Source organism: Phaeobacter gallaeciensis DSM 26640, assembly GCF_000511385.1.
Lineage (GTDB): Bacteria > Pseudomonadota > Alphaproteobacteria > Rhodobacterales > Rhodobacteraceae > Phaeobacter > Phaeobacter gallaeciensis.
The window spans coordinates 1-56,881 of sequence record NC_023139.1 but is presented as its reverse complement, the minus strand read 5'-3'; the positions used below and the strand labels follow the sequence as shown (position 1 = coordinate 56,881).

Below are 56,881 nucleotides of genomic sequence, written 5' to 3'. Positions count from 1 at the left end.
GGCCAGCATCATTCGGTCCACCTGCGGCAACACCGCCAAGGCCCTGAGATTCGGCATCGCGCCCAACTCGGCGAAGATGCCCTCTCCTGTCAGAGCCTGCGCCATCAAAAGGTGCGGCGTGACAAGACAGAGATCCGCCGCCCCTTCATGAACTTCGGTCAGCGCTTCAAGACCACCTCCCAGAACACTGGATATCCGGGTCCGGCTTCTCGGACCCGCACGATCGCAGAACTCCTGAGTCAGCCACGACATGATGCGGTGGAAGTTTGCCTGACCCCAATCGCCGATGAAATCCAGACGGTAGGTTCTATCAATCCGTGGGCCGGGGTGCATGTTCTTGGTCATATTCGTTTCCTTATGGATTAACGACGGCCCACCACATTGCCTGAGAGCGTGATGTCATTGCTTCAATTGCTGTCTCTGCTTCCTTGAGCGGATACCGGTGCGTCACCAGCTCATCCACTTCAAGCCTGCCTGATCCCAGCAGCTCCAGCACCATCCGTGCATCTTCGCGCGAATTGTTGCGGGTGGCGATGACTCGCCAGCAATTGCGCAGCATCCCGATCAAGGGCACCGGGAAAGGCTGTGTGGCGCCACCCATGTGAACAAAAGCCCCATTCGTTCCCAAACCCGCCACGGCCGGCCAGAAATTTGCCCCCTGAGGTGCAAAATCGAGAATGGCATCAGCCCCACCCGGCAGCAATGACATGACTTTGCCGGAAAGGTCCGCCGCGGGATCTTCTTCCCCTTCGAAAACATCGGTGGCAACAAGATCGACTGGCAAATCCGTAATGGCCCGCAGTTTTTCGAGCCGTTCTGACGATCGGCCCACAAGAACCAACCGGGAAATCCCGAAAAACGGGGCGAGCTTTATCGCGGCTGTGCCCATTGTTCCGGTGGCAGCAAAAATCATGACAGTTGCATCTGGCAAAAGGCTGGCCGCTTTCAGACAACGCACCGCATTTGCAAGGTCTTGCACCTTTGATCCAACGTCAAAGCTGACATTGTCAGGAAGCGGGTCGACATATCTGGCGGGCAAGCGGACATATTCCGCCAGAGCACCCGGATGGTATTCCCGAAATTCCGGAACCGGGTTTTGTCCAAAAGCAACGAAACCAACCATCGCTGCCTGGGCACACATTTGGTCCACCCCGGTCAGACAGTGCTTGCACCGGCCACATGACATCGTCGGATGCATACGGACCCGATCCCCGACCTTGAAGTCGCGGACCTGATCGCCGATTGCTTCTACTATTCCGGCACCTTCATGGCCAATGGTTGTCGGTGCCTGATGCAGCATTCCCATCTTGAGAAGGGTGAAAACCCCGGGTGCCAGCCCTGCCGATTTCACCTTGATCAAGACGTCACCGGGTCCACACTCCGGCACCGGCACTGTTTCCAATCCCGCAGGGACATCCGCCCCGTTCGCGCGATATGCTAGCATATCCATTTTTCTTCCCTCCCTGATATTCAGACCTGACGGCCAATGATGCGAGCCCTATCCCAAACGAATACCTGAGTTCATTTCTGCAAAGCGTGCGGGTTCGGCCGCAGGCGGTGCCTCCTCTTGCGTCAGAATAGAAATATGCTGTGACGGCGCGTCCGAGAAACTTCCGAACGCACAGCCAAACGGGATCGAAACGTAGTCACCCGGATTGAGCGTAACGGTGCCGCGTTGCGTGACCAGCGTCCGCGTGCCGATGATCTGACACTGGATTTCGTCTGCGACACGGTGTCGGCGGTAAAACCGTGGTGCCGTTGAATCGAGCTTCGTGCTGCCGACCCAAATCCGCTTGGTTTTGTAAATCCAATCGGTCTCACCAGGAGCGCCATCGGGTCTAAGAACTTCTAGTCTCTCACTGCGCGTCTTTGCCGCGTCAAGCAGCAGATCCTCCTGCGCCATCGACACCGAAACATCACAATGCGGCCCCCCCAAACAAGAAGTCGTAGCCTCGGACATATTCGCCGGGCTCCATCCCTCGAAGGGCGGCACCAGATGTTCGCTGACAAACGCCGGTTCCATCGTCGTTTCCATCGGGCCGTGCAGATAGATCAGCAGGTGGACGTCTTCACGGCCAAAGTTGTCGTGCGCAACGCCGACGGGGATGCTTGAAAAGTCACCCGGCCTCAACTCAACCGTGCCAAGCTCTGTCATCAACGTCCGATCACCGCAGACCTGAAAAGACAGTTCTTCGGCATCTGTGTTGCGGTGGTAAAACGGCTGACGGCCGTTCATGTTTTGCCATTCCAGGCGCAAATTCGGCCCTTCGAACACACCGCGGGGGGGCGCAAATTTCAGCGGCTCATAGTGGTGATCAAAATGGAATACCGGCAAGGCTTCATCGGCCTCCCATTTTCCACCGAACGGGTGGGGCGGGAGCGTTAGAAGAAGATCCTCATTCCGCTCCAAAACATACTCGGGCCCTTGCAGTGGCAGCGAGTCAAAAATCTCTTTTATCATGGTCGTGTCCTCCTCCTACGGTGTCGTGTACCGCCGTTACGCCGATGCGCTCTCAATCTCTGAAACCCAAAGGTCCCAAGCACGGCCAATCTGTCCGCTGGTCGTCTCGTCACAGGCCAAGGCCTCACCTTCTGTCAGATACTTGGGGCGTCCCCATGGCCATTGCAGATTGCTGCAAATGCGCGCCCCGCTCTGTCCAGACGGCCCGGAACACAGCCTCACGCAAAGAGCGCCCCACAACCGTAAAGCCGTGGCCGCGCATCAGCACGACATTGGCGTCCCCCATGTGCCGTGCAAGGTCTTCGCCCATGCTGCGGCTTCGTATCAACAGATCAGAAGCATCCCCGGCAATGCCGGAAATATCATGCGGTACTGGGCTGCCATGCAGAAAGCCGCACATATGACACATCGGGCGCAGCGGGACATCCTGTAGAACGCTGAACGGCACCACCGAAGGCGAATGGCTGTGCACGATCCCCATGACATCAGGGCGTGCGCGATAAATCTCGGCATGAATGAACCGCTCCAGAAACGGGCGGACTTCATTGCCGGTAATCTCTCCGTCCGCGTCATGCAGAAACACGTCGGGCGCTGTCACCAATCCGGGCGCCATGCTCCGCGACATCCAAAAGCCGCCCTCGGACGCACGGACGCTGACGTGACCAAAGGCGTCTAGAACACCCTGCGCATAGAGAACCCGGCTCGCCAGAGCGATGTCGTTTTGGACCTCCGTCATGTGTTTTCTACTGAAAGGCGTCTGTGCAGGAAATCCAGCGTTGCGGCATTCGCGCGCTCGGCTGCGGCCTCGTCGTAGTGATCACCGCCGACCCGCGCAAAGGCATGCCCTGCACCGGGATAGGACATCACTGTCACACGCGGATTTTCCGCAAACGTTGACGCGATTGCCGCCTGTGCTTCGGGCGGGCAAAGATGGTCCGCTTCCGCCACATGCACCAGAGCCTCTCCCTCAAAGCCTGCGGCGGACTCCAGAACGGTATGAAGTCCCGTGCCATAGTAGGGCACAATACTGTCGACATGCGAGCCGCCCGCCAGCTGGAAGCCCAATTTACCGCCCAGGCAAAACCCGACCACGCCGACCTTGCCTGTGACTTCGGGCTGCGCGGCCAGCCAATTGACGCAAGCCTGTGCATCCTTCAGCGCCAGCCCCTGATCCAGCCCCTTCATCAGCCCCGTCGCGCGTTCATACCCCCCCGGCACACCGGGATTGATCTGAACATCGCGCTCCTGACGCCAAAAGAGGTCAGGTGCCACGGCAAGAAAGCCAGCAGCAGAGAACTTGTCGGCAAACCCTCGGATGGTGTCATTAACCCCGAAAATCTCCTGCAAAACGACAACAGCCCCGCCGTTTGACTGCTCGGGCCGGGAAACATAGGCCCCCATATCCCCACCATCCACAGGAATAGAAACGCTCGCATCCGTCATGATGTCATTCTCCTCCGTTAAAGCTCAACGCCCACACTGGATACTTTGTCGTTTTTATCATTTATCGGTATTATCATGCATTTGACACCACATCAATTACCTTTTTTCGGAACTATCATGTCACAAGGCACTCCGTTGATCGAAGCCGAAAAGGCGAAAGCGAGCAGGCAAATGGCGACGGATCTGTATTGCGACCCCTGGTCGCTGTGATGAATGACGCTGTCGGGCGTGCGCTGTGTGAAAGCCATGCTCATCGCATCAATGCGAATGCCCTTCAGGAGCAGATAAAGCCCTTAGGCCAGTCTACTGGTGTCTTTCCGATCATGGTTCATCTTTGGGAGCAAGAAGGCCTGTCTCAGAAGAGACTTGTCGAACGGGTGGGGATTGAGCAAGCGAGGATCGCCGACACACTGTCAAGAATGGAACGCGATGGCCTGATCAAACGTACGCGGGACGTTAAGGACGGCCGTATCCGGCAAACGTGGCTGACCGAGCGCGGGCGCCTTGAAGGACCCCACATTGGCCGAGGCACAAGAGCAAAACCGGCGTGCACTGGAGGGGGTGAGCGGGGAGGGGGGAGCAGCAACAGCAACAGCTGGTCTTCCTGATCTCAAAGGCGATCAAAACGATTGAGACCCGAAGCCGATAGATTGCGAATAGAAAGCGCCGCCCAGCCCGGCATGTTGCGGTTCGCAATGCCGCAAGCAGAGCAGTTTCCACACTGCTCTGCCGCGCGGTGGCTGTTTGATTTCGACCTTAACGCAGATTCAAGTTAGAACGTTTGCGTGAAGGCAATCGTGATGCCGTTCTGTTCGCGGATACCGTTCAGGCCAAGGCGTCCTGAATATGTTACATCGAAGTATCCACCGGACTTGGTCAGATAGGTGACCCCCAGGCCGACAACACCGTAAGTCGGTTCATCCAGATATTCATCCAGACTGTTGGTCAGCTCATGTTCGAAGCCAAGTGTTGCTTTCGGAGACCAGGTGCCCGGGGCCAGCTGCTTGGAAATCCGGGCCTTTGCCCAGATCGTGCTGTACTCTTCTGTAGGGCCGTTGACGCCGGAGGAGACATTTCCGAAATTGTCGGCCGTCGCTTCGATCCAGGATTTCTGATAAAGAGCGCCAAAAATCGGGTTCAAAACCCAGCCGTTTGGAACCCAATTCAAGTCCGAGCTGTCGAACCGGCCGACCAGTTCGGACTGGATGTACAGGCGGTCATCATCCTGTTTTTGAATGATCGCCGCAGTGGGGCTGATCGGCAGATTGATATCGGTTCCACCGAACATATACTCGATACGCCCTGACACACCCCAATTCTGATTGAACTGCTTCAATGCATCCGCACGCAGACCCCAGCCGCCATAAGACAGTTCGGCAACACCAATATTATTAATATCAGTGTTTTCATAAAACGCACCGAATGCAACCATTGTGCTCGGATCAAAAAATTTGACGTACTGAGCATCAAAGCGATAAGTTTGCGCATCCACCTTCACAATACTGCCGCCGCCACTCGTATCGACATATTCTGTCGAGAATCGGATGAAGGAATCCGGCGAAATCACTTTCAAGGCATGGAAATCTCCAATTCCCGAAACCGGGGATGTGTCATATCCGGAAGTAGGCCCGCCGCCATGTGCAACCCCAGTTACAGCCCGGGCTACGCCAATTCGTGTTTGCGCAATTCCGAACGGTTCATTCGACAAATAGCTTTCCAGCAATCCGGATGCACCAAGGTTGTATATACCTGCGATCCCGGTGGGCAGGCTCCCCTGCTGCCCATTCTGTGCCGACCCCTGCTGCTGAGCAGAGGCAACTGACGCGAAAACAGCAAGCGCGGCGCTGACTGATGTGACTTTGATGTTCATGGTATCCTCCCGTAAAATGCCATAAAATGGCTATTTGGAAGTTTATATATATACTTTTTCCCAAAAACAAAGAAAAACAATGCATCAAAACATTTCAAAATCCCATTTGGCGAAGCCAGGCATGATGAGGCAAGTGTGAGTTGCGAATGCTGCAGTTTCAGCTCGGGAAATCGCCTGACCTTCAGCTCAGACCGCCCCAATAACCGTGGCTTTCTTCCCATTCCCAGACAATCCCGGCGGATTCAGTGTCCCAAAGTTCCAGCTGATCAATGCTGATTCGAGAAACTCAATTTCAGTCGATTCAAGAAATTGGGAATCACCATTTGATTGTTCGAATTCAGAGATGTGTCTGGTGGTCACCTATAGGCCCCCTGGGCCGTTGGACTTTTCAGCCTGACTGTTCCAGAGCAGGGAACGCTTCTCAATTTGCAGATCTGGTGACTATTGCAATCAGATTAATTGTGGAGGACTCTTTTAACGTCTTCTGGAAATATTGATGCCGAGACGCCCGTGTTTATTTTCAGTGCTGCTTCCCAAATCACTTTCCCCCTCTCCAGGGGGGTGTGCGAAATCAACGTTTCGGCATTGGACATTTTCCATTCTGCATCGGAAAGGTCCCGCCAAACAACATTTAGATGCACCGCAGAGTGGCTAAAAAGATGACGCAGCGCGCGGGCCGGAATTGTCGCGTATTCGCGGAGTTCAGGCAGCACGGAACCGCTCAATTTTACGACGGGTGTGCCGGTCCGGATGGCTTCGATTTCATTGGCCAATTCGCGCGCATGCAGGCCAACCGATGCAACAACATGACAGCGCTGCCATCCCGGTACACAGCTGTCCTGGTACAATTCCGGATCCGGCAAAGCATTCAGCAAACGAGCAAAAAAAGCAGTGCCGCGCCGTGCCAGAAGGAGGTCGCCGGACGGCGCCAGGTCTGAATCAGATCTGGCGCCGTCACCCGCCCGGAACCTGCCCGTTCGCTGACCGGCTTCCCTCACTCTTTGCCCTCAACATAGCTGCGGGCAAAGTTGAGCCGCTCCATAATCGGCGCATCGGAGAAGCGGAACAGATCAAACTGGGTCTCTGCTTCCAGCGACCAGGAAACCCACGAAGGAATGACAAACAGATCGCCGATATCCAGCGATTGGCGCTTGCCATCAATCACAACGGCGCCGCTGCCCTCGAATACCTGGAACACGGTTGAGCCGACGTCACGGCGGGTCTGGGTTCTCGCACCTGCCCTCAGGCGATGGAATTCGCAGCGTATGGTGGACATGACATCGCCGCCGGTGGTTGGGTTCACATACCTGACCGCCGCATGACCCGGAGCAATTGTCGCCGGGTGGCCCTCATCCTCCAGCAGCAGCTGCTGGGTCAAGGCCTGATTGGTGTACTCCCACCGGTAGGCTCCGATCGGAGAGGAGACGGTGTTTTGCAGCTGTGACAAGGGTCTTAGTCCAGGGTGGCACCACAGGCGTTCCCCCTGAGAATATTGCGGCGTTGCATAGTCGGTCACCCGGTCGGAGCCGAATTCAAAGAACCCGACATCGTTATGCTGGCTGAACGGAATGTCCAAACCGTCAATCCATGCCATAGGATTGTCGGTGTCGTTGTGGTGGCCGTGGAAGTTCCAGCCTGGTGTCAGCAAGAGATCTCCGCGGCTCATCCGCACGGGGTCGCCGTTGACAACTGTCCAGACGCCTTCACCTTCAACAACAAAACGGAATGCATTCTGTGAATGCCGATGCTCGGGTGCGGTTTCCCGTGGGCCGAGATATTGGATTGCGGCCCACAGAGTGGGGGAGATATACGCGTTCCCGCCCAGCCCCGGATTGGCAAGCCCCAGTGCCCGCCGCTCTCCGCCGCGGCCAACGGGTACCAGATCTCCAGAGGCTTCCGCCAGCGGCAGGATGGACTTCCACTTCCAGACGTGAGGCACGGCTTTGGGCTTGGGATGCATCGGCATCAGGTCGCCAAGCTGCGTCCAAAGCGGAATGATGTGCTCGTCTTCAAAGCTTTTGTACAAGCTGCGCAGCTCGGGGCTGTCATCAGGCTGCATAGAATGCTCAACGTTCTCGTGTGTGGTCTCGGAACTCAAAACAATCTCCTACTGTCTTTGATTATGCCGCGTCCGGCTGTTTGGGAGGAGCGGCGTTTTGGAAGGCAGGCAAAGTGTCGAGTGCTGCGAAAACGCGCGAAATGTTCGGCCAGTTCTCCACTGGAATGCCAAACCGCTTGTTGTTCCAAATCTGCGCATAGAGGCAGACATCGGCCAATCCAGGGGTGTCGGACAGACAGTAGCGCGCCTGCTGTTCCGCTGAGGCCAGCGTTTGTTCAAAAGCGTCAAGAGTGATCGACACCCAATGTGTGAACCAGGTCTTTTGCTTTTCTTCATCGGCCCCGAACTCGCTGCCGAGATATTGCAGAACCCGCAGATTATTCAGCGGGTGGATGTCGCAAGCAATCAGGTAGGCAAGCGCGCGGTCCTGCGCCCTTGCATCCGGATCAGCGGGCAGAAGTGCAGGCTCCGGATGAACCTCATCCAGCCACTCGATGATGGCAAGAGACTGTGTCATGACCGTGCCATCCTCCCGGACAAGCGAGGGGACCAGCCCTTGGGGATTCAACGCCAGGTATTCCGGACTCCGGGTTTCACCTTTACGCAGAACATAAGGGATGTAGTCATAATCCAGCCCCTTCAGGTTCAAAACCGCCCGCAACCGGGTCGATGTTGAAGACCTGAAGAAGTTATGCAGCTGAAAGCTCATTCCGCTGCACCGATTGTTGTGGTGATCTCGCCCAGTCCCTCAATGCTGACGGCGCAGACATCGCCGGGCACCATGGCGCCAACACCTGCCGGAGTTCCGGTCATGATGACGTCGCCGGGCTTCAGGTCGATGAAGTTCGACAGGATCGAAACGATTTCAGGCACCGACCAGATGAGTTCTGCCAGGTCGGCCTGTTGTTTGACTTCGCCATTGACGGTCAGCTTGATCTCCCCGGATGATGGGTGGCCCACAGCGGATGCCGGATGCACGGGACCGATTGGTGCGGAGCGGTCAAACGACTTACCCATATCCCAGGGCCGCCCCTGCTCGCGTGCTTTGAGCTGCAGATCCCGGCGGGTCAGGTCATTGCCGACTGCATAGCCCCAGACGTGGTCCAGGCTGTTTTCCAGCGAGATTCTGCGGCCTTCTTTGCCAATCACCACAACCAGCTCTGCTTCATAGTGCAGGTTGCTGGTTTCAGCGGGATAGGCGACAGTTTCGCCATCCATCACAATGGCGTCTGCCGGCTTGGAGAAGAAGAACGGCGGATCCCGGTCCGGGTCCTTGCCCATTTCGCGCGCATGTGCGGCATAGTTCCGGCCAACACACAGGATGCGGCGGACAGGCAAGCGTTCATCGCTGCCGGCCACGGGAAGTGTTACAGGGTCTTGCGGGGGAAAAACGTAGCCCATTTTCTGTCCTTTAGTTCTCGAGACCGTTTGAGCCGTACAGCCAGTGCAACTGGTCGCACCATTCATCGGGGGTCATGTTCGACATAACGTGATCGCGCACCGCCGCCTGGGCGTCATCCGGGTGGTAGATGTAGTCACCGATCAGTCGCGAGTTCATCTGAACCCGCGCAGTCCGGACACGGCGCATTGTTTGATATGTTTCCAGCGCATTTTCGATGTTATCGCTGTAGTTTTCCATGCAATGGGACAGGCAGACGGCATCTTCCAGGGCCATACAGGCACCTTGGGCGAAGTACTGCAGCATTGGATGTGCTGCATCGCCGAGCAAAGCCACGCGGCCATCCCGCCAGTTGGAAATCGGGTCGCGGTCGCACAGAACCCACAGCTTCCAATCCTGCCCATGCTCGATGATCTGGCGGGCTCTGGGGGCGATGTGCTCAAAGCCTTGCATCACTTCCTTGCGGCTGACAGGGCGGCCGACAATCGGTTCCTGCAAGTCGCGGTGATATGTAACCACCAGATTATATACCTTCCCGCCTTTCAGCGGATAGTGCACAATGTGGCACTTGGGCCCGGCCCACAGGGTTGCTGCGTTCCAGCGCAGATCTTCTGGCATTTGCTCGGTCGGGATCACACTGCGGTAAGTCGTATGGCCGGAGATGCGCGGTTCGCCGTCACCCACCATTTGCGCGCGGATCGGGGACCGGAGACCCTCGGCACCAATCAGCGCGGAACCTTCGAAGACGCCAAGCGACGTGTTCAGCCGAACAGTTTTTCCATCCTGATCGTAACCGTTCACCAGGGTGTTGGTGCGGATCTCGATCAGGTCGCTTGCTTCGCAAAAGTCCAGAAGAACAGAGTGCAGGTCAGCCCGGTGAACCACTGCATAGGGGTTACCCATGCGCTTCCGGAACTGCTCACCCAAGGGAATGGAGGTGATGTCGTTGCCGCTTTTTGCATCCATCAGACGGAGAGAGTCGACATAGACGGCTTTGGAGCGCGCTTCATCGCCGACACCCAAGTAGTCGAACGCGTGAAACGCATTGGGACCAATCTGAATTCCGGCGCCGATTTCCCCCAAGATGGGTGCTTGCTCGACAACGATTGAGCGGAGCCCTTTCCGGGCCAAGCCGACAGCGGCGGCCAAGCCGCCAATTCCGGCGCCCGCGATCAAGATAGGCTGTGATGGCATCTTTGCCTCCATGTTTCATAAGCCGAAGGTCGCAATCGCAACTTTCTTGTTGAGCCCCTGCCACAATTCCGCGGTCTCGGGACGCGGTTAATCTGTGATGCGTTACAGACCGGGGTACCCGGCCCGCGACACCCAGTAGTCCCAGGCCCGCGCCAGCGGCATGTCCCCCAGAAGCATCGCGCTTGTTTTCTCGATTTCGCCGTCGGTCAGGGGGGTCAGTGGGCCCAGAGGCAGAGATTGCTGCACCAAGGCGGCATTGTCCTTGAGGCCTGTGGCGACCATGCACACGGCTCTGACGTTAGCAGCGACACAGATACAACCGTGCCCGCGCAGCAGTGCCACACTGTTCTGCTCCAGCGCCCGGGAAAGCGAGTGGCCCATTTCCATGCTGTCAACCAGCATGTTGGTATCCCCGAATTCGTCCTGGCTGTCCCAGGTCGGGACTTCTTTGCCAATGACGGACGACATGTGAAAGATCGGTCGCAGTGAAATATCATTCATTGTGAATGGAATAATTGAGCGCGCGTGGTGGTGGGCAACGGAGTTTACATCCGGACGGTCTTTGTAAATTGCTCCATGGATGTGGCGCTCATTGTAAGGTCGGCGGTGGTCTTCCCCTACGAGTTCCCCGTCCAAGGTAAACTCCATGATATCCTCGCGGGTCACATTGACCGGGCTGCGGGACCGGGACAGAAAGTAGCGGTCATTGCGCAGCGGGTGGCGCACACTGACGTGCCCGAAGCTGTCGATAACGTCCTCACGGGCAAGAATTCTGTTGGCAAGAACCAGGTCGCTGATAGCAGCTTCAACAAGCTTGGTTTCTTCTTTTGTTTCTCGATCTGTAGACATCTGACTCTCCACGCCTGTTTGACACGGAGCATAGGGAGGTTCCCCCGTGAGTAAAAATATATGGTTTAAACCACACGCATAGCCTATATAATATGAAAGTGGGCTGCCTGCCCGTATGAAACATGCCACACGTTTGAGGACCCGCCGGTGCGATCCCTGATCAGCCAGATCACCCTTCATAAGCTTGAGGTGTTTTGCCACGTTGCAGAGCTGGGAAGCGTGTCGCGGGCCGCAGAAAAGTGCAGCATTGCTCAGCCCGTGGTAACGACGCATGTCAAATCTCTTGCCCAGAAGATCGGCGTGCCGCTGACCAAAAAGAACGGGCGTCAAATCACCCTGACGGAGGATGGCGAACGCATCTATGCTTGGGCCAAGGAAATCATTTCTCAGACCCGTGAACTTGAGGATGAGCTGAGAGACCGCAAAGCCGGAACGACAGGGAGCGCGTCCATCGCAGCATCCATGACCCTTGGATCCTACATTCTGCCGTCCATTGTCTCGAGGTTTAAAGATGGCCACGTACACAGTGACATCTCAGTGCAGATTGCAAATCCAAAAATGGCAAGCGAATTGGTGCAAAGAGGGGAATGCGATTTCGGCTTCACGATTTTTGACCGGGTCAGGGGCATCAGCAGTCTGGAAGTTATACCGCTCTACAGTGAAAAACTGATCCTTGCCGCTGCGCGGGATTCTGCAATTGTTGGAAGCGAAATCACGCCTGAAAGCCTGTCGGATTTACCCTTTATCACTGCCAGGGCAAACACGGCGCGCCGGGATCTGGAAGACTATGCCTTGATGACCCACGGTATTGTCAGAAGCAACATTGTTCTGGAATTCGGGCACGGCGAAGCAATTAAGCAGTCCGTCCGCGCAGGGTCAGGCATCGCCTTTCTGTTCGAGTCTTCTGTGAAGGACGAACTGCTGAGCGGTGTGCTGCGGGAGGTTCGCACTCCAGGGATGGCACTGGCATTTCCGATCTATTTTGTACGCCGCAAAGACAAAAAAATGACAGCGTTCCAGCACAAACTGGCAAACTTTATCTGTGCTGAAATTGGGAGCCTAAATCAGCTGAGTTAGTCCCCAATTGTTTGAAAGGTTCTGGCGTAATTTAAGCTACCCTCTGCTCCTGCTGATCGGGGTGGGTTTTGTGTTTTTTCATCCAATAGACCACGGTGGGGGGGGGTGCCGCCAAGGGCGAAATGTGGACGTTTTCGGTTGTAGAACTCGACCCACTTTCCGACGCCGGCCTTCGCCTCTGATCCGGTCTCCCAAGCATGCAAGTAGACGCATTGGTATTTCAACCGTCCATCATCGACCTGCGCCAAGACCTCCACGCGGTTCAACTCGCGCTCGCTCATAACCACCCATCCCATGTCCGCTCTTCCTCACATCGTTTTGCGAGGACAGTGACACTTCTGCTTTGCTCATGGGTGACATTATCGCTTTGCGGCTACACATAACTATCTCATAAGGCTTATTATGTTAATAATATGGTAGATTGCTGCGCGAAACACGACTGATTGCAAACCCCAGAACAGTAGGCTTCTACCAATCCAGGTTTGTGTGCGGCTGTCGTCAAACCAATATTTGCTTGACTGACGCTGACCCATTTCGGTTGGCGCGGCGGATACATGCCAAGTTGATGCTTTTTCGCAAAACCCTGACCCGCCAGCGCAATAGTCCCAGGCCGCAAACTGCCAGATTGAATGCACAGACAGCGTGAAAGACACGCTCACCCCCAAAAGGAGAAGACAGATGCAAAAGACAATGATCACCGCCACCACCGTATTCGCCTTGCTCATGAGCGCCGGGGCCTCCATGGCCGGGCCGTTGAATGGCCACAGCTTCGGCGGGAACGCCCATGACGTGCGCTCATCCGTATCGCAAGCGATCGGCAACACGGACAAGATGGCCCATACCTACCACGCCGACCATGGCTTTGGTCAGGATCAAAACAACCTGACCTCGACCCAATCGACATCCTCAAGCGCTAAGATTACATATCCGGTAAACCGCCCTCAGGATACTCATGCGATCATGGATGTGGCTAAGGAAAATCCTCAACAACTCCTAGAAATGTACCGCAAATAACGGGTCACCACCGCTGAGACATCGCGACGTACCACCACCCAAAGCCGGGCCCCGGATATCAACTCCGGGGCCCGGTTTCGTTTGTCGGCTGCTCCCTGTCGGGGTCTCGGGGGGAAGCCATGGCCTCCCGACACAACGCGCCCATAGCAAACCGCGCGGGCACATAGCCATCAACTTGATGCTTTTTCGCAAAACCCTGACCTGCCAGCGCAATAATCCCGGGCCGTGAACTGCCAGATTGATTGCACAGACAGCGTGAAAGACACGCTCACCCCCAAAAGGAGAAGACAGATGCAAAAGACAATGATCACAGCCGCCACAGTATTCGCCCTTGTCATCAGCGCCGGAGCGTCCATGGCGGGACCCTTGAATGGCCACGGTTTCAGCGGCAAAGCCCATGATGTGCGCGTCTCCGCATCTCAAGCGCTCAACAATGCGGACCGTGGGGCCAATACCGGTTCGCGTAATGCTGGCATTGTTGGGGCGGCGGACACCACTCAGGGCATCATACAGTTTTATTCGGTTGATACGATTGCCGATGCGGTTGCCGTTGCACAGATGATCGCCCCGAATGCAAAGGCTACCTACAACGCCGACCATGGCTTCGGTCAGGATCAAAACAACCTGACCTCGTCTGAGCCGCTGGGCACCGATATCTTTACAATTAATTTTGAAAACCATTCTGGTGGCCAGGATGGTATCCCAGTAATATTTTGGTCACCGAAATGATCACCCTGTGAGATTTCACGACACGTGACTGTCCCGCTACTCGCCTTGTGTAGATCCAGACAGGTCGCCTCCAACAAACGTAAGGTACCAACACCCAACGCCGGGCCCGGATGCCAACTCCGAGGTCCGGTTTCATCTGTCGGCAGCCCCGTTCAGGTTCGTAGCGGGTGTGGATGCCTAAGTGGATTCGGTTTTGGCCTAATCTTTCCAGACCGCATGACATCGCCAACGTGCCAGCGCTTTCGATGCGGAGCTTTTTGAAGTTGCAGGCAGCCCCATCGCTCATGTGCGCCAGCGGCTGCTCATGCAGCTGAGCTCACTGCTTGGCCGCTGCCCTGTTCGGCAAATGCGCAGCGGCACTTGCCGAACAGCTATGCCTTTATCTCAGAGCGGTTTGTATGCTGTGACATCGATTTCGATTTTGGCATCGACCATCAATTGCGAACGCACAGTGGAACGTGCCGGAGCGCCATTGGGGAAATAGCCCGCATAGACCCGGTTGAACGTCCAGAAGTCGCGGGGATCATCTAACCATACGTTGACCTTGGCGACATCATCCAGCGTGCAGCCGGCCTTAGCCAGCACGGCGATCACGTTATCCATCGTGCGCTTGGTTTGCGCTTCGATGCCACCGGGCTCGATCTCGCCGTTTTCCTTCATGGCAACCTGGCCGGAAATATAAACGAAATCCCCTGCCCGCACCGCTGGCGAAAACGGCAAGGCCTGCCCGCCGGCTCCACTGCGTTCTGCGCCAATACGCTCAATCTGCATGATATTCTCCTGTTTTTCTGAGGTGGTGTCTGGTTTGGGAAAGGTTGGGGATGGGTGCGACCGCGCCATAGCCGCAGGCCGAGAGTGCGGCGGCCGCATTGGCCCATACAGCGGCATCGCGAGGGGCTCGGCCGCGGAGCAAGCCAGCAAGGAAAGCCCCATTGAAGCAATCGCCCGCTCCAGTTGCGTCGAGTGCCCGAACTTTCTGAGGACTGATGTGGAACTGCTGGTTGCCGTCCGAAACAATTGCTCCCTTATCTCCTAATGTCAGAGCAACAATTGAAGCACCCAGATTGTGATAGAACCGAATAATTCCGTCTGGTTCGCCAATTCCCGTCAGATGCCGTGCATCGTCAAGGCCCGGCAAGGCGATGTCGCACAGTTTCATGACGCTGTGGATGGTCTCCCGAGCCTGCTCCAAAGGCCACAGTGCAGTGCGCAGGTTGGGGTCGAAGGCAAACTTCCCCCCAGCGGATTTGAGGGCCTTGGCTCCGACAATCACTGCGTTGCAGGATGAACGGCTGATTGCCAAGCTGATCCCGGAAGCATAGAAAATGTGACCGGTCTGCAAAGCCTCAAGCGGCAGGTCCTCTGGGGTGTAGCGGCTGGCAGCAGATCCGTTCCGCCGGTAGGTAAAATGGTGGCCTTCATCATCATGGGTTACGAAATACAACCCGGTTTCACGGGTTTGCGACGTCAGTACATGCTCTGCGCCAACGCCTTCGCGCCGCCAGAGCTCTCTAAGGCTGTCCGCAAAAAGGTCGCCACCTAACTGCGTGAGGATACCTGCCTTCGCACCCTGCCGGGCGGCAGCGATGGCCGTGTTGGAGATGTCGCCACCATAGCTTTGGAGAAACTCCCCGCTGGGTAGCTGATTGAACTCGATGAGCGGCTCGCCAAGGCACAACAAATCAGCCATGCTTAACCTCGCGCGCCGTATGTATCTGGGCAAAGGCTGCAGCCTTGATCGCTACAGCTGTCGTGCTGTCGCCGGGAGTAAAAAGACTTCTGCCGCCCCCGATCGGACCGCACGTAAGCCGCGACGTGCCTGCTGGCGCCCCCATTCGCGCAATCAAACTGTTCGGGCAAACTTCAACCCCCGTGGTGTGGGCCTTGTCCAGACGGGCCGAAACACCCCTGTTACGATTATCTGTGCTGTCCGCGGCGCAAGCCCGAACACGGATTTTTCTGGAGCCCCAGTCGAGGCGGTCCATACCAATGCCAAAAACCTCTGTCACCAGACCTGCCCTCTGGCTTCGACGGCCGCTTGGCCCTGTGGAGTTTCTCCACGAACCAGTTCAATATGGTCCAACATGTTGGACACAACGCAGGCGTGATTGGGCACGATCCGAAGTCGGTCACCGACGGACAGACCGATAGGACCGTCGCAAACAATGCGGCCGTGCTCTTCACTCAGTTGATCGATCAGCAGATCATCCCGGCCCATTACATGACCATATCCCTCCAGTCCCAGAAGATCGGAGGTCAGAACTTTGGAGCCAGCATCAATAACGGCACGGTCGTCGGCTGGCACTGAAACAACGGTCGCAAGCACTGATAATGCGCAATCTTCCCAGCCGCAGGTGCCGCGACCAACCAATGAGCGGTCATTATAGACATAGGTGCCAATGCGATATTCTGTTGCCAAGGGCATTTCATGCGCCTGCCACATATCTGGAGATCCCCCGGAGGATATCATCCCAACCGCAATTCCATGACTTTCCAGCAGATCGACCGCCCGCTGAAGCCATTCAGCAACGGCGTTGGCCTTGCCTGAGGGCGGGTAGGTCATCAGCCCCGCAAACTCCAGCCCCGGAGAAGCTGCAATTTCCCGAGCAAGTGTCAGCACATCCTGAGGGGTTGAAACGCCACAGCGGTCTGCGCCTGTGTTGCACTCGACCAGGACAGGTAGGTTCTCCAGCGCATCGGCAAACGCTTCGCTCAACCCCTCCACGGTTTCGCTGTTATCGGCAACAACGCTAAGCCGGACCCGGTCGGCTAGCGCACGCAGCCGCCGGGTTTTGGCGGCGCCAAGAATATTATAGGTGATCAGCACATCGCCGATACTGCCATCGGCCGTCATGGCTTCCGCTTCTGAGACTTTCTGGCACGTAACGCCAATTGCCCCCTGTTCGATCTGGTAACTGGCGAGCGACGGCAGTTTATGCGTCTTGATATGCGGGCGCAGCGCCAAGCCATGCGCGTTGCAATAGGCTTGGAACTTCCGAATATTGGCCTCTGCTACATCGAGGTCGACGAGCACGGACGGGGTGTCGAGTGTCGTAAACATCAGATTGCCTTTTTGGAATGCGGGTTTTCAACAATCGGCCAAACCTGACGCTGAAGCCGGGTGTATACCGTCTTGCGCGGATCGTTGGGATATGGACCATCGACAGCGGCATACAGGATATCGCTGGCAACCGGGGCAAAAGCTCCGTGGAAGTGGTTGGTCGATTTGACGATCAGGATCCGCTTTTGCCGGATATCTATGCCAAGGTTGGTGAACAGATCAGGCGAGAACGCCTGGCTGCGGTTCGAGTTCAGAACAATGTCCAGATCGCCGATCCGGATGGCTGCGCTGTCCCCCAGTGGTACCACGGAAGCACCGAAGCTCTGAACTGCGTTACGCACCAGACGGGTGACGGTTACCCGTGCATCAATGGGTTGGCCGGCATGGGCGCAGGTCTTGCCGCCAAAGCGCAGGTTCAGGCTCGCGCCTTCCCCAGCGGCAAAACACAGGCGGACAGCCATTGGATCCCAGATCGTGCCTAGCGCCGCACCGGTCAATTGCATGTCCATTGCGTATTGTAAAAGTATCGTCGAGTCTCCCGCCACACCTCCGCCGGGGTTATCCCAGACATCGGCAATGACAACGGGACCTTCCAAGGCTTGATCCGCACGGGCAAGGGCGTCCTGAGGCAGCAGGAACTCGGGCGCTGCGCGGCCTCGAAAACTGTACAATTCCGAACCCAACTCTTGCGCTATCCGGGCACCCTTAACGGGTTCATTGTCGGTTATCACAATGATCTTGGCGCCAAGATCCGGAGAGTCCCCAGCCATGAAGCCATGGATGGCCGAAACCGAAAGAACCTGCCCCGACTGTTCCAGTTGCTTGATCTTGTCGACAAATCCGCGCATCGGCTGACGGCTGGTCGGCAAGACGTCGATCATCTGCACATCGAAGACTTGGATATCTGGGCGGAGCTGCCCGCGGGCGGCGCGTAGCGTAAGATCGACGCAGGCCTCGCCGGCCTCAACGAAATCAGTATGCGGAAATTCCTTGAACACCGTGATCACATCGGCGTTTTCAGCCCGCTTTGTGCTGAGATGGCTGTGCGGATCAAAGCTCACGCCAATTTTGCAATTCGGCCCCGCTATCCTGCGTGCCTGTTCCAGCAGTTCACCTTCACAATCGACACAGCCGTCGGCGATCATTGCACCATGCAGACCAAAGATGGCGGCATCTACCGGCAGCGCCGCACGGAGTTGATCCAGCACTTCGTTGCGCAGCCGCTCCCAGGTAGAGCGGCTGACCAGCCCACCCGGCTCCGCCCATGTTGCGGTGCCTTCAATCAGTTCGATCCCTTCGCTTTGCACCCTCTTGCGAAGTGCCGGAAAGACCGCGCTGCACAGGGTCGGGGTTTCCGGATGCTCACCGGGCGCGGCATAAAAGCTCTGCTCAAAGTCGGTGAAATCCGTGCGCAGCGGCGAAAAAGAGTTCGTTTCTGTCGCCAGAGATGCACAGAACACACGCATAATAATATCCTTAGGATCGATCGTATCGCAGGGGGACGACGGCCGCCCCCCTGCCATTCCAATGTCAGTTCAAATAGCCGTCCACGTTGGCGGCTTCGACTTCGGACTTAAACAATGTCAGCAGCTCAGATGCTTTGGCATCCAGGTTCTCCGCCACATGCGCCTCAAAGGCGGGCTGTGTCGCACCTGCCATGGCGCTGCGCTGTTCGTCGCTCAGGGCAGTGACTTCAATTTTGCCCATCAGTCCGGCCAGGCCACGGTCTGAGGCCTCGATGACCCGGGAAATGCCGCGGCTCGCAGTCACGCAATTCTCGGCTGCAACGCGCAAGGTGGCCTGTTCGCTTTCGCTCAGGCCTTCAAAGAAGGCGCGGTTCACCATGAAGGTATAGGGCGAGAACAGGTGGTTGGTTAACGTCATATATTTCTGCACTTCGGCGAAGTTGGCGAAGGAGATGATCGGAACGGGATTCATCTGACCGTCGATCACGCCAGTCTGCAGGCCGGAATATACCTCGCCCCAGCTGAGCGGATAAGCCTCTGCTCCCAATGCCTTAACGATGGTCTGGTGCGACGGCAGCGTCATCGTGCGGATGCGAATGCCGTCGAAATCTTCCAGATTTGCAATCGCACGCTGCGAATTGGTGACCGCAAAAAAACCGCCGGTATCCGGGAAACCGAGCACAACCACATCGCCCAGGGTTTCCTCGATGTCTGCGGCCAGTGCCTCGCCAAATGCCCCATCAAAGACAGCGTAGGTGGAGGAGTTATTGGCAAAAGCAAAGGGCAGATTCAGCACGTCAATCCGCGGATAATAACTGGCCAGCGCCCCCGTCGACGTCAGGGTTGCCTGAATGACACCGTCACGCAGTTGCTGCACATGCTCAGCTGCGGTCCCCAGCTGGTTGGAGCCGAACACTTCTACCGTGACGCTACCATTGGTGTCTGCGGTCACAATATTGGAAAACACTGCCGTACAGGCATGAGCCGGGTTTTCGAACGGATCGGTCTTGTTATCATGACCGAAGCGGATCACCCCGCCATCAGCCATGGCTGATGTTGCTGTCAGGGTAGTGGTCAAGGCTGCGGCAGCAATGCCCTTGGTAAATGTCTTCATGATTTCCTCCTGTTGGTTTTGAAGACTTGTTTTGATGTTGGCCCTATTGGGCAAATCCAAAGGCACGCGGCAGATACAGTGCAGCGTCCTCCCAGAATGCGAAGAGAAAGAGGATGGCGATTTCCGCGATCAAGAAAGGCGCCAGCTTTACAGAAATTCGCTCCAGCTTCTCGCCGGTGACCGAAGACAAGACGAACAGGCAGGCGCCCACCGGCGGCGTCATCAGTGAGATATTGAGCGCCAGAACAAAGATGATGCCAGCATGGATCGGCTCCAGTCCTATCTGTTCGGTCAAGGGCACCAGCACCGGTGCCAGGATGATCAGAATGGCGGTGATATCCATGACCATGCCGACCACCAGCAGGACACAGATGATAATGGCAATCACCGCCATCGGGTTGCTGGAAATGCCCAAGACAGCACCGGCAATCGCTTGCGGAATGCGCTCAAAGCTCATCCACCAGCCCAGAATTCCTGCGAAAGCGATGATGACAAAGATCACGCCGGTGATCCGGGCAGTGCGCACCAGCATCCCGTAAAAATCCTTCAGTGTCAGGGAACGGTAGACGAAGACGCCGATGAACAGCGCATAAGCCACAGCGATAGAGGCAGCCTCTGTTGGAGTGACGATGCCGCCCAAGATACCGCCCAAGATGATAATCGGCATCAACAGAGCAGTAATGGAAGAGCGGAACGTATCCAAGACCTCGCGCAGGCTGGCACCACGAGCGGCTTTGGGTAGGTTTTCCCGTTTGCCACCGATGACGATCACCGCCATGCAAACGATGCAGATGACCAGGCCGGGCAGGATGCCCGCAGCGAACAACCCGCCGATTGAAACGCCCATGAGCGAACCATAGACCACCATCAAGCCAGAGGGCGGAATGGTCGGCCCGATGATCGATCCGGCCGCGGTCACCGCGCAGGCGTAATCGCGGCGGTAGCCTTCCTTCACCATGGCAGGCACCAAGGTCCGGCCAAAAGCAGCGGCATCTGCGGTGGCAGAGCCAGTCAGCCCTGCAAAGAAAACCGAAGCCAGCATATTCGTATGGGCCAACCCGCCGCGAAAGCGGCCAACCAGAACCTGCGCCAGTTTTACCAGACGATCGGTGATGCCGATGCCGTTCATGACTTCACCCGCAAGGATAAAGAAGGGCATCGCCAGGAACGGAAAGATATTCAGCCCGTTGAAGATCTTACTGGGGCCGATCGCCAGGAAATTCATCCCGCCCATGCTGATCAGCCCAGTCACCCCGGCTAACCCGATCGCAAAGCCAATCGGCATGCCAAACAGGATCAACAGAACAAATACTGCAGCGACAATCATTCCTGCGCTCTTTCTTCGTCAGGCTGGATATGGTCAAGCTGGGTGCCGCGGTCGCGTAGCATCACCAGTACAAGCTGGATCACCGCCAGCAGCGCCGAAGCAGGAATAGCCCAGAAGAATGGCTCCAGAGTCGCGCCGAAAATCATCGCCTGCCGGGTTGATCCCGATTGAGCAAAGCCGATGCCGAACCACAGAACATAGGCGAACAGCGCAAGCGCCAGAATGTCGATGCAAATCAAGATAGCATTGCGTGCCTTTTGGGGGAGTGCCACGAGAAAGGCCGTCAGCCCGATATGCTCACGCCGGGCGATCCCTGAGGATACTGCCAGCATCGCAGCCCAGATCATAAGATAGCGGGCCAGCGTTTCCGGCCAGGGCAGCTGCCAATGAAACCAGTAGCGATCAACAACACCGATCCAGACATCAAGCACCAACGCAACCATGAGCGCCGCCACGATTGCTTCAACTGTTCGGTTGATCCCCAGACTGATCCGCTCAGCTAATGCAGAAGCCATTCCACCCTCCAAATGAAATTCAATTAGATTTTGGAGACAGCAAGCACTGAAAGTCAAGAATTTTATGTTATCCAGTTACGTTTTTTGTCCAGAAAAGCCCACTTAAGGTGGTAGATTGATCGACATACGTAACTAAGGTACAAAACTTACAAAGGAGGCCTCATGCCGCAAGAAAAACTGAACAACACTAAGCCACATCAAGTGGCAGTGGATGTAATTTCCAACTTGAACAGTCAGATAGACACGCTTCCAACGCGGGAGCGCAAAGTGGCCGGGTATGTGCAAAACAATCTTGAGAGCATCAGCTCTATGACAATTGCTGAATTGGCCAGGGTCTGTGACGTCAGCACCCCGACTGTCGTACGCTTCTGCCGCTCGGTGGGCTGCGAAGGCTTCCGCGAGTTCAAAATCCGTCTGGCGCAGAACCTGGCCGTCAGTCTCCAGTATCTCGTCGTCGATTCTCACGAGACCCAGCGCTCTGACGCCGGCAATATCGACCAGATCATCGGTGCGCTATCGGCCACCGTGAACATCATGCGTAAACAGGTAGATCACGCCGCGCTGTCCCAGGCGGCGGATCTGTTGGGCCAGGCACGTTCCGTTGTGATCGGCGGTGTTGGCGGCGGCGCTTCTATGCTCGCGGAAGAGGCCGCCAACCGGCTGTTCCGGCTTGGGATACCGACGATTGCAGTCTCGGATAGCTATCTACTTCAAATGCGCGCCGCGACGCTTCATGCCAGCGACGTTCTGCTGCTGATCTCCGCCAGCGGAGAGGCAAACGAGATGCTGAGCGCCGCCGAAATCGCCAATGGTTATGGAGCATCCACGTTAGCCATTACCAGAAGCGGCAGTCGGCTTTCCGAAGTAGCCCAGACCGCAATCGCTCTGGACTTGCCGGAGGATCCGGATGTTCACAAGCCCACAGCCTCGCGGTATGCCTACCTGGTGATCATCGACGCTTTGGCAATGTCAGTTGCACAAAGCCAATCAAGCCAAACCACGGAAAATCTCCGTAGAATCCGGGCATCCCTAACCGCCTTCCACGGCCGCACCGGCCCGCAACCGTTAGGAGACTGACACAGCAAGGACTGTTGCACCTGTCGATATTGTCCTGGCTTTTGCAGTTGGCTGTCGCCGGATCAGAGAAGCTTGAACAGGTGCGCAATGAACAGAAAGTCTAGAACGTCTGGCTGTTTTTTCGGACGTGGGCCTTGTCCTACAGATCGATCCGCCATTGAGCCAGGGAAGTTCGCCGCATTGAGCGGCACCGCCTGCCTTGTGGATTTCCTACTCGACAGCGAACAACAGCAATAAGTTGCTCTGACTAAGCCCGCCACAATGGGACGTAAGCGGTTTTCTTCCTGCCCCCCCTACAGCCGTGGGCGGGTGCGCCATATACGCGGTGTCGACACCGCTCTCTTATCCCAACCCGCCAATTATGACTGAGGCTTCGGACAGGTGACGATCTCCACCAAATCGTCGGGATTATACTCTGCGGAGTGTGGGCCATGTAGGTGGAGCTGATCAAAACCGAGACATGGCCTTCTGAAAATTTCAGAAAATTTCAGCACCAGTTTCAGGACATCTGACCTCAGCGACCTGATGATGACTGGGCAAGGTTCACAACGACAGGGCCTGCTGCCAATCATCAAAGCGAGGAATTCACTATGTCTACCCTTTTGACAATCAACGTAAAAAATCTGGAGCCAGCAACCCAGGGCTTCTTCTTTTTCCAGGAGCCGGCAAACTATACCGGCGGTGCAACGGTATATTCGAACAGTCTCTTCGCAGAGAACCTTGCCAACTACGGTTCGTCAGGATCAATCCTGACCTTTCAGGTTGATCTGCAGTATTATGCGGGCATTCAGGAGGCCCATTCGGCACCGGCCGTTGGCCAGTCCTCAGGCTATTCGTCTGCCAGCCGTGCGATCGATCTTGCGCCTGCTGGTGGTGGCGCTGCCAATGACTCCACGACCGCCAGCGTGAGCCCTGCACTTGGCCTATCCACGCCAACGAACGAGGCCGGCGTACAGCCTGGCGCGTTCCGGATCAACACTCCCAGCTTCTCTTCACCGCCCTTCTACAACGTCGGCTCCGCGGTATCTGCAAACGGTGGGATCGTCTTGTCGAACTTTGTTCAGGCAAATCCACAGTCGCATGTCGATTGCGAGCCGATCCTGAAATACTACGTTGCAACAGGTACCTACACGCCTGGTACCGTGATGGATTTCACCGCTGCGTCAAAGACCTCGGCCCTGTGTGATTTCACCGGGGGCTACACTGTGATTGACGTGGAGCTGGCAGCTAATGGTGATTGGAACATCACCAGCCGGACCTAGGTCAACCTCTCTCCGTCCTTGGTGGAACTTCGGAGCAGTTTAGGCTGCGCCGTAGAATGGACTGCACTCATGCCGCATACGCTGACCATAGTAATCAGGAACCTGTCTCAATCTAAAATGCAGTTCTATGCGTTTCAGCATCCTGCAGATTACCAGAGTTCAGGAAGTGTACTTCAGTCGTCATCGGCCAGCTTAGCTACGGGTGCAGTCCTCCCCTACAAATCATCTGGGTCCACGCTTCAGTTTCAATTTGAACGACAACCTCATGTCGCCGCATTTAGCAATCAAGCTAAATTCGCCATGCTTGTGAAACCACAACCGTTTGAAAGCGCGGCGCAAACTTCAGTTGTTGCCAATTGGCCGATTGCTCTGACGCCAAGAGACCAGACCAAGCAGGTGCCTAATGATACTCAGTTGACGGTCGGATCGCTCGGTTTATCCATGCCGGTCTACGCATCGGGCATCCCTGAAGGGAACTTTGGTATCCAGATACCAAGCTACACTCCCACTGGTGGTTTGAAGCTCCACTGCGGCAATGGGATCAAGGTGAAAAACACGCAGGTCGTCTTGTCCAGCTACGTCACCCCCGCGCCAGTCAGTCACATATTCTGCGCGCCAAAACCGAAATTCTACGTGAAGACAGGCAATCATCCCGTCGGATCACCCATTTCGTTTTCGGCCGCAGGGGCTGCACTCTGCGATTTTACTCAGGGCTATTCCACCTGCAACGTGGACTATCAGCCAGACGGCACATTCACAGTCCACCGCCAATAATCACTTGTTGCGGGGCCTTTTTGGGCCCCGGGAAACACGTCGCTGCATGGCGATCTACCTCAAATCTCTGGTGAATAAGGAATTTAGATATGACACTTCTTAAAAGACTAGCTGCCACTCTCCTGCTGTTGATTACACTGCCTGCCCTTGCGCATGCTGCGTGCACAGCAACCAACAATACCGAATATTCCGCGGCTATTGCCCATGGCCATGCTTACACCAAGCACTCAGCCGAATTCGTACATGGAAAAGTAATCGATGGCTTGGCATTCCCCGATCCGACGATTGCCAATGCGGATGAATTCGCAACATTTCTTTTGGGGATTATGAACGCTCCGACGGAGTCCAAGCCCTTGGCCAACAATCGCTATGCATACTGGCACACGCCCACCGGCACGGTCATCATCACGAATGATAATGCCAATGACTGCGGCACCGCGTTTCGTCCATTGACCGGCAAGACCTACTACGACAACCTAAGTTGAGTTCAGCCCTAAATCCATGCCGTCTCTCCGATTTTGCGGAGGGCGGCAGATTTAATGAGGAAAGCGCAATGCCTGAAAAATCTCCAAACACGTTGACGGCAACAGAGTGTATGGCTTTGGCCAATTGTCTGAATCATATGGTTTCACAGACAGAAACGGACGAGTTTTCGACCCTTGTGGGTATTGACAAGGAAAGCGCGAAGGCCCTGATGATCAAGCTAAAAACTATGATCGCAAACTGACCTGAAGCCCGTGAACATTGCCCCTGCCGGGGCAATGTCGCTCAACCTCTTTCAGGCCAACCAAAATCCACTGAAATATCCACCTGGCCACCACCTGTTCGGGTTATGGGGACCTTGTTATCAGGATCTTCGGCCTCCGCCAAAGAGCGCAGCCAATTGCGGTCAGTCTCCACCCCTTCTGAAGTCATCTGAACCGCCAGACGCGCAACCCTGGGTGCCGCGACACTGGTGCCGCCCATGCGAGTCAAGCTGCCACTGCTGGATCCCGCGCTCAATACGCCGGTCAAGACCGGACTATCATCTGCAAGTGCCGCCGCATCGGGTCCTAGTCGATTGGCTTTTTTCTTCCCACGAGAAGGCGTAATCGGCCCTGCGGCGGAGTAGTCTGAGAGCAAGCGGTTACTTTGGGTGAAGGCGGCAACCACCATAGGTGTTTTCCCGCAGGCATAACCGCTCAACGTGCCGGCGCGGTGGATTGGGCTGGTTGTTCCCGCCGGATCCACCGGAAGGGGCGCGCCAAGCGCGTTGAAATAAACATAGTCAGCGTTGTTAAAATACCCTTGCCGACCACCGGGCAGAAAACCGGGCAAGGTTTCGTCACGCTCTATCCAGATTTGAACGTCATCAGTGCGACCCATATCGCAGGATGTAATATCGAGCTGCCAACGACCTGCTCGCGCTAGGTCGATAGCGGATTGATGCGCAGTAGGATTGATGCTGAAGGTCATCACCCCGCGACGTGTTTGCCCTCCGTCGAACCGATACGTCAGGCGTGCGACCTCTTGGCCTTGCTCATCGACCAGCCGCTGCCCGGTATTGCCCGATACATAAACTGTCTTGCTCGTGGGGCCAGATGGAACCGTAACACGGGCCCCGACAAACCGGGGTGGCGGATTGGTTGAGTGGTACGGCATCCACATCTGGAGATGGCTTGACGTCCGGTCATCCGGCTGAGCAACAAAATCCAGTTTCCACGATGGGCTCTTGGATTTGCTTTTCGCGTTCTGAAGGTTCAGGCCCGCATGAATACGACTAAGGTTACCATTGCCCGCCGGTAACACAATCTGGCGTGTTTGATCTGGATCGGGATTCTTCGCTTGCGGCCCGAAATATCGGTCAATCACGCGGTCAATACTGCTGGTTCCATCGTGCGGCCCGGCAAAGTTCCCATAGCTGAAATTGAATATGACAGGCGGTTTACTTTTGTCAGGCATTCGGAACCGCGCCGCCTGATTGCACAAGCGCTTGAGTGCTAGCTTAAAGCTGGGCAGCGTATTCTGTCCGGTAGAGTCCTCAGTAACCCGTGAGGGCAACAACGCGCAGATAATCGGTCGGTTACTCGGAGCGTTGCTCATCGAATATCCAGCGGCAAGCGCCATCACATGCGTGCCATGCGAACGACGCAGGGCAACCGCGGAAAGTGTTTTGCTTCGCGCATTTACCAAACCAACCGCTGCATAAAATGCAGGCTCATCTAACAAACCGTTGGTCGTATATTCCTGCAAAAGAGTGTCGATTTGGGCTTTACTATAGCTGCGCCCTGACGCCCTCCCCTGAGAGAGGTGTTCAGGAGACGCCGACAGGATAGTTGCAAACTCCACCCGTGACGACACAAGGCCATCTCGAAACAGGTTATGAGCGAAGGCAATCGCATCGTCGATGACAGCTGTGATGACCGTTCCTTCGGGCACCTCAATGATCTTACGATGATTGCTGTCATCATCATTTGTATCAACGTCAGGCAGATCAGCGGCCGCAACAGTTGCGCCCAACGTCAACCCTATCACTGAATAATCGGCAGCGTGACGGTTGAAGGCATCTAACAGCGGTTTGCGGGCAAAAATGGAAACGAACTGCGTTTCTTCGACCCGATCACGGTCATCTGCATCATAATCAACCGGGATGACCAAGTAATCCGGGAACCGGCTTTGCGCGCGCTCTTCAAACTCGCGGATACTGATATCTTGCAGCTCAACAAGGGCGGACCACCAAGGTTGAGACGCTGCTGATGTAGTGTGCACAAGCGGACGCGACAATCGATAGTCAGCAATGTCAGACAGCAGATCCTGCGACTGAAATGTTTCCCAATGCAATGGCATGGTTTTTACTCCTATTTCGACAAAGCATTGGAATTATATGGAGAAATCCTGCCACTCGGCCTGTGCTTTCTTCCAAAGCCAAGTCAGAACCGGAGAAGCCATATCCGGTGTCGTCGGGTGACACTCACTGGTGGCCCAGGGGTTACGTTTCTTGCCCGCCTTTTTCGTTTGGCGATCGTCGCGTGCAACATACAACGCGTGCCAATCAAAATCCTCCGCAGCATTGAACGCAGGGCCATTGAAGCAGGCACTTGTCAGCTCATTCGCCTCCGGGTCACAAACCGCGTGCAGATAGTCCGCTAATGTGAGCCCAAGCATAGCCCCGGCTGCACTATCAACTGGAAAGTGAACGCCTGCGACAGTCCGGTTTGTGGCAATCCGGGATGCCAAACGCATGAACATTTCGCCCCAGACGCCGTCTTGATGATATTGCTCCGAGTTGGAGGCCCGCAGCAGCTTCCATAGGAGGCGCGCCGTAACGAAGGATTCCGTGGCATGGCCACTCGGCAAAGAACCGTGAGTGGGCGTTGGGATTATGGGTTGAACCTGCGGCGAAAACTCTATCGGGCGTTTGGCAGAAATACTGTATTTCAAACGCATGCCACAATAGTTGGTGAACCCGAGTGCTGCAGACATCAATTCCAGCGTGAAGGGGGTTCTTGCAGGATCCATATAAGAAATCGACGCCAAAAAAGGCGTAATTGCGCTAGTCTGCGAAAGGATCTCTGCCGCCCGATCGCCACGCAGGTCAGCATAGGCGGTGAGATAGGCCATCTGTTCCTTGAACTGATCAATCGTCGGGGCTGTGATTTGGACTAGGAGGCTATCTGGTTGAGGCGAACGGCCCGCTGGCCGAGTATCCCGCCGCCAAAGGCTGGCGATTGCCGTCTCATCCGTGGCATCCGAAAATGCCACCCGCGAGCCTAATTCAGACAAGTATAGACTGGCCCGGACATCTGCCGATAACCGCGCCAGATTGCGCGGATCGTGGGGGCTACCCGGAGTAATGTGGGGGTTCAGATCTAAGGGCGCACCGACAATACCATCGCGCGTCGTTAGCAAGGCCTCAGCTGCGACCGTACTTCCAGCAGTTCCAAAGCTATTAAAGCTGTTGAAGCTATTGAAGCTATTGAAGCTGTTAAAACTATTCTCGGGCGAACCTTTGGCATTGAAGGGCAATTCAACTTTCCTTTGATAAATCATAGGGTACTCGCGATAGTCACCCGATCAGGAAGAGATCAGATGGCATGTCACGGCCTTAAATTGTTCGGGGCAACGCTCGTATGAAAAATTATGCTCAAACGACGCCATTCTACTGGCGCCGCCTACCATGCCGCTCTCACACTGACCGACCTTTACACCCCCTTGCGGCGCCAAAACCTACCAGAAACCAACACTGGGGAACGATGCATCCCCAATGCGCCAAGGCGCAGCGATTACTACCTTAGGGCGTTTTAAAATAAATGAAACAAAATAAAGTTGCACCTCTTATCATCGTGCTATGATGCCGCCAAAACAACGGTTCCACTTGAGATTCCGCTTAGGTTTCAGGAATCCCGAGGTCCTTCAGCGTTTCCGCAAAACGTAAACCGACTTGATAAGAGGAACTGGGAGACCGTTTCAGCCATCCGTCGACAGTCAGATTAGGCTGCACTCTCAGCAGCTCTCTAGTCGTTTTACGCGCGTCGCTCTCACGTCCCAAGCGCAATTGTGCGACAGCTTTTATCCGCAAAGTAGAGGCATGTGACCGGTTCAGCCGAAGCGAAGCCTCCGCCAGTTCAACGGTACGGGGCAAATTATCAGCGGCGAGGCTCGCTCCAGCAGAAAGCGCCAGGAACATGAAGCGATGCGGGTCGAGCGGGGCAAGATGCATGGCAAGTTCGGTGTCGCTGACCGCCAGATCCCCCTGTCCTTGAAACGCATAAAGCGTACCCCGCAGCAGGCGTCCGTTTGCATCGTTCGGGTTCACTTCCAGCGCTGTATTATAGCGATCTTGTGCAAGCTCCAAATCCCTAAAGAGATTAACTAAAACAGCACCTTCGCTAATAAGACCCAATGCACATTCTGGATCAATTTCGAGCGCACGCGATGTATACTGTAGCGCACTCTGACCATCATTTTCTGGCGTTTCTGTCCAACCTTGTTGGACCTGAAGAACATACCACCGGGCCACCCAGGACAAAACTAATGGGTGATCGGGAGTTCGATCCATCAACTCATCCAACATGACCCGCGCCGCTTGGAAATCGGATTTGGATAGCCTATGCATGAGAGCAACCGCACCCAGCAAAAGCGTTGAATTTTTCAACGATGTGATTGGCTGCAATCGTGATTTTCGCACTTCATTGAGGCTAATCGCTTTGCGAACGCTCATCACAATCTCATCAATAACACTGAGATTGTTGATCCAGCTTTCTAACGGCTTCAAGATCCGCTCTGACCATAAAATCTTGCCGGAAGAAACATCGGTCAATTCAAGAGTGACGATCACCCGTGCGCCATCTTCGTCGCAGACCCCGGACATCAGAAATTCTGCGTTGAACGTCTTTTTGCAAAGCTCCAACGTCATGTTTTCTGTCCGGATTCCGAACGTTGAGAGACGTGAAATTACGTTGAGGTCAGTTGATTGGGATAATGCCGATATGATGTCATCAACCAAGACATTGGCCAGAACAGGATCATGAGCGCTGCGATTACGTGTAGTAAACGGTAGGACAGCCACTGTTGGCAATACATCGTCCAGATTGGTGCGCGCAGCAGGATAGTATGTCGATCCATATCGGTGCACACGATACAAGCGGATACCATCGACCTCAGCCAGTTGATGCTGATCTCCTAGATCCTCGAATTCGCATTCCAAACTGAAGTGCAGCTGATCCCTTACCTCTACGGTGGCGTATTCCCGCCCATCGTTCGACACTCGCAGCAATTTTGACAAGGCTGCGATCCGGCTTCTTTCAAGAGTATCGAAGGCAGTGCGAAGAACGCCAATTCCCAACGCACCTGCACTCCTGTTCAAGGCCCGGCTGCATCGAACTGCTTCGATTGGGGTTGCAAAGGTCAGAGTTGCACTGTTTCCATCAATTGCTTTCGCCCCGGTGGGTCGGTGCAGCCGTACCACCGATTGTACCGCGTCATGCAGCGAGGTTTGGTCAGGCCCTCCTGCAGGTCGACATATGATCATCACAGTACGCTGGCGTGTCGCCTCCCATTCTATCAGGTCGGCGCTGATATGGTGAGGCAGAGTTTTCTGCGTGGTACTGGCGAGAACAACGGATCGACTATCCAACAGGTATCCTTGTTTTGGAATGGTGCGAAGCAACTTGCGATCGCTATCCCCCAACGATTTGCGAATTTCCGAGATGCATTGTGTGAGGCTGTCATCCGTCACACTCGTATTCGGCCAGACGGCAGCAAACAGTTCAGACTTGGTAATCACTGTACCTGATTGTCTGGCCAATACGGCTAAGACCTGGCCAGACTGAGGCCGCAACCGAACCGTGTTTCCAGACGGGTCTAAGAGTTCATTGGATACCGGATCATAGAAATGCTCTCCAATCTGAAGTTGGTTTCCGCCATCGGGATGCTTTACGGTATCGGTCATGAAGCCTAAGCTACCTATATATTTGATATTTTTACGCCCATGATACCCGATATTTTGCACTCTTCAGCTGTCGGTTCTGACGGCAAATCCAACGAAATTCTAAAAGCGAGCAGAAGCCTAACGCTTCATCCCTCAACATGTAAAAGTTACAATCATAAGAGCAACCCAGAATGTATCTGTCGCGTTCCGATGGCGACCCAGTCGCTCGTTTCAGCCGCATCCTTTTCGAAAGTGACTGGGTTTTTCCCCGCCTAAGGCAGAGTGTCGTCGGGGCGAGGCTCGGAAACCATATATGGTTGAAGATTGCCATCTACGTAGTCAGCTGCCCCTACCTGCAAAGGAGAACTGGTTGCTGACATCAGGGATTTGACCGCGAGCTGTCAGATAAGATGCTGAAAACGGCTTGGACTGGCGGGCAGCAGGAACCTTCTGCCGCGTCGACTGTTCTTATTATATATCAATCAAACGCAGTTAAGTCGGCGATCGTCGGCTGATCTGAGCTGAACAGGAGCAAGTCCCATGACAAAGTTCGAACCGAAAGAGCAGCTGTATGATCTGAATGGATCTGAACAGCATATCCCTTTGAAAAATCGTGCGGGTGAAAATGGTGATCCCACCCATGCAGACACAGAGGGTGCGCTTAAGGGGGATCTGGCTGACCAGGTAGACAAAGCCGATGCCGATACGCAGATTGCGGATGAACTGAAGGACCTGGTCGACAACAACTGACCACAGCTAACCAGCGGCGCAGTTGATAGTCTGCGCTGCTCCCCACCGCCAGTGCGCATGACATCGAGCTGTTTTTCGAGGCTGATCACTCCGAGTTCTCGCGTTTTCAGGTTCGCGACGATGTACATGAGTTAGTTGAGAGAGCACCCGAACCGATCTGAGCGCGTGATGGCGAGGCGATCGCCGACCTAGTCCATTTTGAGCCAAGGCTTTGATGTAGCCTTGGCAAGATGGTCCGAGGAGATAAGCTTGCATGGATATTCCCAGCTTCCCCCCCTGTTGCCTCGGCATATCGAAACCAAAGCCGCCAACTGCGCTCGCCGTGGTGAGCGCCGCGCAATCAGAATTTCCGACGGCCCCCGTACTGGGGGTCAGTTCAAAGTTGAACCCATCCCTGTGGCGGCTTGCCCTTACCTGGGTGGACCTCACCACACGTTTTGCAAGTGCGCGCCTCGATATTGGAGTGGAATGCCTCGTAAATCTTGGGCAATGCCGAGACGATGCCGTCTGTACCATCCAGTGTGACCTCTTCACGGTGAACCAGCGCCTCGCAGTTGAAGCAAAACCACTCAAAGCCCTCTTTCATACCGGGCCGGCGCGGCGCCTCGACGACGATGCCGATTGAGCCCTCCTGCGGGCGTTGCGGCGCATGGCGCACATGCGGCGGCAACATGAATACCTCACCCTCTCGCACCGGCACATCATAGATCTTACCGCCATCCGCGATTTTGATCATCATGTCGCCCTTCTGCTGAAAGAACCATTCCTCCACCGGATCATCATGGAAATCGCAGCGGGTGTTGGGACCGCCGACCACCATGACAATCATGCCGTCGCCGTCCTTGTGCAGCAGCTGATTGCCGACCGGCGGCTTCAGCTTGTCCGCGTTCTCCGCCAGCCATTTTTGAAAATTGAAGGGCTTCAGAGTAGGATGATTGGACATGTTTGATCTCCTTGGGACTATAACTGTTGCCTTGCGCGCAGTGCTTCAGGCGATGCTGCGGGAATGCCAAACGTTCTTGACAGTCAGATAGCTGTCCAAACCCTCGGCGCCACCTTCGCGGCCCTGGCCGCTGGCCTTGATCCCACCAAAGGGGGTTTCCGGTAGAGAGGCCTCCAACGTGTTGATCGAAAGGTTGCCAACCTCGACTTCGTCGATCATCCGGTCGATGTAATCGGCGCGGTTTGTCATGCCATAGCCCGCCAGCCCGTAGGGCACCGCATTTGCCGCCGCGATGGCTGCATCCAGATCTGCCACCGGGTTCAGTACCGCAATCGGCCCAAAAGGCTCCTCCTGCATGATCCGAGCCTCAGGCGGAACATCGGCCAGCACTGTAGGTTGGAAAAAATAGCCCCGCTCGCCTAGCCGCGCGCCGCCGGTCAGAAGCTCCGCGCCCTTGGCAACCGCATCCTCGACCAGCGCCGTCAGCACCGGGAGGCGGCGCTCGTTGGCGGTTGGCCCCATCTCGACGCCCGGCTCCACGCCGTTGCCAACGACGGTTGCGGCCGCACGTTCGGTGAAGCGGGCCTTGAACTCCTCAAAAATGCTGCGATGAACAAAAAAACGGGTCGGTGATGTGCAGACCTGACCGGTATTGCGCATCTTGCGGATGGCGCCACTGACCGCAGCCTTTTCCACATCCGCATCTTCGCAGACAATGACGGGCGCATGGCCGCCCAGCTCCATCAGCGCGCGGGTGTCGTGCCTGGCAGCAAGACTTGTCAGCTGGCGCCCTACGGCAGTGGACCCGGTCAGAGCCACGAGCTTTACCGCCGGCTGTGGGATCAGATATTCAGAGATCTCTGAGGGCACCCCGAACACCAGGTTCAGGACCCCAGCCGGCAGGCCCGCATCCTGAAATGCGCGCACGATATGCACCGCGCCGCCGGGCGTTTCCTCGGCTGCCTTCAGAATAATCGAACAGCCCGATGCCAGCGCCCCCGCAACCTTGCGAGCAGGCTGGCTCATGGGAAAGTTCCAGGGTGAGAATGCCGCAACCACCCCGATAGGATGATGATGGACTGACAGTTTTGAGCCCGCCGCCGCCGGAATGACACGCCCATAGGCGCGCATAGCCTCACCTGCATCCCATTCAAAGAACTCAGCGCCACGGATAACCTCCAGCCGGGCCTGTGCAAGCGGCTTACCGTGCTCGGCTGTGATGGTCTGTGCGATCACTTCCTGCCGCTCGCGCATCAGCGCGGCGGCCCGCAGGATGATATCGGCACGTTCACGCGGCGCGGTGCGGCTCCAGACCGCCAGCCCCCGCTCCGCCGCCGCCAGCGCATCCTCCAGATCCGCGCGACCGGCGCAGGGCAGCTGCCCCAATTCTTCTTCGCTGGCCGGGTTAACGACAGCGATACTGCGCTCCGCCTTCCGCCACTGGCCATCGATAAAGAGGTTGAGATCGGGATACATGTGCCTGCGCCTCCTGGAATTGAACGACCCGATTAGGCGCAGGCCTGGCACAAGCGTTCAACTGATATCCGGGAAAGCAGATATGCTGTTTCCTGATAGCCAATCCGCCCACCGGTCTACGGGCTGCTTTCGCTCTGGTCTTCCACCCGGTCAAAGAAGCGACGAGTGAAGCCCGCGTGCTCTTCCAGCAGGCGCACGGCCCGATCCTCATCGCGCGCCAATACCGCCTCCATCAGCTTGGTGTGATGCGCAATGCCAAGGGCGGCACGGCTGTGAGAGATCAATTCCGGACTCCCTAGGAACTTACTGCGGTTGTCGCCTGTGAACATGCTGAAGAAATGTCGGTCCAGATGGTTGGATATCTGATCGTAGAACAAATTCAGCCATTGTGAGCGCGACGCCACCAACAGCGCCCTATGGAAACCGCGGTGCCGGTCCGACCACAACCGCAAGTCATCAAGGTTGCTTGTCTCCGCCGGCTCGACCGCTTTGGCCAGCAGATGGTGGCTGGATAGGATCCCTGCCTCCCAGACATCATCACCATGCGCAATCGCCTCGCGCAGCAGGGCGGTTTCGATCACGAGCCGACAGCCTTCCAGGTCCATCAGTTCTGCTTGCGTCACCGCCGCAGCGCGGAAGCCACGATTGTTCTCCATCACCACGAATCGTTCACTCTCCAGTCGCCGCAACGCCTCGCGCATCGGCGTCACACCTAGGCCGCTATCCTTTCCCAATGCCGGGATCCGCAGCGGCGCCTCTGGCGGAATTTTCGCCTCAATCAACTGCTTGAGAAGGAATTGATAGGCCATTTCCGATTTTGACGACGCGGGCAAATCCACTGATTGACCTCCAAAGAAATAATCGTATACGATAAATTAAATCATATACGATTCTAGGTGTTCACTTGTTTTTATCAGTCGCACACCCAGCCCGAGAAGGAAAGCCAATGGCCCTCACCCCCACCCGCAACGCCGCTGAGGCTCTAGACAGCCAAGATCCGCTGGCGCACAAGCGCGACGAATTCTTCATTGAAGAAGGCACCATCTACCTGGATGGCAATTCTCTGGGTCCGGCTCCGAAAGCTGTATTCGACAGCATTGACCGAACCATGCGCGAAGAATGGGCTAAGGGGCTGATCCGCAGCCACAACACCGCCGGCTGGTTCATGCTGACCGACACGCTGGGGGATCGTCTTGCTCAGATGCTGGGCGCCGGCGAGGGCGAGATTGTGGTCTGTGACACCACCTCCCTCAACATCTACAAGACTCTGCACGCAGCGCTTTCGATGCAGCCCGGCCGTCGCAAAATCGTGGCAGAGGGCACCTCCTTTCCAACCAATCTCTATATGGCAGAGGGCGTCCGATCCACTTTGGACGGCGCCACCCTGGCATTGGAAGGCCGCGACGGCGACCGGATAGAGGATATGATCGACGCCAACACAGCGGTGGTGATGCTGAACCACGTGGATTACCGCTCTGGCGTGATCCGCGACGTAAAGGCGTTGACCAAGCTGGCGCATGAACGCGGCGCCTTGGTGATGGTAGACATGTGCCATTCTGCCGGAGTGATCCCGGTCGATCTGCACGATCTGAATGTCGATTTCGCTGTCGGCTGTACCTATAAATACCTCAACGGCGGGCCGGGATCACCCGCCTATGCCTATGCAGCCAAGCGCCACCACGGCAAGTTCACCCAGCCGCTCTCCGGCTGGCATGGCCATGCCGCCCCCTTCAAATTCGAGCAGAGCTACCGCCAGGGTGAAGGCGCCCGTGCGCTGTTGTGCGGCACCCAGCACACCCTGTCGATGCGCGCGCTGCAATCGGGACTAGCGGTCTTTGATGATGTTAATATCACCGATCTCTATTCCAAAGGCCGGGCATTGTCGGATCTGTTCGTCCAGCTGGTTGAGAGCTTCGCTGATGACTTTGGTATCGGCTTTTACAGCCCGAAAGACGGCACGCTACGCAACGGTCAGGTCTCACTAACCCATGCCGAGGGCGGCTATGCCATTGTGCAGGCGCTGATTGCACGTGGCGTGATCGGCGACTTCCGCCAGCCCAACGTGATGCGCTTCGGCTTCACGCCGCTGTACCTGCGCTTTGCCGATGTCTGGGACGCCGCCAACCACCTTTATGAGGTGATGAGAACTGAAGAGTGGAAAGAAGACCGCTTTAACGTCGTCAACACCGTAACCTGATCGGCCGCCGCGCTCCATGTGCGGCATCTGCCCCTAAACCACTGACTTCACGGGACCGCCTTGGCGGCGCATCCTGTGACGCTGCCTGCCCTGCGCCTGAAACTCTGCATCCCATCGGGTGCAGAATGATGCCCCGTGGCCACCACCAGTGCGCAGAGCCAAAGATTTCAAAAACCAACGGGAGGACCACATGAAACTCAATAACCTGCTCAAGACTGCTGCATTTGCAGCTGCAACGGCCCTCAGTCTGCCGCAAGCGGCGGCTGCCTGGACGCCGGAAGAACCCATTGTGTTGCGCATTGGCTTTGGCGCCGGGGGCGAGACCGACACCATGGGCCGGGTGCTCGCGGCCACCATCGAACGCCAGACAGGCTGGGATGTGGTGGTGGAAAACCGCCCCGGCGGCGGCGGTGTCGCCATGCTCAGCGCTCTTGTCAACGAAGCACCCGACGGGCTGGTACTGGGAATGGCGGTGAACATCCCGCCGCTGATGGCGCTTAGCCAGCGTCCCGACTCGGTGCCCTTTACACTGGACAGCTTTGACTACATCGGCACCGTCACCGTGGCAGAAACCGCACTGATCGCGGGCGGCGATGCAACGTTCTCCTCGATCGGGGAACTAGTTGAATTTGCCCGCACGGAAGGCTCTGCCAAGATTGCCTGGGATGCGCCAGACGCAAAGGCAATCCTGCAAAAGATCGGCCAGCAGGAAGGCGTTAATTTCCGCATGGTGAAAGCCGAAAGCGGCGCCGAAATGAATAAACTGCTACTTGGAGGTCAGGTCGATGCCGCTTTCGGCACTGGCGCCCATCTGCCGTTCATCGAAGAGGGTCAGATGAAGACCATCGCCAGCCTGTCGGACAAGCGGCTCAGCTCTGCCCCCGATGTGCCAACGTTGATCGAATCCGGCCATGATTTCTTCATCGCTCCCTATTTCTACATTGCAGCCCCCGGAAGCCTACCCTCCGACGTAAAAACCGCGCTTGCTGATGCCATGGACAAAGCCGTGGCCGATGAGGCCGTGCAAACGGTGGTGCAGAACGCGGTCAGCGCCCCTGCAGTCAACCTCGGCCCCGAGGGTACCCGGCAGATGATGCAGGATTCGCTGGGCCCCATCGGCGCTCTGTTTGCTCAGTAACGCCCCATCCCTAGCCCCGTGGCTGCAACTTGTGCCGCGGGGCTTTGCGACAGGAGAAAGCCATGACGTTGCAACGCATATCCGGTGTTTTTTTTGTCATTTTCGCTGCGACGATGATCTGGGGCGTGATCCCGGCACAGACAGAACTCGTCTACCCCGACGGCTCAATCCCGCCCGAGGTTCTGCCCAGCGTCTATGCCGCAGTGATCGGCCTGTTCGGTGGCGCGCTGGCCTGCCAGCGCGGGGAAGCATACGCGCTTGATCTGCGGCAGACAGCAAAAACTGCCGGTGTTTACTTTATCGCCATGGCCGGAGTCCTGGCGATGAAACACTTCGGGTTTCTCTTGGCCGCACCGGCGCTGGCGCTGACGCTGCTGTGGCTGGTGGGGGAGCGCCGGCCGCTGTGGTTGGTCATAGGCGGTCTTGCAGGACCGTTGCTGATCTGGACCATTTTCGAAGTCCTGCTTGGACGTCTTTTGCCTTGAGGAGGGGGAACGATGGTGCCGTTTGATGTAATTCTGGCAGGACTGGCGGGAACATTCACCCCGATGGTTCTGCTGTATGTGCTGGCCGGGGTGGTACTCGGCCAATTTGTCGGGGCGGTTCCCGGCATTGGTCCGGTGATGGCGATCGCCATTGCAATTCCGTTTACCTTTGTCATGGACCCCCTAGTGGGAATTTCCTTCCTAGTCGGCATTGGCAAAGGCGGCTTGGTAGGCGGCGCGGTGCCTGCGGTGCTGATCAATACCCCGGGCACTCCCGACGCCGCTGCCACCGCACTCGACGGCTTTCCGCTGGCGCGGCAGGGCAAGCCATTGAAGGCAATGCGGATGGCGCTTTATTCCTCAGTCACCGGCGACACCGCCAGCGATATTATCCTGATCACCGTCTCTGCGCCGCTGGCCATCGTGGCGCTGAAATTGGGACCGGTGGAGATCCTATTTCTGCTGTTGCTTGCCTTTACCGTGATCGTTTGCCTGGTCGGAGGCACCATCGCCCGCGGCGGTGTGGCTCTGTTCCTGGGGCTGCTGCTTGCAACCGTCGGATTGGACCCAGAATACGCCACCCCGCGACTGATCTTCGGCCAGACTGAGCTCTATGACGGCATTCCGCTGGAAGCTATTGCCTTGGGCATTCTCGTGCTGCCCGAGGTGCTGCGCCGCTTAGCCCAAGGCAGCGGTCTGTCGCGCCCCGCGGTGGAGATCCCAGCCGACCAGCCCGCCGCCGACCGCAGCATCAGTTGGCACGAGTACTGGTCTTGCCGCTTTGCGATGCTGCGCGGCGCCTCAATTGGCACGGTTCTGGGAGCACTACCCGGTATCGGGTCCACCGCAGCAGCCTTCATTGCGTATGCCGCCACCCGCGAGAGCGCCAAGGATCCGAGCAGTTTCGGCAAAGGCAATATCCAAGGCATCGCGGCGGCGGAATCGGCCAACTCTGCGGTGGTTGGGGCTAACCTGATCCCACTGTTGACACTGGGTATCCCCGGCAGCGTCGGTGCAGCCCTACTGATCGGTGCCTTCAAAATACATGGCATCCAGCCGGGGCCGCTGTTGTTCGACCAACAGGCAGAGCTGATCTACGGATTGTTTGGGGCGATGATCGCTGCCAATTTCATGAACTTCTGGGTCGGCCAGGCAGGCATGCGGCTTTGGTCTGCGGTGGTCAGGGCACCGGAGCTGGTGATCTTTACCCTAGCGCTGCTACTGTGCATTACAGGCGTTTACCTGGGCGCGGGCGGCATGTTCGGCCTCTACACCATGCTGGCCTGCACGCTGCTGGGACTGGTTCTTTCAGCGTTGGGCTTTTCAGTGATCGTGTTCATCATCGCCTTCTTTCTGGGCAGCCGCTTTGAAACCACCTTGTCGCAGGCCTACAGCCTCACCGGCGGATCTCTACAGGAACTGACGAACTACCCTGTGGCGTTGGCCCTGTTGGTGGTGAATCTGGCCTTCATAGCGCTTCACATGCACAAGAAAGACCGCCACGCCCGGCCCGTCTAAGCGCGTAGAACAACCCTTGGCGAGGTGTCGGGCGCACGCTCGGCACCCCGTCAGGTATATCATTAATTTATACCAGATTGCCGTGTTACAAGTTGCTGAACTATCAGACCGTTCCCCATGCTGGGCCCAAGCTCGCAAAGGGGAGATCACGCATGGTATATCTGAAGTCACTCAAAACCGCAGTAGCTGCAGCGGCGGCCTGCTGCTTCACTCTGGGCGCACAGGCGGCAGAGTTCCGACTGGGGCTCTTGACGCCGCCGCCGCACATCTGGACCAAAGCGGCAGAGGCCTTTGCCGACGAACTCAACACAGCCTCAGACGGAGCGCACAGCGTGCAGGTATTCCCGGCGCGCCAACTGGGCAACGAGGCGCAGATGCTGCAGCAACTGCAGACCGGCGCGCTCGACATGGCGTTTCTTACCGTGGCCGAAGTCTCCAACCGAGTGCCGGATTTGGGCGCTTTCTACGCGCCCTATCTTGCCGCCGACATCGACCACGCCGGGCGCATATTGCGCTCTGATATCGCACGGCAGATGCTGGAGCCGCTACCGGCCAAGGCTGGTGTTGTCGGGCTGGGACTCGGCATGGCTGGCCTGCGCCAAATCGTATCGCGCGAGGAAGTGAACAGCGCCGAGGACCTCAGCGGCCTGAAATTGCGGATCACGCCATTTGCACCCATCTTCGACTTTTATGAGGGACTGAACGCGGCGCCGACCCCGATGCCGCTGCCCAGTGTCTATGATGCGCTGGCCAACGGCCAAGTCGACGCCATTGACATGGATGCAGAGCTGATTTGGGTGCTAAAGTACCACGAGCACGCCAAGACCATCGTGCAAAGCGATCATATGATGTTCCCCGTGGTTGGGCTCGTCTCGGCGCGCGTATGGAAAGATCTCGACGCAAAAGATCGCGAGATGATCGCGGAGCTGATGGCGAAGCACTTGGACAGCACCATCGACACCTACACCGCAAAGGAGCCGGAGTGGTTGGACAATTTGAAGGCACTGGACCTGACCATGACCAAGGTCGGGCCGGAATTCTTCGCAGGTGTCATTGATGAATGGGACAGAAAATGGGCTGCAGAGGCGCCGTCATTGCCCGCCATCCGTGCCGCAGCCGAGGCAACCCGCTAGCCGCGCACTCCCCCGCCACTACGGCAAGGGCGGCCGCGACAAGCCCCGCCCCTGCCCTGATATTCAAGACCCAACTCATGGCTTTTCCCAATGCTTCAGACTTTCTCCCGGCAATGGGCACGGGCGGAATTGGCCTGTGCCGCCACTCTTGCCGCCGCGGTCACCGCACTGATCTTGCTGAACGTGCTGACCCGCAACCTCGGCCTTGCGCTGTTCTGGGTAGATGAGCTGGCAATCTATGCCATGATCTGGATGACGCTATTGGCAGCCTCAGCGGCTGTCCACCATAAGGACGCGGTCGCCGTCACCATTGTCACCGACGCCCTGCCGCAAGCTATCGCACAGATGCTATCGCGCCTCGTCGATGCGGTGATCTTTGCGCTGGCGCTATTGACCGCCTGGTTCTGTTGGCGCTGGTTCCTACCGCTGGAGTTCGCGCGCGCTGGCTTTGACGTTGAAACCTTCCAGGGCGCCACCTTCAATTTCATCTATTCCGAGGCCACCAGCACCCTGGGGGTACGCAAGGTCTGGGTCTGGTCCATTATGTGGATCTTTGCTTTCGGCCTGATCTTGCACAGCCTCAATAACCTCCTCAATAACCTCACCACCGCGGCCGACCGCAAGGAACAATCATGACGACAGTCGCCGTTTTCATTCTTTGCATGTTCTGCGCGGTGCCGGTGGCCTTCGTGCTTATCCTGACTGCAATCACCTATGTGCAAGCCAGCGGGAACGCGGTGCTATTCGACAGTTTCGCCCAGCAGCTGTTCTCTGGTCTTGAAAACTACGGACTGCTGGCGATCCCGCTGTTCATGATGACCGGGGAGCTGATGAACGAGGGTGGCATGACCCGACGTCTGGTACAGGCCGCACGGGTTTTTGTCGGTGGTTTTCGCGGCGGCCTTGCCTATATCAATCTTCTGGCCAACATGTTCATGGCAGCAATCATCGGCTCTGCCGCCAGTCAAATCGCAGTGATGAGCCGCGCCATGGTGCCCGCGATGAAGCAGGAAGGCTACCGCCCCGGCTTTGCCGCCGCGACGACCGCTGCGGGCGGCCTCTTGGCGCCAGTGGTGCCGCCATCGATGATGTTCGTGATCTACGGCGTCCTGGCGCAGCTACCGATTGGCGACATGTTCATCGCAGGTATTCTCCCGGGACTGTTGCTATTTGGAGCCTTTGTCATTGTCGTCACTCTCATTGGAATCGCACAAGGATTCCCGCAGGGGCAATGGATGTCACGGTCAGACGCAGCACAGGCGTTACTGGGCTGCCTGCCCGCCAGCCTGATACCCGTAACCATTATCGGCGGCATCCTGTTCGGCGTGGCGACGCCTACCGAATCCGCTGCCGTCGCCTCGCTGGTGGCGTTTGCGATGGCCTGGTTCTCGGGCCAACGGCTGACCATACCACGGCTCTTCAGCCTGTTCCGCCGCACTGCCGTCAATTCCGGCATGGTTGTGTTCATGATCGCAGCAGCCAATGTATTTGGCTGGGTAGTTGTTTACGAGGCGCTGCCACAGAAGCTAGCTGCATCCATCACCGCCATCACCAGCGACCCATTTCTTTTTCTGTTGATTGTTAACGCGATGCTTCTATTTGTGGGCATGTTGATCGACGGCATTGCGGCGGTGATCTTGGTCACCCCGATCCTGCTGCCGATTGCCACCGGCTCCTATGACATAGACCCGTTCCAGTTCGGCGTGGTGCTGTGCCTGAATCTGGTGCTGGGTCTGCTAACGCCACCGGTGGGCGTTGGACTGTTCATCACCTCATCAATGACTGGCATCCGGGTGGCTGAAATCCTATCCGCGCTGTGGCCATTCCTGTTTGCGGTAGCCTTTGTTTTAGTGGCGCTTAGCTACTGGCCTCTACTGTCCACCGCGCTGCTATGACTGCTCGGCGGCGGCCTGTTCCAGATAACCGATCAGCGCCTTGGCAGCCGGTGACAGCCGCGCCTTGGCATTCAGTGAAATCCCAACTGGCCCGGCACCAAAGGGCACCTGCCAGTCCAGCTTGGACAGGCTACCCCAGGCGATATCTTGTTCCGGGACATGGCGCGGCATCAGGCAGATAAGGGAGCGTCGCTGCAGTAGGCTTCGGTTGGTCAGAAAGGATACCGAATCCACATGAGACGCAGGTGCATACATGCCCTGAGCGCCAAAGAACATGTCGACCTGCCGCCGCAGGCTGGTTTCGGGGGGAGGCAGGATCCAGCCGAAAGGCTTCAGGTCTTCGAAACTCAGCCCTCTCTGCCCCACAAGCGGATGGTCCGGGCCGGTCACCGCCACGATGGTTTCATCAAACAGTTTGCTCTGAGCAATTTCATCTCGGTGACGGTGGGTTGGCAGCCGCCCGACCACCATGTCAATCGCGCCGCGGCGCAGCGCGGGCATAAGCGCATCATTGGTGCCTTCGACCACCTTTACCGCCACGTGCGGCCGCTCACGCATCAGCTGATCGATCGCCTGCGGTAACAGCCCCGACGAAGCTGCCAGAAGAGAGCCGATCACCACCCGTCCGCTACTGCCATCATTGAGGTCATCCAGCTCCTGCGCGGCGTTTGACACCTGCGCCAGAATCAATTGTCCCTGCCTGATCAGCGCCTCACCATAGGCGGTGGGGATGACGCCACGGTTGGTGCGGTCAAACAGCTGGACCTCAAAATCCAGCTCTAGATCCTTAATCATCTTGGTGGCCGCGGGCTGCGAGACATTCAGTTCCCGCGCTGCACCTTGAATGTTCTGGTGCTGTCCAACCGCCACCAACAGACGTAGCTGCCGGAACTTCAGCCGGGTTTGCACCTTTTCAACGATCCGAGTGTGGCGGCTGACCATTTGGTATCTTCCTGACGTATCAGAATTTAATGCGCTCGGCATATTGATTGATGCTAGCTATCACGCTCATCGCCGCAAGCGAAGAGGTGCGCGGGTTTGACGGCAGGGGGTTCCCCTCAATGGAAAAGCGGAACGAACCAAAATCGCCCTCAGCCTCGATCTCGTGAATATTGCGGCTGACACTAGGATCCGCCAGCAACTCCACCTGCGTATTGTCAAACCCGATGCCCGCCAGAGCCACCGCAGCGGCGACATTGGCGTTCTTCGGGTACTGTAATGCTGCCTCGCGGGCGGTGCCGCGGAAATGTACCTGCGCCGCACCGGTCAGAGCGCCAAGGTCCAAGACCTGCTCCGCCTGAGAGCCGACCCAGCCCTGCGGCGGTTTGCGTCCGATATAGCGCACCGCCTGCAGCGTTCCGATCCGGCCCGCGCGCAGCGAATCTAAGGCGCCAATCGCGCCGGAAACCAAGCGAATGCTACCGCCCCCGACCGCGGCGGCGCGGTCAAGTTTGTCTAACAGCGCTGCATCAGCGAGCGCCCCAATTGACACGGTCAGCAGGTCATATCCCGCACGAAGGATTTGGGCTCCATGCTGCAACAGCGCGCCATGACCCGCGCAATCAACAAACAGGCCAATGTCGTTCCCCGCCTCTGCCACTCCAGTGACGAAGTTGAACCGCTTGCCAAACTCGTCGCACAGCGGCGCGACCTGATACTCCGGCACGACAATAGCAGCGACTTCGATCCGGCTGTTCGCCAACTGATCCACGACATATCGCGCCATGGCACCAAACCCGATGAGAGCGATTTTCATTATGCAATCCTCGTTCGTTTGCCCCTCTGATATCCGCTTTTCAGGACGGCCTGATGGCAATTTTGGTTATATCAGGATCACTTCTTTGGATTTGTTTTCTGCCCGGCTGATCGGAATGCTGGGCGCCGACCACTATGGCGCCCCCCGCGTGGCGCGCTTCCGGCCATTCAGCGAACAAGGATCGGCGCATGAACTACTCAAGACACGAAGCGAAGGATTACGCCCGCGAGCATATGCAGGGGATCTGGGCTGCAGCCCTTAACCCGTTCAACGCAGATCTTACTCTGAACGAGGCCGGACTACGTTCCAACATCCGCCATTGGATCGATGATCTTGACATTCAGGGCCTGTTCATCGCTGGCAAACAAGGCGAGTTCTTCTCGATGAGCTTGGAGGAGCGTAAACGCAACTTTGAAATCGCTGTCGACGAATGCGGCGGCAAGGCGGGCACCATCATGTCGGTGTCCGACCAGAACTTCAACACCGTGCTAGAGCTTGCCAAACATGCCGAAAACTGCGGCGCGGATTACGTCGTGGTGCATGCCCCGGTGCTAAGCTTTGTGCAGGACAAGGGCGAGGTTCTCTATCAGTATTATAAGGCGCTTTGCGATCAGCTGAACATCGGCATCGCCATGTGGAGCCATCCTGATAGTGGTTATCTGATGCAGCCTGAAGAATGCGCCCGCATCGCCGAACTGCCAAATATCGTCGCTATCAAATACTCAGTCCCACGCGAAATGTATGTGCGTCTGTCTCATATGGTAGGCGACAAGATCCACGTCTCTACCGCCTCAGAAGACGAATGGCTGGACAATATCGAAGAGCTGGACTGGAAGCTCTACCTCTGCTCCTCGCCGCCGTATCAGCTGCAAACCCGCACTGACCGGCGGATGCACGATTACACCCAGCTCGCTTTCCAAGGCAAATTCTCTGAGGCACGCAAGCTGCGCGACAGCCTGAACCCCGTGCGCGAGGCAATCGCCCGCAGCCGCCCGGCGGACAAGCCACAGGCCTTCGGCAAATACTGGCAGGAGCTATTGGGTCAGGTCGGCGGTCCGGTGCGCCATCCGATGCTGAACCTGACCGAGACGGAAAAAGCCACCATCCGCGAGGCTTTCGAGGGCTGCGGACTCAAGCTCTGAACGGACGTGCCCGCGGGCAGCAATCGCTCAGCCCGGACCTTAAGGACCCTGTAATCTTCAGGCCGCGCGGACAGAAGCCGCGCGGCCGTTTCTTTCGCCCCTACCCCTGCCCTGAGTGCCAACCATCCGAGGTCCCTGTGGGAGAGCTCTTCGCCTTGTTATCTGCCGCCTGCTACGGAATGGCCGGCGTCACCATCGCCCGCAGTCGCAGCCAACGGCGTGGCGATGGAGGGGTGTTCCTGTCGGTGCTGATGACCGCCCTTCTAACAGGGGCCCTGTGGCTGCTGGCCGGTCCCGAACCGGCACTACAGTCCAGCGTCCCCAATAAACAAGCGCTCACCCTGTTCGCCCTGGCTGGTGTATTTGCCACCGTGCTCGGGCGACTATTTATGTACCGTTCCACCGAAATCCTGGGTCCGGTCTGTGCCGCAATGTTGCGCCGCCTGATCCCGTTCTTTGCTATCCCGCTTGCCATCCTGATGATCGGCGATTGGCCAGCCCCTGCCGAACTGGTCGGCGGGGTGCTGGTGGTGGCCGGGGTATTTGCCTTCGTGGGCGGTGCGGCGCCACTGGGAACCCCCGCAGGGGTGTTGCTGGGGTTGCTATCGGCGGCCAGCTACGCGCTCTCCTACAGCCTGCGCAAATTGGGGCTGCTGCAGCTGCCCGACCCGCTGCTCGCAACATGTGTCGGCGCCGTGGCAGGTTGCCTGTGCTATGTCGGCTGGGCTTTATCAAGCGGCAGCAAAGACAAGGGCAGAAGGCTGCACGGCCTGCTTGTCGACTGCGGCCCCGGGTTTCTTGGCACAGGGCTGTTGCTTTCAGCCGGGCAGACGCTGCAGCTCGCGGCCTTATTACATACCTCTGTCACCAGCGTCGCCCTGATAGGAGCGCTCGACGTGCTGTTCAGCGCCCTGTTTGCCGCGTTACTGCTGCGCCAGCGGCTCCGACCGACGCCGCGCGGGGTGATGGCAACGCTGTTCGTCGGACTCGGCAGTGCGTTGCTACTCCTGAACTGATCCCGCCTTGGTCACGCTTGAAAATCCCCCTGATACCCCCCCTAGTTGCGGCCTGGATGCGGCACATCAGCTTTAGGTATTCGATTTTTGGCTACCCAATTTCCCGGAATGTTGACTGAGCAAGACCCCGCGTGACGTAGGCTTTCGGGAAACGAGAACAGGCCGACGTAGCTGCAGCAACACCTGAACAGCCCTATGTCAGCGCCAATAACAGGGGACCTCTATGCCTGAGTTTCACCATCTGCCCTTATCCTTTACGCTGGCTGTGAGCCTGCTTGCATCCATAGCCCATGCTGCTGGTGGCGGCGGAGAGCCCGGTGTCATCGATATCCGCGACCCAATCGTACAGCGCTGGTTCGAGGCTACGCCGCACAACCCACCTGCCCCACCTGAGCCAGGACGCGACTATGGGATGATCGGCGACGCTGGTGCCTTTGTTGCGCCAAAAGCCGCGCCGCTGTCGTCCTGGGCGCCAAACTTCCCCGGCCAGCTGGAAGGTTGGGACCAGAACTCCTATGCCAAGAACGTCGATGTGCTGGCCTTTTACCCCGCAGTGACCTCGCCCTGGCATGCATGGGCCAATGCCGTCGACATGGATGGCAAGCGGTATCTCTACACGCATGACCGCGATTACATGCGCGTGTTGGACATCACTGACCCTGCCAATGCCGTCGAGGTCTACAGCGATGGCGGCGTCTGGGGGCCGCAGGGTTCCAGTGAGGAGTTCGACAGTAAGACCGTCACCGATTACTTCGGCGGTCTGACCATTGCCTGGCACGAAGAGTTGCAAAAGCATGTTGCGGTTGCGTCCTATGAAATCGGCCGCTTTGGCGTCATGGGCCGTAAATCCGAAGACGCCGAGGGCATTGCCCTGGTGCGCAACTACACCTCGCTGAAAGGTTTCCGGGTTTTTGAGATGAACGGCCCGACCCCGGACGACTGGACCATGATCGCCGAACGCACCACCGACCGCGTCAACCCCGACGCCCCAATCGGTGAACAACAGGGATCTGGATCTCTGGATGCCCCAGCCTGGACTGGCGGTCGCTACATGGTTCTAGCCGCAGCACCCAAAGACAGCTTTGCGCTGACCGAATACCCCGACTATGTTCATTCGCCCGGCTACCAGATCTGGGACATGAGCGACCCTACCAACCCTGAATTCGTCAGCCAGCTGTCGGTGCCGGGGCAGGACATCGACTCCCCTGAAGACCTCGCGGCCTATCTGGAGAACCCACGCGCGGGCAACCGCACATCTTGGATGGGCTCGCGCAATCCGCTGGCCCTGCCTGTCCCGATCGAGGACGGCGGGACCCTCGGCTTTGGCGGCATGGGCGGGCTCGGGTTCTGGACATTCGATGTCAGCGATCCCGCCAACCCGACGCCGCAGGGTGACCTGCAAGTCGCGCCCAGCTTTGCGGGTACTGAGTTCGACAACGTCGATGTCAGCCAGTACGCCCGCACCGGGCATGTGTTCTCAAACGGCTACCCGATGAATTCAAATTGCTATGAGCCCTACAAAGACATCTTCTCAATCGACGTGTCCGACCCGGCCAACCCAACTATTGCAGCCACATTCCCCCGCCCAACGCCGCCCACAGAGGCCAATTTCACCGACTATTGCCAGCGCGGTGGCAGTTTCGGGCCGAAACGATCCGGCGGCATCGACCAGCCGGGAGGCGGGCGCGACGGAGTTGTAATCTACGCCTTCTACAACGCGGGGATCCAGATTTTCGACGTCGAGGATCCCGCCAAACCGGAGATCTCCGGCTACTACGTACCCGCCTTTCCCACCTCAGATGAGGTGCCAGACTGGACATTCGACAATGCTGTTTTTGCTGTATTTGTGGAATATGACCGTAATATCATCTGGGCCTTTGCCGTGAACGGCGTCTATGCGTTGAGCTCGCCCCTTCTGGGTGAGCCGCTGACAGGCCTGCCCAAGACACCCTGGCCGCCGCGCAAGCATTAAGCCAGGTACCGCTGAGACGAAGCCCAACAACCGACACTGATTGGCGCGCGGTGGCACCAGAACAGGCCACCGCGCGCCCGAGGTAGGCAGGCTTTGGCCCCTACTTGGTCCTACGGGATGTAATCAGTTTTTGGCTGGTAGCAGACTCTCATTTTCGACGGCCCAATCATGCATAGCCTCCAACAACGGAATGAGACTTTGGCCTAAAGGCGTGAGGCTGTATTCGACATGGGGTGGGATCGTTTGGAAATCCTCTCGGTGAACAAATCCCGACGCGGACAATTCACCCAATTGTCTAGTCAGCGTGCGGTGAGTCACACGGCCAAGCTTGCGTTGCAGCTGGTTGAATCGACACGGCCCCTGCGCCAGCCAGAACAAGATCAACAACTTCCAGTTCCCTGAAATCGCTGCGATCAAGTGCCTGATCTGGCAGTCTTCCTCTGGCTGATCCATCTCCATTCTACAGTATCCTAAATGACCGTACTTGCCCAAAGAACACTGCGCCCCCTATCTGTCATGCGCAAGCAAAATAAGGAGCTCATTTTCGTGGACAAAAAAAGGTTGGTGATTGTCGGGGGTGGCTACGCCGGAGCAGAATTGGCGAAAGCAATGGATCCATATGTGGACGTCACATTGATAGAGCCGCGCGCCGCATTCGTCATGTCCTCCGCTGCAATCCGGGCGATGGTCGACCCGTCCCTGTTGGACCGTATCATCATGCCATACGACAGCCTTCTGACTCGCGGCCGGGTGATCCGTGGTCGAGCGCGCACTGTTGGGGAAAACAATGTAACGCTGGCGGATGGTGATGTGATCCCGGCTGATATGGTGGTCGTGGCAACGGGATCGACCTATGCGACCCCCTTCAAGCCGGTAAGCGAAGACATCGTCGAATTTCGGCGGACCGCCGAAGCGACAGCGGCAAAGCTTGCGGCGTCTCGTTCGGTGGTTATTGTCGGTGCCGGGGCAGTAGGGACGGAACTCGCCGGTGAGATTGCCGCGATGCGCGATGATATAAAGGTAACGTTGATTTCAGCCGACTCTAACTTGTTCCCTGATTATCCGCGCAAATTTGGGGCGCGACTGCACCGTAAGTTGGAAAAGCTGGGTGTAGAATTGGTTATGGGTCAGCGCGTCAAGCAACTGCAGCATAAAGACGAACCTCATGCAGGCTCGGTGACGCTGACAGATGGTACCGTCATTGATGCAGACCTAGTTGTGCCCGCGGTTGGGTCAGTACCGCAGATGTCTGTTCTAAGGGAACTGCCCGGAAGTGTCCTGTCAGCCAAAGGGCGGGCCAAAGTTGATCCTTGGTTGCGGCCTTCGCCATCCTACCAGAACGTCTTTGCCTTGGGCGACATCGCTGACACTGGCGACGGGATGACCATTGTCGCGATCACGCGCCAGGTGCCATGGATGGCAAAGATGCTGCGGCAGGTCGTGGATGGCAGAACTGTCGAACAGACAAAGCGCTACAAACCATGGCAGCGTGGGCCCTTGCTTCTACCATTGGGGTCTCAAATTGGCGCTAGCTGGATTTTCGCGACATTTGGTAACTGGGTAACGAGAAAGATGAAAGGCGAGAGCCTGTTTATCCCAAAATATCGTAAGATCTTTGGTTTGAAAGACACCTGAATTTCTGGTGCACGTCAAAGCCTCAACCAGTCGTGCCGCGTGGGGCAAGATCCATCGCGCAACACGATATTTTGCATTTACAAGTTGGCAGGAAAGGCCTCCCTGTGACCAGAGCAGTTGAAATTATCGCGCATTACCCGGAAGACGCTGATGCGGTCTTCAGGCGTGCCTTGCAAGGTGAAGAAATGCTGGAAGCGATGCGCGGATTGGCAGTGTATCACGGCTTTCCTGAAAAGGAGGTTCAAGAGGGTGATAGGTTCAGCGTTGACGTCACATTTCTCGGCTTATTCACCACACGGAACCACGTGATGAACGTCGTGCGCCTGGATCGCGAAAAACGCTTGCTTGAAAGTGAAGAACATAACCCAAGCATCAATCGCTGGGACCATACGCTTAGCGTGACCCCAGCCCCTGACGGCTGCCGCTGGGTCGACCGGATCATCGTGGACGCAGGTTGGAAAACACCGCTGGTCGCGCGATTTTGCCGCTTCGTCTATCTGCGTCGCCATAAACTGAGAAACGGGCGCATTGAGCAGGCTTCAATTTCGCGTAACTAACCAAGACCAGACCAGAGATAACAGGGCAAAAGAACGCTCCGTCGATCCTTCGCATCTCAACCAGTAGGCTGTAGTCGCGCTTCACTCGATACCCGGCATCTCGGGGATGGTGAGAAGAACCTTCCTGAACTTCAAGGGGCAGGATCGACAGGTCGACGCTAGCTTGGCTCCAAAACTTGACCACAGCAGAACTGCGCATATATAATGCGCATGAGCGAGGTGGATCTATGCAGTCACAGTCCGTACCCAAAAAACCGACAAACCTGACCTTGGATCAGGGGCTTTTGTCCGAGGCACGCTCCTTTGGGGTCAATCTGTCCCAGGCGGCTGAAGCGGGTTTGCGGCAGGCCGTGCAGGAAGCCAAGACTGAAGAGTGGAAACGCGAAAACGCGGCCGCACTGCAATCGTCAAACCGGTGGGTCGAGGAAAATGGCTTGCCTCTGGATCGCTATCGCCCCTTCTGATGGCCAGGTTCGACGTCTACACCAGCCCCGACAGCACCGGGTATCTTCTGGATGTTCAGGCTGATCTTCTTGAGAGCCTGAACACGCGGATCGTTGTGCCGCTGATGCCGTTTGATGCTGCACCGGCCCCGGCAAAGCGGCTGAACCCGATATTTGACATTCGCTCAGGGCGCTATGTGATGGTGACGCAATTCCTCTCAGCCGTTCCCGCTGCGCTGCTGAAAACGCCTGTCCTGAACCTCGCATCCTGTGACAGCGATATCATGCAGGCGCTTGACCTGGCGCTGACGGGGATCTGAGGGGCGCCCTCTGTCCGACCACCAATTGCGGTGAAAATTGTCAGCTGACAATTTTAGAGCCCCCTCCCCTGCCCGCATCAACATTACAGATCAGCGCGGCAACGTCTGGCGCAGTTCGGTTGCCAAATGATGAAAGGGTGCTCCGGATTGTTGCGCATAGGCAAGGATCCATGCCCCCTGCAGCCGCATGTGCAGCGACAGCGCCGACTGTTGGGGGTCGGCAATCCCGAACCGTTTCGCCTGCCCGACCAGACCCGCTGTCCATGTATCGTAGATCTCTTCGGCAGTTTTGCGCAGCGCAGGTTCCGAAGGCGCCGCCTGAAGGATGCTGACCACAGGACAGGCGGGCACGCTGTTGTTGTGCTCAGCAGCTGCGGCAAGCGCTTCGCAAGCCTTCATCCCGCCCTCTTCAAAACTTGTGGCGACGTTGAAACACTGGCCAAGCATCCGCGCCACCCAGTCGCCCGCCCAGCGAGTCGCCGCATCGGCCAATTCAACTTTGCCGCCTGGAAAATGATAGTATAGCGACCCCTTGGGCAGTTCTGCTGCCACGAGGATCTCTTTCAGCCCAACCCCATCATAGCCTTTGCTGCGAAACAGCCGAGAGGCAATGCGGATCAGTTTATCGCGGTTCTCACTTGATGACATGGCGTCATCTCTATCGCACCTAGACCAGACGGTCTACAACTGATATAGACCAAGTGGTCTAGGCAATGGGATACGAGAAAATATGATGGAACAGGCCGCTGAGAAAGTCGCGATCCCCTGCGCAGGATCAACGATAGTAGGCACCTTCTATCGTGCCAGTGGATCCCCCCGCGCGTCTTTGGTCTTGAACGGCGCCACCGGTGTTCCACAGCGATTTTATCGCCATTTCGTACAGTGGGCAGTGCAACAGGGTCTGAACGTGCTGACCTATGATTATCGCGACTTTGGCGAAAGCCTGACCCGGCACCAGAAAGACAGCCCGCTGACAATGGCGGACTGGATGCTGGACGATCAAAGCGCGGCCTTGGCAGCGCTAGTGAATCTGGCCCCTCATGGACCGATCTGGGTTCTGGGGCATTCCCTGGGGGGGCTTGGCGTAGCTTTCCATGACTATGATCCTCGTGTGACCCGGATCACAACAATCGGCAGCGGCTTTGCCTATCACTGGGACCACCCGTGGAGCTATCGTCCCTTGGTTTTGACCTTTTGGTTTCTGCTCGGTCCACTGGCAACGGCGCTGATGGGTTATCTGCCCGGAAAATCGCTGGGGTTTGGTTCCGATCTGCCTGCCGGGGTTTATTGGCAGTGGCGCCGCTGGTGCACCCGTCGTGATTTCTTTGCCAGTGATATCGGCAGCGCCCTGCCCCGACCAGATTACAAACGCCCCCTGCCCCAGCTTCGGATTTGCGTTGCCAAGGACGACGTGGTTGTGCCGCCAAGTGGCGTTCAGCGCTATGCGGACACGCTGCGCGACTGTGGCGGGCGTTTTGTCACGTTTGATCCTGCGGAGTATGATCGCAAGTTCCTTGGCCATATTGAGCTGCTTGGTGCGGGTAACGAAGCGGTCTGGAGTGATTTACTTGCACTGTCCGAGACAACGCATGAGGATATCGACGCAGTGCGCGCGTGATTTTTCTTCCCTTGCTCTTAAAATTGTCAGCTGACAATTTTCCGATATGTGTTGTCTCAGCCCGTCGATAGCCGGTTGATCTGCACGCTCCTGGATCAGAAGGGACGGGAGCATGGTACGCGGGTACTGCATCACGCAACATTGGATCAGCCCGGAACAGTTTCAAAATTGTCAGCTGACAATTTCTGCCGTTGTCTGATTGATGCGATGATTGTTTTGATTGAAAACTGCCCAACTTGTGCCTTTTGGGACAGACGGCGGAGATAGGCACCTGGACTGCGGATTTCCCCAACTCGCTCAAGCATACACAGCACTAGCGTAGAGGCGATCTGACTGCCCATAATGCGCTCTGCTTCGTGAAAGACGGGTTGTTCAATTCCCATCATTGGGACCAGCTGGTTGGCTGTACGTGTGAGATCATGCCAGGATCGGATGCCATCGGGAAAGAACTGCCTGTATTCATGACAGGAGGACAGAACGTCTTGCAATGGCGCTTCTATGCTTTGCGCTGCGGTTTCCTCAGTCTCTGTGGTTTCTTGTTGCGATGGGCCTTCAGAGTCAGAAATAGATTTATTTGAATACTGTATGTGCCGTCCATTCTGGTTGTCGCTGCCGCTCATTTCGGCTGATCTCGCGCATGTTTTTAGTTGGGTGTCCCGTGTCGGCGGGGCAGGGAGCGTGGCGGCAATACCAGTTAGGGCATCGACTAGTGCGGTCAGATCTGCCTCGTCCGTGCGGCGGCGTAGGGTCAGGCGGGCGCGTTCCAGCGTTTCTTGGGGCAGGGGAGACAGCTGCTGACAGGATGCCAAGATTTCCTGTCTCAACAGTGCGAGCCGGTCGCGTAGCACGGCAATACGCTCTGCTTTCAGGGCGTTCTCTGCTGCGATGGCGTGCACCTGTGCTGCGTGGACCGCGAGCGGGGAGAGGTCAAACCCATAGGCGATTGCACGGTCCGCGCCGATGTTGCGGGCAAAGCGCTTGCGATTGGGGCTGTCCTGACGGCAGACAATCCCAGTTTCGACCAGCTTGGCAAGGTGTCGACGCATCGTGCTTTCAGGCATTCCATTCAACCGTTCACTGAGTTTCCGGTTCGATGGAAAGACCACGGCCCCACCACGTTCTGCCGCAATCATTTGCTCGGGCAGAAACGTCATCAGGGTTTTCAAAACGCTAAGTGTTCGATGAGATACACCAAATTCGGGCGCTGCCTTGGTCAACGCCGAGAGGATGTCCCATTTGTCCACGGAGGGCAGGGCGCACGGCTCCGCCATCCCAAACGCGGCTTGGGAAGCATGTTTCATACAGTTTTTCACGAAAAGGCAAAAATCATCCACCCCTGTGCAGCGCACAGAGTTGACAGGACCGATTCGAAGGGGGTATTTCAAGGATGCTAAGTTTGAAATGAGCCTTCTGGGATGTATGTCCTGGGGGGCTTTTTTCTTGCCGGGGTTCGTGCCTCCTTTTCTGTCTCTTGCCTGTTGGTCGTTACTCTTCCGAGGTTTCGGTCGTGAAACGCTCGTGAAGTTCGTTCAGCAGGGTTTCGGCATTTGCTTCGAACCATGCGTCAAACTCTGCATTGTCTTTGGCCGCGATCGTCACCGAGACACCCCTTCCACTGCGGCGCAGGTCAGCCAGAGGACGGCCATCCGGCCCCTCAAGCACGCGCGCAGCGGCCTTGAGGGGTTTGGGTTTTGACTTTTCCCTGCTGGCCTGTTGTGCGAGGGCCAATGCGGCTTCAAATCGGGCGTCGGATGGCGAGGCCGGAAAGTTGGGCGTGCGCATTCGGTCAATCACACGGGCGCGCGCTCCCGGCTCCTGCATCGCCTTGGCAAGCGCCATCCAGCGTTCGCGGCCAATGCCAGGCGCAGAGCCGATCTGACGGAGAAAATCCAACTCAAAGGCTGTGCCGACCTTCAACATGCGCGACACCATTGGCATATCAATCGACAGGGCCGCAGCGATTGTCTGCCGGTCATAGCCGCTGTCCTGCAATTGTGCGGCAAAAGATGCCTTCTCAATAAATGAAAGATCCTGACGCGCGGTGTTTTCCTGACCCTGGGCCATCACCAAGGCATGGTCATCCAGCTGGCGGATCATCGCCTTTACCGGCACCCCTAGCTCACGGAGCGCTTTCAGGCGACGGCGCCCATAGACGATCTCAAATCGTCCCTGAACCTTGGTATTGGGGCGCAGCAGAACGGGCACCTGCTGGCCATAGGTGCGCAGGCTTTCGACCAGTTGACGGTGCGCGGCATCATCCAGCCCCAAACGGTCCTCAAGCCCCGCATCATCGATCAGCGCGGCGTCGATGTCCTGTACCGCGTTTTCCTGCAGCCGCGTCAGCGAGGATTGCAGGGCTCCAACCGCGCCCCGTGGCATCATTCGGGCCTTTGGCTCGGACCGTTGGGCGGTGGTTGGTGTGGTGTCAGAGCTAAGAATACCTTTGCGTGCCATTAGCGACCCCATGCATGTTGAATGAGTGTTTCGATCTCTTCATTGACTTGATTGAGAGAGTCTATTGCACGATCGTAAGTATTTCGATGGAACTGCGTACGCTCTACTTCATAAACTGTTTGCTGGGTTAGGCCTGCGTCAGAAACGGCAGTAGATTTAAGCATATGCGCCGTCATAACCTCTTTGCCGAAGAGTTGCCTGAGGAAGGCGACGACCTGTTGTTGCGGCCCGTCGTTGGGTTCATACCTATTGATCAGGAAGCGCAGGAAGTCGAATTCCATCTGCGCGCCGGCGTTGCCCACCACGTCCAGAAGATCCGCACTCATCTGCAGGAACTGCGACATTGAGGCGACGTCGAGCATATTGGGCACAACCGTGATCAGAACCCCGGTCGAGGCACAAAGCGCCGACATTGTCAGATAGCCGAGCTGGGGCGGGCAATCGAAGAGGATCACGTCATAATTTGCCTCAACCTCCTGCAGCACCGTCGCCATGCGGGCAAAGAAGGGCGGCTGGATATTGTTGATCAACGCTTGCGGTGTTTCGTGTTCAAATTCCTGTAGCATCAACCCGGCCGGGGCCAGATCAATGCCAGTGAAATAAGTCTTCTGGATGATCTGTTGGAGCGGTACCGGATCATCATAGCGGATTGCATCGTAGATCGTGCCGGAGTCCAGAAAGTCATACTCGGGTCGATAGCCAAACAGCGTTGTCAGTGAGGCCTGCGGGTCAATATCCACCGCCAGCACGCGATAGCCTTTGAGAGCGAGCCGCTGTGCGGTGTGGATCGAGCTGGTTGTCTTGCCCGATCCGCCCTTGAAATTCAGGAAGGACAGCACCTGCACCTTGTCGCCTTCACGGCGACCGGGCAGATAGGTGCCCGGCGTCTTGGCCGTGCTTTCCAGTGTATGGCGGATTGCCACCAGGTCTTCGGCAGAATAGTGACGCCGCCCACCGGGGGTGGTATGAACATCAAGAATACGGCCGTCAAAATGCAGCTTGCGCAGAAAGCTTGCCGAAATTTCCAAGAGGTCAGCAGCTTCACCCGCGCTGAACAGGCGCAGCTCTTTGCGCGCATCGGGCGCAAAACTCTTGAGCATATGGCTCTCCAGCGCGGCCGCGAGCCTTTCGGCATTGTCGCGGATGCGGTGGTTTATTGTCGTGGACTCTGTCACTGCTGCCTCGTCCTATATGGTAACGCTCTTTTTCGCCAGAGCTGTATTTACCGTTATTTATGACGAGGCAGCCCGACTTGGCAACAGATTCTTACCAAAAGCAGGCAGAATGGCCCCAAACGGTCGATTTTGCGCCAAGAACGCCGCAGTAACCAGTA

At 56.9% G+C, this 56,881-nt stretch carries 57 protein-coding genes and 1 pseudogene (1 of these 58 cut by a window edge); 25 read left to right on the top strand and 33 right to left on the bottom strand.

What is annotated here, in order from left to right:
• The 5 genes from GAL_RS20370 to GAL_RS20350 form a co-directional block, all read right to left on the bottom strand.
• A protein-coding gene (locus tag GAL_RS20370) for a TAXI family TRAP transporter solute-binding subunit (RefSeq protein WP_024099481.1) crosses the window boundary here: on the bottom strand, positions 1-345 show its 5' end (the start). The gene continues 645 nt to the left of window position 1, outside the view; only the first 345 of its 990 coding nucleotides appear in the window; it begins with the start codon at positions 343-345; the stop codon falls past the left edge of the window.
• A gap of 10 nt (positions 346-355) precedes the next feature.
• A complete protein-coding gene (locus GAL_RS20365; protein ID WP_407674858.1) occupies positions 356-1,444 on the bottom strand; it encodes an alcohol dehydrogenase catalytic domain-containing protein in 1,089 nt (362 codons plus the stop codon).
• Between the two features lie 54 nt (positions 1,445-1,498).
• On the bottom strand, positions 1,499-2,461 hold the full coding sequence (locus tag GAL_RS20360) for a cupin domain-containing protein (RefSeq protein WP_024099479.1): 963 nt from the start codon (positions 2,459-2,461) through the stop codon (positions 1,499-1,501).
• Between the two features lie 124 nt (positions 2,462-2,585).
• The gene (locus GAL_RS20355) at positions 2,586-3,197 is read right to left on the bottom strand and encodes a class II aldolase/adducin family protein (protein ID WP_024099478.1); all 612 of its coding nucleotides are present in this window, start codon (positions 3,195-3,197) and stop codon (positions 2,586-2,588) included.
• The gene (locus GAL_RS20350) at positions 3,194-3,904 is read right to left on the bottom strand and encodes a dienelactone hydrolase family protein (RefSeq protein ID WP_024099477.1); all 711 of its coding nucleotides are present in this window, start codon (positions 3,902-3,904) and stop codon (positions 3,194-3,196) included. The genes GAL_RS20355 and GAL_RS20350 overlap by 4 nt, the downstream gene beginning before the upstream one ends.
• A gap of 209 nt (positions 3,905-4,113) precedes the next feature.
• Here GAL_RS20350 and GAL_RS23020 point away from each other — a divergent pair, with 209 nt between their 5' ends.
• Positions 4,114-4,512: a MarR family winged helix-turn-helix transcriptional regulator gene (locus tag GAL_RS23020; protein WP_052331607.1), complete on the top strand. Its 399-nt coding sequence runs from the start codon at positions 4,114-4,116 to the stop codon at positions 4,510-4,512.
• 164 nt (positions 4,513-4,676) lie between these two features.
• On the opposite strand, the gene GAL_RS20340 is transcribed toward GAL_RS23020, so the two are convergent.
• The 7 genes from GAL_RS20340 to GAL_RS20310 form a co-directional block, all read right to left on the bottom strand.
• Entirely contained in the window at positions 4,677-5,774 is a 1,098-nt protein-coding gene (locus GAL_RS20340; RefSeq protein ID WP_024099475.1) for a hypothetical protein, read from the bottom strand.
• Positions 5,775-6,229: 455 nt separating this feature from the next.
• Positions 6,230-6,772, bottom strand: a complete 543-nt coding sequence (locus GAL_RS22345; protein WP_024099474.1) for a maleylpyruvate isomerase N-terminal domain-containing protein — start codon at positions 6,770-6,772, stop codon at positions 6,230-6,232.
• Positions 6,769-7,833 (bottom strand): cupin domain-containing protein, encoded by a 1,065-nt coding sequence (locus tag GAL_RS20330; protein ID WP_043939882.1) that lies wholly within the window; start codon positions 7,831-7,833, stop codon positions 6,769-6,771. Before GAL_RS20330 ends, GAL_RS22345 begins: the two co-directional genes overlap by 4 nt.
• Before the next feature lie 61 nt (positions 7,834-7,894).
• Positions 7,895-8,542 carry a maleylacetoacetate isomerase gene (gene maiA / locus GAL_RS20325; RefSeq protein ID WP_024099472.1) on the bottom strand — a complete coding sequence of 216 codons (648 nt, stop codon included), beginning with the start codon at positions 8,540-8,542 and terminating at the stop codon, positions 7,895-7,897.
• Positions 8,539-9,234 carry a fumarylacetoacetate hydrolase family protein gene (locus tag GAL_RS20320; RefSeq protein ID WP_024099471.1) on the bottom strand — a complete coding sequence of 232 codons (696 nt, stop codon included), beginning with the start codon at positions 9,232-9,234 and terminating at the stop codon, positions 8,539-8,541. The genes maiA and GAL_RS20320 overlap by 4 nt, the downstream gene beginning before the upstream one ends.
• A gap of 10 nt (positions 9,235-9,244) precedes the next feature.
• Positions 9,245-10,426 carry a 3-hydroxybenzoate 6-monooxygenase gene (locus GAL_RS20315; RefSeq protein WP_024099470.1) on the bottom strand — a complete coding sequence of 394 codons (1,182 nt, stop codon included), beginning with the start codon at positions 10,424-10,426 and terminating at the stop codon, positions 9,245-9,247.
• Positions 10,427-10,528: 102 nt separating this feature from the next.
• A complete protein-coding gene (locus GAL_RS20310) occupies positions 10,529-11,275 on the bottom strand; it encodes a class II aldolase/adducin family protein (RefSeq protein WP_024099469.1) in 747 nt (248 codons plus the stop codon).
• A 147-nt stretch (positions 11,276-11,422) separates the two neighbouring features.
• Between GAL_RS20310 and GAL_RS20305 the strand changes: the two genes are divergently transcribed.
• Entirely contained in the window at positions 11,423-12,352 is a 930-nt protein-coding gene (locus tag GAL_RS20305) for a LysR family transcriptional regulator (protein WP_024099468.1), read from the top strand.
• On the opposite strand, the pseudogene GAL_RS22715 reads toward GAL_RS20305, so the two are convergent.
• Positions 12,349-12,576, bottom strand: a pseudogene (locus GAL_RS22715) (integrase core domain-containing protein); the annotation flags it as partial. The gene GAL_RS20305 and the pseudogene GAL_RS22715 sit on opposite strands and share 4 nt — an antisense overlap.
• 454 nt (positions 12,577-13,030) lie before the next feature.
• Here GAL_RS22715 and GAL_RS20295 point away from each other — a divergent pair.
• Positions 13,031-13,366: a hypothetical protein gene (locus GAL_RS20295; protein ID WP_024099466.1), complete on the top strand. Its 336-nt coding sequence runs from the start codon at positions 13,031-13,033 to the stop codon at positions 13,364-13,366.
• A 291-nt stretch (positions 13,367-13,657) separates the two neighbouring features.
• Positions 13,658-14,095 carry a hypothetical protein gene (locus GAL_RS20290; RefSeq protein WP_024099465.1) on the top strand — a complete coding sequence of 146 codons (438 nt, stop codon included), beginning with the start codon at positions 13,658-13,660 and terminating at the stop codon, positions 14,093-14,095.
• Between the two features lie 384 nt (positions 14,096-14,479).
• Here the strand turns inward: GAL_RS20290 and GAL_RS20285 are convergent, their stop codons facing one another.
• The 7 genes from GAL_RS20285 to GAL_RS20255 form a co-directional block, all read right to left on the bottom strand.
• Positions 14,480-14,866 (bottom strand): RidA family protein, encoded by a 387-nt coding sequence (locus GAL_RS20285; RefSeq protein WP_024099464.1) that lies wholly within the window; start codon positions 14,864-14,866, stop codon positions 14,480-14,482.
• Complete coding sequence (locus tag GAL_RS20280; RefSeq protein WP_024099463.1) at positions 14,856-15,785, bottom strand: sugar kinase; 930 nt, start codon at positions 15,783-15,785, stop codon at positions 14,856-14,858. The genes GAL_RS20285 and GAL_RS20280 overlap by 11 nt, the downstream gene beginning before the upstream one ends.
• 315 nt (positions 15,786-16,100) lie before the next feature.
• Positions 16,101-17,156: a D-TA family PLP-dependent enzyme gene (locus GAL_RS20275; protein WP_024099461.1), complete on the bottom strand. Its 1,056-nt coding sequence runs from the start codon at positions 17,154-17,156 to the stop codon at positions 16,101-16,103.
• Positions 17,156-18,622: a M81 family metallopeptidase gene (locus GAL_RS20270; RefSeq protein ID WP_024099460.1), complete on the bottom strand. Its 1,467-nt coding sequence runs from the start codon at positions 18,620-18,622 to the stop codon at positions 17,156-17,158. Before GAL_RS20270 ends, GAL_RS20275 begins: the two co-directional genes overlap by 1 nt.
• A gap of 64 nt (positions 18,623-18,686) precedes the next feature.
• Positions 18,687-19,736, bottom strand: a complete 1,050-nt coding sequence (locus GAL_RS20265) for a TRAP transporter substrate-binding protein (protein ID WP_024099459.1) — start codon at positions 19,734-19,736, stop codon at positions 18,687-18,689.
• 43 nt (positions 19,737-19,779) lie between these two features.
• A complete protein-coding gene (locus tag GAL_RS20260) occupies positions 19,780-21,063 on the bottom strand; it encodes a TRAP transporter large permease (protein ID WP_024099458.1) in 1,284 nt (427 codons plus the stop codon).
• Positions 21,060-21,578, bottom strand: coding sequence for a TRAP transporter small permease (locus GAL_RS20255; protein ID WP_024099457.1), 519 nt, complete (start codon positions 21,576-21,578; stop codon positions 21,060-21,062). The genes GAL_RS20260 and GAL_RS20255 overlap by 4 nt, the downstream gene beginning before the upstream one ends.
• A 162-nt stretch (positions 21,579-21,740) precedes the next feature.
• On the opposite strand from GAL_RS20255, the gene GAL_RS20250 reads away from it, so the two are divergent.
• The 5 genes from GAL_RS20250 to GAL_RS22565 all read left to right on the top strand — a co-directional run bounded on the left by GAL_RS20250 (position 21,741) and on the right by GAL_RS22565 (position 25,418).
• Positions 21,741-22,655, top strand: a complete 915-nt coding sequence (locus GAL_RS20250; RefSeq protein ID WP_024099456.1) for a MurR/RpiR family transcriptional regulator — start codon at positions 21,741-21,743, stop codon at positions 22,653-22,655.
• Between the two features lie 590 nt (positions 22,656-23,245).
• A complete protein-coding gene (locus tag GAL_RS20245; RefSeq protein ID WP_024099455.1) occupies positions 23,246-23,917 on the top strand; it encodes a hypothetical protein in 672 nt (223 codons plus the stop codon).
• Between the two features lie 69 nt (positions 23,918-23,986).
• Positions 23,987-24,691: a hypothetical protein gene (locus GAL_RS22025; RefSeq protein WP_024099454.1), complete on the top strand. Its 705-nt coding sequence runs from the start codon at positions 23,987-23,989 to the stop codon at positions 24,689-24,691.
• Positions 24,692-24,780: 89 nt separating this feature from the next.
• A complete protein-coding gene (locus GAL_RS20235; RefSeq protein ID WP_024099453.1) occupies positions 24,781-25,176 on the top strand; it encodes a hypothetical protein in 396 nt (131 codons plus the stop codon).
• A 68-nt stretch (positions 25,177-25,244) separates the two neighbouring features.
• A complete protein-coding gene (locus GAL_RS22565) occupies positions 25,245-25,418 on the top strand; it encodes a hypothetical protein (protein ID WP_024099452.1) in 174 nt (57 codons plus the stop codon).
• 41 nt (positions 25,419-25,459) lie between these two features.
• Here the strand turns inward: GAL_RS22565 and GAL_RS20230 are convergent, their stop codons facing one another.
• The 3 genes from GAL_RS20230 to GAL_RS20220 form a co-directional block, all read right to left on the bottom strand.
• A complete protein-coding gene (locus GAL_RS20230; RefSeq protein WP_024099451.1) occupies positions 25,460-27,517 on the bottom strand; it encodes a S8/S53 family peptidase in 2,058 nt (685 codons plus the stop codon).
• A 33-nt stretch (positions 27,518-27,550) separates the two neighbouring features.
• Positions 27,551-28,720 carry a phosphatase PAP2 family protein gene (locus tag GAL_RS22020; RefSeq protein WP_024099450.1) on the bottom strand — a complete coding sequence of 390 codons (1,170 nt, stop codon included), beginning with the start codon at positions 28,718-28,720 and terminating at the stop codon, positions 27,551-27,553.
• 337 nt (positions 28,721-29,057) lie between these two features.
• Positions 29,058-31,121: a winged helix-turn-helix domain-containing tetratricopeptide repeat protein gene (locus GAL_RS20220; protein WP_024099449.1), complete on the bottom strand. Its 2,064-nt coding sequence runs from the start codon at positions 31,119-31,121 to the stop codon at positions 29,058-29,060.
• Between the two features lie 519 nt (positions 31,122-31,640).
• Here GAL_RS20220 and GAL_RS20215 point away from each other — a divergent pair.
• Positions 31,641-31,850 carry a hypothetical protein gene (locus tag GAL_RS20215; protein WP_024099447.1) on the top strand — a complete coding sequence of 70 codons (210 nt, stop codon included), beginning with the start codon at positions 31,641-31,643 and terminating at the stop codon, positions 31,848-31,850.
• 376 nt (positions 31,851-32,226) lie between these two features.
• Here the strand turns inward: GAL_RS20215 and GAL_RS20210 are convergent, their stop codons facing one another.
• From GAL_RS20210 to GAL_RS20200, 3 genes are all read right to left on the bottom strand, one after another.
• Entirely contained in the window at positions 32,227-32,793 is a 567-nt protein-coding gene (locus GAL_RS20210; RefSeq protein ID WP_024099446.1) for a 3-hydroxyanthranilate 3,4-dioxygenase, read from the bottom strand.
• Between the two features lie 45 nt (positions 32,794-32,838).
• Complete coding sequence (locus GAL_RS20205) at positions 32,839-34,269, bottom strand: NAD-dependent succinate-semialdehyde dehydrogenase (protein WP_024099445.1); 1,431 nt, start codon at positions 34,267-34,269, stop codon at positions 32,839-32,841.
• A 116-nt stretch (positions 34,270-34,385) separates the two neighbouring features.
• On the bottom strand, positions 34,386-35,108 hold the full coding sequence (locus GAL_RS20200; RefSeq protein ID WP_024099444.1) for a GntR family transcriptional regulator: 723 nt from the start codon (positions 35,106-35,108) through the stop codon (positions 34,386-34,388).
• Positions 35,109-35,215: 107 nt separating this feature from the next.
• Here GAL_RS20200 and kynU point away from each other — a divergent pair, with 107 nt between their 5' ends.
• The 7 genes from kynU to GAL_RS20165 all read left to right on the top strand — a co-directional run bounded on the left by kynU (position 35,216) and on the right by GAL_RS20165 (position 42,635).
• Complete coding sequence (gene kynU / locus GAL_RS20195; protein ID WP_024099443.1) at positions 35,216-36,466, top strand: kynureninase; 1,251 nt, start codon at positions 35,216-35,218, stop codon at positions 36,464-36,466.
• Between the two features lie 190 nt (positions 36,467-36,656).
• Positions 36,657-37,604, top strand: coding sequence for a tripartite tricarboxylate transporter substrate binding protein (locus GAL_RS20190; protein ID WP_024099442.1), 948 nt, complete (start codon positions 36,657-36,659; stop codon positions 37,602-37,604).
• 62 nt (positions 37,605-37,666) lie between these two features.
• On the top strand, positions 37,667-38,089 hold the full coding sequence (locus GAL_RS20185) for a tripartite tricarboxylate transporter TctB family protein (protein WP_024099441.1): 423 nt from the start codon (positions 37,667-37,669) through the stop codon (positions 38,087-38,089).
• A 12-nt stretch (positions 38,090-38,101) separates the two neighbouring features.
• Entirely contained in the window at positions 38,102-39,607 is a 1,506-nt protein-coding gene (locus tag GAL_RS20180; protein ID WP_024099440.1) for a tripartite tricarboxylate transporter permease, read from the top strand.
• 152 nt (positions 39,608-39,759) lie between these two features.
• Positions 39,760-40,740, top strand: coding sequence for a TRAP transporter substrate-binding protein (locus tag GAL_RS20175; RefSeq protein ID WP_024099439.1), 981 nt, complete (start codon positions 39,760-39,762; stop codon positions 40,738-40,740).
• A 90-nt stretch (positions 40,741-40,830) separates the two neighbouring features.
• Positions 40,831-41,376: a TRAP transporter small permease gene (locus tag GAL_RS20170; RefSeq protein ID WP_024099438.1), complete on the top strand. Its 546-nt coding sequence runs from the start codon at positions 40,831-40,833 to the stop codon at positions 41,374-41,376.
• A complete protein-coding gene (locus tag GAL_RS20165) occupies positions 41,373-42,635 on the top strand; it encodes a TRAP transporter large permease (protein WP_024099437.1) in 1,263 nt (420 codons plus the stop codon). Before GAL_RS20170 ends, GAL_RS20165 begins: the two co-directional genes overlap by 4 nt.
• Here GAL_RS20165 and GAL_RS20160 read toward each other — a convergent pair.
• Together GAL_RS20160 and GAL_RS20155 are read right to left on the bottom strand one after the other, a co-directional pair.
• Positions 42,630-43,577: a LysR substrate-binding domain-containing protein gene (locus tag GAL_RS20160; RefSeq protein WP_024099436.1), complete on the bottom strand. Its 948-nt coding sequence runs from the start codon at positions 43,575-43,577 to the stop codon at positions 42,630-42,632. The genes GAL_RS20165 and GAL_RS20160 overlap by 6 nt on opposite strands.
• A gap of 19 nt (positions 43,578-43,596) precedes the next feature.
• On the bottom strand, positions 43,597-44,391 hold the full coding sequence (locus GAL_RS20155; RefSeq protein ID WP_024099435.1) for an aspartate dehydrogenase: 795 nt from the start codon (positions 44,389-44,391) through the stop codon (positions 43,597-43,599).
• 188 nt (positions 44,392-44,579) lie between these two features.
• On the opposite strand from GAL_RS20155, the gene GAL_RS20150 reads away from it, so the two are divergent.
• The 3 genes from GAL_RS20150 to GAL_RS20140 all read left to right on the top strand — a co-directional run bounded on the left by GAL_RS20150 (position 44,580) and on the right by GAL_RS20140 (position 48,521).
• Positions 44,580-45,533 (top strand): dihydrodipicolinate synthase family protein, encoded by a 954-nt coding sequence (locus tag GAL_RS20150; protein WP_024099434.1) that lies wholly within the window; start codon positions 44,580-44,582, stop codon positions 45,531-45,533.
• A 137-nt stretch (positions 45,534-45,670) separates the two neighbouring features.
• Positions 45,671-46,549 (top strand): DMT family transporter, encoded by an 879-nt coding sequence (locus GAL_RS20145; RefSeq protein ID WP_024099433.1) that lies wholly within the window; start codon positions 45,671-45,673, stop codon positions 46,547-46,549.
• A 223-nt stretch (positions 46,550-46,772) separates the two neighbouring features.
• Positions 46,773-48,521 carry an LVIVD repeat-containing protein gene (locus GAL_RS20140; protein ID WP_024099432.1) on the top strand — a complete coding sequence of 583 codons (1,749 nt, stop codon included), beginning with the start codon at positions 46,773-46,775 and terminating at the stop codon, positions 48,519-48,521.
• Positions 48,522-48,644: 123 nt separating this feature from the next.
• On the opposite strand, the gene GAL_RS20135 is transcribed toward GAL_RS20140, so the two are convergent.
• Positions 48,645-48,980 carry a winged helix-turn-helix transcriptional regulator gene (locus GAL_RS20135; RefSeq protein ID WP_024099431.1) on the bottom strand — a complete coding sequence of 112 codons (336 nt, stop codon included), beginning with the start codon at positions 48,978-48,980 and terminating at the stop codon, positions 48,645-48,647.
• 15 nt (positions 48,981-48,995) lie between these two features.
• On the opposite strand from GAL_RS20135, the gene GAL_RS20130 reads away from it, so the two are divergent.
• The 4 genes from GAL_RS20130 (at position 48,996) to GAL_RS20115 (ending at position 51,476) form a co-directional block, all read left to right on the top strand.
• Positions 48,996-50,156, top strand: a complete 1,161-nt coding sequence (locus GAL_RS20130) for an NAD(P)/FAD-dependent oxidoreductase (protein ID WP_244462811.1) — start codon at positions 48,996-48,998, stop codon at positions 50,154-50,156.
• Positions 50,157-50,260: 104 nt separating this feature from the next.
• Complete coding sequence (locus tag GAL_RS20125; RefSeq protein ID WP_040104392.1) at positions 50,261-50,713, top strand: hypothetical protein; 453 nt, start codon at positions 50,261-50,263, stop codon at positions 50,711-50,713.
• 227 nt (positions 50,714-50,940) lie between these two features.
• Positions 50,941-51,177, top strand: a complete 237-nt coding sequence (locus GAL_RS20120) for a type II toxin-antitoxin system CcdA family antitoxin (protein WP_024099428.1) — start codon at positions 50,941-50,943, stop codon at positions 51,175-51,177.
• Positions 51,177-51,476, top strand: a complete 300-nt coding sequence (locus tag GAL_RS20115) for a CcdB family protein (protein WP_024099427.1) — start codon at positions 51,177-51,179, stop codon at positions 51,474-51,476. The genes GAL_RS20120 and GAL_RS20115 overlap by 1 nt, the downstream gene beginning before the upstream one ends.
• Before the next feature lie 90 nt (positions 51,477-51,566).
• Here the strand turns inward: GAL_RS20115 and GAL_RS20110 are convergent, their stop codons facing one another.
• The gene (locus GAL_RS20110) at positions 51,567-52,124 is read right to left on the bottom strand and encodes a TetR/AcrR family transcriptional regulator (protein ID WP_024099426.1); all 558 of its coding nucleotides are present in this window, start codon (positions 52,122-52,124) and stop codon (positions 51,567-51,569) included.
• Positions 52,125-52,206: 82 nt separating this feature from the next.
• Between GAL_RS20110 and GAL_RS20105 the strand changes: the two genes are divergently transcribed.
• Entirely contained in the window at positions 52,207-53,094 is an 888-nt protein-coding gene (locus GAL_RS20105; RefSeq protein WP_024099425.1) for an alpha/beta hydrolase family protein, read from the top strand.
• Positions 53,095-53,240: 146 nt separating this feature from the next.
• On the opposite strand, the gene repC is transcribed toward GAL_RS20105, so the two are convergent.
• From repC to repA, 3 genes are all read right to left on the bottom strand, one after another.
• The gene (repC, locus tag GAL_RS20100; protein WP_169731165.1) at positions 53,241-54,479 is read right to left on the bottom strand and encodes a plasmid replication protein RepC; all 1,239 of its coding nucleotides are present in this window, start codon (positions 54,477-54,479) and stop codon (positions 53,241-53,243) included.
• Between the two features lie 100 nt (positions 54,480-54,579).
• A complete protein-coding gene (gene repB, locus GAL_RS20095) occupies positions 54,580-55,548 on the bottom strand; it encodes a plasmid partitioning protein RepB (RefSeq protein WP_024099423.1) in 969 nt (322 codons plus the stop codon).
• Positions 55,548-56,648: a plasmid partitioning protein RepA gene (gene repA, locus GAL_RS20090; protein ID WP_407674857.1), complete on the bottom strand. Its 1,101-nt coding sequence runs from the start codon at positions 56,646-56,648 to the stop codon at positions 55,548-55,550. Before repA ends, repB begins: the two co-directional genes overlap by 1 nt.
• Between the last annotated feature and the right edge of the window lie 233 nt (positions 56,649-56,881).

Coding starts and splice junctions, on each gene's coding strand:
- GAL_RS20295 (WP_024099466.1), top strand. CDS start 13,031: ATGCAAAAGACAATGATCACCGCCACCACCGTATTCGCCTTGCTCATG.
- GAL_RS20210 (WP_024099446.1), bottom strand. CDS start 32,793: ATGTCCAATCATCCTACTCTGAAGCCCTTCAATTTTCAAAAATGGCTG.
- GAL_RS20365 (WP_407674858.1), bottom strand. CDS start 1,444: ATGCTAGCATATCGCGCGAACGGGGCGGATGTCCCTGCGGGATTGGAA.
- maiA (WP_024099472.1), bottom strand. CDS start 8,542: ATGAGCTTTCAGCTGCATAACTTCTTCAGGTCTTCAACATCGACCCGG.
- GAL_RS20230 (WP_024099451.1), bottom strand. CDS start 27,517: ATGCCATTGCATTGGGAAACATTTCAGTCGCAGGATCTGCTGTCTGAC.
- GAL_RS20190 (WP_024099442.1), top strand. CDS start 36,657: ATGAAACTCAATAACCTGCTCAAGACTGCTGCATTTGCAGCTGCAACG.
- GAL_RS20155 (WP_024099435.1), bottom strand. CDS start 44,391: ATGAAAATCGCTCTCATCGGGTTTGGTGCCATGGCGCGATATGTCGTG.
- repA (WP_407674857.1), bottom strand. CDS start 56,648: ATGCTCAAGAGTTTTGCGCCCGATGCGCGCAAAGAGCTGCGCCTGTTC.
- GAL_RS20140 (WP_024099432.1), top strand. CDS start 46,773: ATGCCTGAGTTTCACCATCTGCCCTTATCCTTTACGCTGGCTGTGAGC.
- GAL_RS20330 (WP_043939882.1), bottom strand. CDS start 7,833: ATGCAGCCTGATGACAGCCCCGAGCTGCGCAGCTTGTACAAAAGCTTT.
- GAL_RS20250 (WP_024099456.1), top strand. CDS start 21,741: ATGCCGCAAGAAAAACTGAACAACACTAAGCCACATCAAGTGGCAGTG.
- GAL_RS20280 (WP_024099463.1), bottom strand. CDS start 15,785: ATGGCTGATTTGTTGTGCCTTGGCGAGCCGCTCATCGAGTTCAATCAG.
- GAL_RS20185 (WP_024099441.1), top strand. CDS start 37,667: ATGACGTTGCAACGCATATCCGGTGTTTTTTTTGTCATTTTCGCTGCG.
- GAL_RS20290 (WP_024099465.1), top strand. CDS start 13,658: ATGCAAAAGACAATGATCACAGCCGCCACAGTATTCGCCCTTGTCATC.
- GAL_RS20340 (WP_024099475.1), bottom strand. CDS start 5,774: ATGAACATCAAAGTCACATCAGTCAGCGCCGCGCTTGCTGTTTTCGCG.
- GAL_RS20350 (WP_024099477.1), bottom strand. CDS start 3,904: ATGACGGATGCGAGCGTTTCTATTCCTGTGGATGGTGGGGATATGGGG.
- GAL_RS20320 (WP_024099471.1), bottom strand. CDS start 9,234: ATGGGCTACGTTTTTCCCCCGCAAGACCCTGTAACACTTCCCGTGGCC.
- GAL_RS20310 (WP_024099469.1), bottom strand. CDS start 11,275: ATGTCTACAGATCGAGAAACAAAAGAAGAAACCAAGCTTGTTGAAGCT.
- GAL_RS20165 (WP_024099437.1), top strand. CDS start 41,373: ATGACGACAGTCGCCGTTTTCATTCTTTGCATGTTCTGCGCGGTGCCG.
- GAL_RS20270 (WP_024099460.1), bottom strand. CDS start 18,622: ATGCGTGTGTTCTGTGCATCTCTGGCGACAGAAACGAACTCTTTTTCG.
- GAL_RS20355 (WP_024099478.1), bottom strand. CDS start 3,197: ATGACGGAGGTCCAAAACGACATCGCTCTGGCGAGCCGGGTTCTCTAT.
- GAL_RS20235 (WP_024099453.1), top strand. CDS start 24,781: ATGACACTTCTTAAAAGACTAGCTGCCACTCTCCTGCTGTTGATTACA.
- GAL_RS23020 (WP_052331607.1), top strand. CDS start 4,114: ATGAATGACGCTGTCGGGCGTGCGCTGTGTGAAAGCCATGCTCATCGC.
- GAL_RS22025 (WP_024099454.1), top strand. CDS start 23,987: ATGCCGCATACGCTGACCATAGTAATCAGGAACCTGTCTCAATCTAAA.
- GAL_RS20265 (WP_024099459.1), bottom strand. CDS start 19,736: ATGAAGACATTTACCAAGGGCATTGCTGCCGCAGCCTTGACCACTACC.
- GAL_RS20110 (WP_024099426.1), bottom strand. CDS start 52,124: ATGTCATCAAGTGAGAACCGCGATAAACTGATCCGCATTGCCTCTCGG.
- GAL_RS20135 (WP_024099431.1), bottom strand. CDS start 48,980: ATGGAGATGGATCAGCCAGAGGAAGACTGCCAGATCAGGCACTTGATC.
- GAL_RS20220 (WP_024099449.1), bottom strand. CDS start 31,121: ATGACCGATACCGTAAAGCATCCCGATGGCGGAAACCAACTTCAGATT.
- GAL_RS20245 (WP_024099455.1), top strand. CDS start 23,246: ATGTCTACCCTTTTGACAATCAACGTAAAAAATCTGGAGCCAGCAACC.
- repB (WP_024099423.1), bottom strand. CDS start 55,548: ATGGCACGCAAAGGTATTCTTAGCTCTGACACCACACCAACCACCGCC.
- GAL_RS20285 (WP_024099464.1), bottom strand. CDS start 14,866: ATGCAGATTGAGCGTATTGGCGCAGAACGCAGTGGAGCCGGCGGGCAG.
- GAL_RS20160 (WP_024099436.1), bottom strand. CDS start 43,577: ATGGTCAGCCGCCACACTCGGATCGTTGAAAAGGTGCAAACCCGGCTG.
- GAL_RS20180 (WP_024099440.1), top strand. CDS start 38,102: ATGGTGCCGTTTGATGTAATTCTGGCAGGACTGGCGGGAACATTCACC.
- GAL_RS20115 (WP_024099427.1), top strand. CDS start 51,177: ATGGCCAGGTTCGACGTCTACACCAGCCCCGACAGCACCGGGTATCTT.
- kynU (WP_024099443.1), top strand. CDS start 35,216: ATGGCCCTCACCCCCACCCGCAACGCCGCTGAGGCTCTAGACAGCCAA.
- GAL_RS22020 (WP_024099450.1), bottom strand. CDS start 28,720: ATGATTTATCAAAGGAAAGTTGAATTGCCCTTCAATGCCAAAGGTTCG.
- GAL_RS20215 (WP_024099447.1), top strand. CDS start 31,641: ATGACAAAGTTCGAACCGAAAGAGCAGCTGTATGATCTGAATGGATCT.
- GAL_RS20205 (WP_024099445.1), bottom strand. CDS start 34,269: ATGTATCCCGATCTCAACCTCTTTATCGATGGCCAGTGGCGGAAGGCG.
- GAL_RS20170 (WP_024099438.1), top strand. CDS start 40,831: ATGCTTCAGACTTTCTCCCGGCAATGGGCACGGGCGGAATTGGCCTGT.
- GAL_RS20360 (WP_024099479.1), bottom strand. CDS start 2,461: ATGATAAAAGAGATTTTTGACTCGCTGCCACTGCAAGGGCCCGAGTAT.
- GAL_RS20255 (WP_024099457.1), bottom strand. CDS start 21,578: ATGGCTTCTGCATTAGCTGAGCGGATCAGTCTGGGGATCAACCGAACA.
- GAL_RS20105 (WP_024099425.1), top strand. CDS start 52,207: ATGATGGAACAGGCCGCTGAGAAAGTCGCGATCCCCTGCGCAGGATCA.
- GAL_RS20260 (WP_024099458.1), bottom strand. CDS start 21,063: ATGATTGTCGCTGCAGTATTTGTTCTGTTGATCCTGTTTGGCATGCCG.
- GAL_RS20275 (WP_024099461.1), bottom strand. CDS start 17,156: ATGTTTACGACACTCGACACCCCGTCCGTGCTCGTCGACCTCGATGTA.
- GAL_RS20130 (WP_244462811.1), top strand. CDS start 48,996: ATGACCGTACTTGCCCAAAGAACACTGCGCCCCCTATCTGTCATGCGC.
- GAL_RS20150 (WP_024099434.1), top strand. CDS start 44,580: ATGAACTACTCAAGACACGAAGCGAAGGATTACGCCCGCGAGCATATG.
- GAL_RS22565 (WP_024099452.1), top strand. CDS start 25,245: ATGCCTGAAAAATCTCCAAACACGTTGACGGCAACAGAGTGTATGGCT.
- GAL_RS20175 (WP_024099439.1), top strand. CDS start 39,760: ATGGTATATCTGAAGTCACTCAAAACCGCAGTAGCTGCAGCGGCGGCC.
- GAL_RS20315 (WP_024099470.1), bottom strand. CDS start 10,426: ATGCCATCACAGCCTATCTTGATCGCGGGCGCCGGAATTGGCGGCTTG.
- GAL_RS20120 (WP_024099428.1), top strand. CDS start 50,941: ATGCAGTCACAGTCCGTACCCAAAAAACCGACAAACCTGACCTTGGAT.